Source organism: Pseudomonas sp. rhizo66, from assembly GCF_031931925.1.
GTDB lineage: Bacteria > Pseudomonadota > Gammaproteobacteria > Pseudomonadales > Pseudomonadaceae > Aquipseudomonas.
Genome location: NZ_JAUJWZ010000002.1, coordinates 395979 through 452423 on the forward strand (window position 1 = coordinate 395979; position 56445 = coordinate 452423).

Genomic DNA, 56445 nt, shown 5'->3' on the forward strand with positions numbered 1-56445 from the left:
CGAAGTGTTGGCGCAGCCGGAGGCCAGCAGGGCGATAACGGCGATGCAGGAAAAGCGTGCAAACATGGGAATGCTCTCTAAAACAGGAATAGGGTGGCGGGCTTACGGCGTCTTGATTTCCAGACGGAAGTCCACGGCTTTCGGGGTCGGGGCGATGCCTTGAATGAAGCTGGTCTGGGCGCCGTACATCATTTGGCTTTTCCACACTTCTTCTTCGGCAATCGGGAAACCTTCCGCGCCGAGCCAGGCGAAGCGGTAGTAGAAAATCTTGTTGCTGTTGAGGGTATTGCTCAACTGCACGTTGACCGTCATGAAGCCGTTTTCGCGGGCGACGCGCATGGCGCCGACGACGATGTGTTTCTGCGGGCCCATGGCCACGACTTTGCTCGCGGCGCTGCCCGGCTCTGGCGGTGGCGGTGGCGGGGTGGCGCAGCCGCTCGCCAGCAAGGCGAGGGCGGCGACGGCGATGAGTTTGAAGCGCATGCAAAGACTCCGTTCTTAAGGTTGTTTGAGGCTGGCGACGTTGGTTGCGCCGGCGCTCGGGATGATGTGAGCGGCGAGACCGCCGGCGAACACCTGGTTGCCCACAGCGCGCAGGCTGATCACTTGGTAACGCTGATCGACGGTGACCTTGACCACCGAACCGCCCACGGCGCTCGGCAGAGTGACTTGGTGCTCGCCTTTCTTCAAGCGCAGACGCACCACTTGGGTGTTGTCCGGCAGGGTGCGCCACGTACGGGTATCGGCACCTTCGAGCACAGCTGAAGAGATGCCGACGGCCAGACCGGCCAGTGGATTGGTTTCGTTGATCTGCTTCTGCGCCACGCCTTTGGTGATTGCCCGCACGGTGGTGCGCAGAATGATCCCCGGCATGTCGTCACGCAGAGCGCGGCGGGACATGGCGGTGGTGCTGTTGAGCGCGGTCAGATCGACCTGCTGGCCATCGACACCGATCTGCGCGAACGGCGCGGTGGAGGTGTCTGGCTTGATGATCGGGAACGACAGCGGCGTGATCACCACGTTGTTGGAGATCGGCAAAGGCAGCGGCACGCGGATCGAGTCGCGCGCTGGTGCCAGACCGCTTTGCACCACGATCAGGATGTCGCTGTCGTCGGACTTGCCCGGTTTGTCGAGGTTGACCAGCGCCTGCTCCAGCAGCGGGGTATTCGGGCGCAACTCGGCGGCCTTGCGGTAGCCCGGTGCAGCCAGATCTTTCTCGCCCAGGGCTTCGTAGACGAAGCCGGCCAGATAGTGACTGAACGCACTCTGGTAGCTGTTTTTCAGACCGACCACTTCTGGGGCATCGAGACTGGCGACCGGATAACCTTGCAGGTCCTTGTACTGGGTCTTGATGCCTTCTTTCTCGGCCTCTTCTTCGCTCTTCAGGTATTCCTTGTCGCGCAGGTCGGCAATCACCGCTTCACGTTCGTGCGTTTTCTTGATGGCGGTGCGTGCGCCGTCGAAATCGTTAACCGCCAGCAGGTTCAGGGCCATCTGCGTGGTCAGCATGACTTTTTCGTAGTCGTAACCTTCGTAGCGACGCACCTTGTCGTTGACCAGGAAACTGCCGAACTGGGCCAGGTACTTGTCGGTGTCGAGCTTGACCGAATCTTCCCACTTGCCCACCACCTGATCGGCGCTGGTCCACGCGTTCTGGCTACCGGACAGGTCGCCCTTGGCGCGCAGCAACTCACCTTTTTCGAAATAATAGAGCAGGTCTTTGTCAGGGCCGGTGTTGTTCTTTTCCAGCAGGGTCAGCGCGGCGTCGACGTTGCCGGAGGCCAGTTGCTGGTTGGTCTGGGCCAATTCGGAGTCGTAGTTGCGAAACGCTGAACAGCCGGACAGCAGAGTGACGGCGCTGAGCGCAATCAGAGTGGGGGCGCGGAATGCCATGGGGGTACTTCTTCCCTGGAGTAACTACAGCCGCGGATGCTGGTCGGGCTGGTGTGACCCATCGACAGTGGCGCTGGCCTCCTGCCAATTCCTCATAACCTGAGGAGCTTTATGCCCGATCGCAATAACGCGGGCGCGGCATTATAAGCAGGCGGTGATGGCTATGTAATAGCTTTTTAATCGCACTCGTTAGTTTGGTGCCATTACTTATTTCAGATCGGATACCACACTGCGAGTCGGCGCTGCGCTGGGCTGGAATGCGCTGCCATTGGCAAATACTCGATCACCCAAAGCACGCAGGCCGATGACCTGGCGGTTCTGGTCGATGCGGACTTTCATCGGTGCAGCGCCGGGAGCGTTGGGCAGGCTGATCAGGTGCTCACCTTTTTTCAGGCGCAGGCGCACGACTTGGGTGAGGTTGGGCAAGGTGCGCCAGGTCCGTGTGTCGGCGTGCTCGAAACCGTCCCAGTGCGTGACGTAGGACGCTTTGCTCGGATCGCGTCGATTGTCCCTGCCCTGAACATCGGCTGCCAGAAATGCCCGATAGGTTGTGCGCTGGATAATGCCCGGCATGTCGTCACGCAGGGTGCGCAAGGACATGTCGGTAATGCTGTTGACCGCAATCAGCTTTTTTTGACGACCATCGATGCTCAGTTGGTTGAATGAAGGCGTCGAGGTGTCGGGCACCATTATGGGGAACGAGATATTGGCGACGATGACCTGACCGTCCGCGAGCTTCACCGGGTAGGGCACGCGCACGGAGCTGCGGGCCGGCGCCAGGCCGCTCTGCACGATGATCAGCACATCGCTTTCGTCTGCCTTCAGGCCTGGGCTGTCGAGATCGCGCAGTGCCTGTTGGAAAAACGCCATGTCCGGACGCAGTTCAATTGCCTGACGATAGCCGGGCGCTGCCAGATCTTTCTCGCCCAGCGCTTCGTAGGTGAAGCCGGCGAGATAGTGACTGAATGCACTTTGGTAACCGTTTTTCAGAGCAATCACCGCAGGCGATTCGAGCATCACCACGGGGTAACCCTGCAGATCCTTGTAATGCACGCGCGCGCCCTGGGCCTTGGCCGCTTCTTCGATACGCTCGTATTCCAGCTCCCGCTGTCGGGCGATCAGCGCTTCGCGCTCGTGGGTTTTCTTGATGTCGGCACGGGCGCCGTCAAAATCATTCATGGCCAGTTGGTTGAGGGCCATTTGCGTGGTCAGCATGACTTTTTCGTAGTCGTAGCCATCGTAGCGGCGCAGCTTGTCATTGATGATGCTGCCCCAGTGATCGCCCATCGCGGCGAGCAGCTTGTCGCCGGTGGTTTCGATCGTGTCCTGGCGCTCGATGATCATCTGCTCGGCGCTGCGCCAGGTTGTCTGGCTCTGCGCAAACTCGCCGCCGGCGCTCAGTACGGTGCCCTTTTCGAAATAGTAGAGCAGGTCTTTTTCCGCGCCCGGATTGTTCGCTTCGATCACGGACAGGGCGCTGTTGATGTTGCCGGCCTTGAACGGGTCGGTGGTCTGTTGCAGTTCCAGGTCGTAATTGCGATATGCACCGCAGCCGCTCAGTTGCACAACGGCGGCGATCAACAGGGGCAGGTGCAAGCGATGGCGCATAAAAGGGGTTCATCCTTGAGCGGGAAATGCGACAGGTCGCGCAGTATAGGGTGCAATAGTGGCTAAGTGATGTGGCGTTTTTTGTAGACCGATGGCTCGCGACATGTGTGGCGTTATGTCGACAAAGCTTGAGGGAAACGCGTTCGAAGTGAACAATATGTAACTTCGCATTTCCATTTGAGAATGACTCATGACTGCCTCGTCCCGTTTTCTGGCCTGGCTGCTGTTCCCGTTGATTGCCCTGAGCAGCTTCAATCTGCTGGCCGATAACGTGGAAGGCGCACCGCAAGCGCTGCACCTGCTCGATTACATCAGCGCCGACTACCCGCCGACGGTAGCGGCGGGCAAGGTTGTCGATGATTCCGAATACCGCGAGCAACTGGAATTCACACGGGCGCTGCAAGGCTTGATCGCCGGCATGCCGGCCAAGCCTGAAAAAGCTGCGCTGGAGCAAGGTGTCAGCGCGTTGCACGCCGCAATCACCGCAAAGCAGGATGGCGCCGAAGTCGCCCGGCAGGCGCGGCAACTTGGCGCGCAACTGGCGGTGGCGTATGAAGTCAGCCAAGCGCCGATCATCACCCCCGACCCCACCCGGGGTGCGCCGCTCTATGCGCAGAATTGCTCGGTGTGCCACGGCGACAGTGGCGCCGGTGACGGCCCGGCGGGCCTCGGCATGACCCCGGCACCGGCCAATCTGCGGGATGCGGCGCGGCTGGATCACCTGAGTCTGTATGCGATCTACAACACCCTCGGTCAGGGCGTTGAAGGCACCGACATGCCAGCGTTTGCCGATCAGCTCGACGATCGGCAGCGCTGGGATCTGGCGACTTACATCGCCGGCTTCAGCGCCGATCCGGCGGCGGCCAAAGCCGACAAGACCTACAACATCGCCGATCTGGCCCGTCAGACCCCGGCCGAAGTGCAGGCCGCCGATGGCCCGCAAGCCGCCGCGACGTTCCGCGCCCAGCGTGCGCAACCGCCGCAGGTCAAGCGTGGCCCGGCGCAACTGCTCGACTACACCGCAGCGACCCTGGACAAGAGCCTCGCGGCCTACCGTGCAGGCGAACACGATCAGGCCTACGACCTGTCGGTGGCGGCTTATCTGGAAGGCTTTGAACTGGTCGAGAGCTCGCTGGATAACGTTGACGCCAATGTGCGCAAGGACACCGAAAAATCCCTGATGGCCTATCGGCAATCGTTGCAGGACGGCTTGCCGGTCGAGCAGGCCGAGCAGCGCCTGGACGCCGCCAAGGCCAAGCTCAAGGAATCCGCCGGGTTGTTAGGCAGCGACGGCTTGAGCTGGTCACTGAGCTACATCTCCGGTCTGCTGATTCTGCTGCGCGAAGGTCTGGAAGCGATTCTGGTGCTGGCAGCGATCCTCGCCTTTCTACGCAACACCGGCCAGCAATCGGCGGTGCGCAGTGTCAACGTCGGTTGGGGCCTGGCACTGTTGGCCGGTCTCGGTACCTGGGCGCTGGCGGCGTACGTCATTGATGTCAGCGGTTCGCAGCGTGAACTGCTGGAAGGCGCGACGGCACTGTTCGCCAGTGTCATGGTCCTGTGGCTGGGCGTATGGATGCATGACCGTCGCCACGCCGCAGCCTGGCAGGATTACATCAAGAGCAGTCTGGTCGGTGGTGGCGGGCGTTTCGGCTTCGCGATTCTGGCGTTCTTCTCGGTGTATCGCGAGCTGTTCGAGGTGATCCTGTTTTACGAAACCCTGTGGTTGCAGGCAGGACCAGCCGGGCATGACGCGGTGCTCGCCGGTGGTGCGACGGCACTGGTGCTGCTGGTTGGTCTGGCGTGGGTGATCCTGCGCGGTTCGGCGAAACTGCCGCTGACGTTGTTCTTCAGCATCAACGCGGCGCTGCTGTGCGCATTGTCGGTAGTGTTCGCCGGGCATGGCGTCAAGGCGTTGCAGGAAGCCGGGATCTTTGGCACGCGGCCGGTGGCGTTCTTTGAATTCGACTGGCTGGGGATTCATGCCGATGCCTATTCGCTGACGGCGCAGGCGGTGGCGATTCTGGCGATTGTGGTGTTGTATGGGCGTAGCTGGGTGGCGGAGAAGCGGCGGGTTTCAGCTGCTTGATTGAGTAACTCCTAAAAGATCGCAGCCTTCGGCAGCTCCCACAGGGACAAGGCATGTCGCAATGTTACGCCGCGACGCGCACCCTGTAGGAGCTGCCGCAGGCTGCGATCTTTTGCTTTTAGAGGTAAAGAACATGCGTGTCTGGATCGATGCCGACGCCTGCCCACGGGCGGCGAAGGATCTGGTGGTGAAGTTCGCCCTCAAACGCCAGTTCGAAGTGGTGCTGGTGGCCGGGCAGCCGCAGATCAAGCCGGGGCTGGCCATCGTCAAACTGATCGTGGTGCCGAGCGGGCCGGATGCGGCAGACGATTATCTGGTCGAGCACGCGGTGCCGGGTGAACTGGTGATTTGCAGCGACATCCCGCTGGCCGATCGTTTGGTGAAGAAGGGAGTCGCGGCGCTGGATCCGCGCGGCAAGGAATTTGACGCGCAGAACATGGGCGAGCGCCTGGCCGTGCGCAACCTGTTCACTGATCTGCGCGAACAAGGCCAGATGAGCGGCGGCCCGGCGCCGTTCGGGGATCGCGAGAAACAGGCGTTTGCCAATGCGCTGGACCGGATCCTCACCCGACTGACGCGCAAACCTTAAGCCCTACACAAATCCTCTGTGGGAGCGAGCCTGCTCGCGAAGGCGCCAGATCAGGCAACGCTGTGTTGAATGACACACCGCTTTCGCGAGCAGGCTCGCTCCCACATTGGGTTTTGTGTGCTGCTGGAGATCAGGCGTCGTTTTCGTGGGTCAGTTCGAGCACGCGGTCGACCAGTTTGTTAATCCCCGAAGCCGCTTCACTGATGTTCTGCGCCAGCATGTAAGCCGGGGTCGTCACCAGTTTGCGCGCCTTGTCTTCGATGATTTCCGTCACCGCACAGTCTTCGTGAGTGGCGCCCATCTTGTTCATCGCCGTGGCGGTGTCGACGTCATTGCCGATGGTGCAGGTCACGCCCGGGCCGTAGATCTTCGCCGCCAGCGCCGGAGAAATGCACATCAGGCCGACAGGTTTGCCCGCTTCGGCAAATGCTTCGGCCAGCGCCAGCACTTGCGGCTGCACGCTGCAGCCAGCGCCTTCGACGGCGAAGTTGGACAGGTTTTTCGCCGCCCCGAAACCGCCCGGCACGATCAACGCATCAAAATCGTCGACGTCGGCTTCGCGGATGTCCTTGATGTTGCCGCGGGCGATGCGCGCCGATTCCACCAGGACGTTGCGCGACTCGGGCATTTCTTCGCCTGTCAGGTGATTGATCACGTGCAATTGCGCGATGTTCGGGGCGAAGCACTGCACCTGCGCACCGCGTTGGTCGAGGCGCAGCAGGGTGATGACGCTTTCGTGGATTTCGGCGCCGTCGTACACGCCACTGCCGGACAGGATCACTGCAACTTTTTTGCTCATGGGTTTCTCTCCAGATTCATGGCGCTAAATGTCCACTAAATTGTCCTGCGTTGCCATAGCCTCAAGAGGTGGCTGCACCTGCAAGGAACGCTTTCTACATGGATCGCAACAACGGCGGGGTGTTCATTATTTGGGGTTGCCTGCTGCGTAACGAGCGCTAGATTTTTGGCGTGAGAACGCCGCTGGAGAACTTGAATGCACCAGAGCAGCGAGGATAAAAGTGACGTATCTGACTGAAGGGGTCGGCCAGCCCGCTCAATGCCGGCGGGCTGTAGCAAAGCGCCAGCGATTTATTCGGCTGGCGACTTTGGTTCGGCAGGGGACGCTTCGGCTTGATTCAGCAGCGCAGCTTTCGCGGCTTGCTCGTCGGCGTAGATTTTCTTCGCCAGACGCGCATTCTTGAAGCGGCGACGCAGCCACAGGCCAACGCCAAGAATCAGCAGCGCGCCGAGCACCCACAGCTCGTACTTCTTGATGCTGCCGAGCATGCCTTCCAGCACCGCACCGAAGTGGTAAGCCGCAGCGGCCAGTGCAGTCGCCCAGATTGCCGCGCCGATACCGTTGAGCAGCAGATAACGTCCCGGCGGATAGCCCGACAAACCGATCGCCACCGGCATCACCGTGCGCAATCCGTAAACGAAACGGAAACTCAGTACCCAGATGTCCGGGTGCTTGCGAATGTGCTCCAGCGCGCGGTCGCCCATCATCTGCCAGCGCGGTTTGCGCGCGAGCAATTTGCGCCCGTGCTTGCGCCCCAGGAAGTACCACAGCTGATCGCCGGCATAGCTGCCGCAGAACGCCACGACCACCACCAGATTGATGTCCATGTATCCACGGAACGCGAGGAAGCCCGCGAGCACCAGAATGGTTTCGCCTTCGAAGAACGTGCCGAGGAACAAGGCAAAGTAGCCAAAGTCATGCAGAAATTGTTGGAGCATTGTCTGGGTGCTGGCGAAATGAACGCGCAGCCTAACCCTTCGGACACATTCATGAAAGTGTCCAAATGTGTCTCGACGTGAACAATTCCTACACTGAGAATGGAATGCGGCTACGCGTCACAGGTCTCACACAACTGTCATCTGTTCGTCATAATGGCCGTCTATAACTGTCACGCTCGCCCGTTTGCGCGGGCTCAGGAGTCTGCCGTGAGCTTTACCCCTGCCAATCGTCTGTTCCCTGCAACCCGCCTGCGTCGCAATCGTCGTGATGATTTTTCGCGTCGGCTGGTGCGGGAAAATGTGCTGACGGTCGATGACCTGATCCTGCCGGTGTTCGTGCTTGACGGTGAAAACCGCCGCGAAGCCGTGGCCTCGATGCCGGGTGTAGAGCGCTTGACCATCGACCTGCTGCTTAAAGAAGCGGCCAAATGGGTCGAGCTGGGGATTCCGGCGCTGGCGCTGTTCCCGGTCACTCCGCCCGAATTGAAATCCCTTGACGCTGCTGAAGCCTGGAACCCCGAGGGCATCGCCCAGCGCGCCACCCGCGCGCTGCGTGAGCGTTTCCCGGAACTGGGGGTGATCACCGACGTCGCACTCGATCCGTTCACCACCCACGGCCAGGACGGCATCCTCGACGAAGAAGGCTACGTACAGAACGACATCACCGTCGACGCGCTGGTCCGTCAGGCCCTGTCCCACGCCGAAGCGGGTGCGCAGGTAGTGGCACCATCGGACATGATGGACGGTCGCATTCAGGCGATCCGTGAAGCGCTGGAGATTGCCGGCCACGTCAACGTGCGGATCATGGCTTATTCGGCCAAGTACGCCAGCGCCTATTACGGCCCGTTCCGCGATGCCGTCGGTTCGGCGTCGAACCTCGGCAAGGCCAACAAGGCTTCCTACCAGATGGACCCGGCCAACAGCGACGAAGCGCTGCACGAAGTCGGCGCCGACTTGTCTGAAGGCGCGGACATGGTCATGGTCAAACCGGGCATGCCGTATCTGGACATTCTTTTCCGGGTAAAAGATGCCTTCAAAGTGCCGACCTTCGTCTATCAGGTTAGCGGCGAATACGCCATGCACATGGCGGCGATCCAGAATGGCTGGTTGAGCGAGGCGGTGATTCTCGAATCTCTGACCGCCTTTAAACGTGCCGGCGCTGATGGCATCCTGACTTACTTTGCTGTCCGCGCCGCTCAATTGTTACGAGAGCAGAAATAGCCCTCCCAGGAACATTCAATGAATACCGAAGGACTCACGGAAGTTGCAGTAAAAGAAGCTCAACCGGTGGTCGAGCAAATCACCGAGACCCCGCCGGAACTGGAGCCTGCGCCCCCGGCGCCAGTCGCCGAACCTGTCGCGGCGGCGCCCGTGATTGCGATCCCGGGCCTGGATGACAGCAGCCTGTACATCCACCGTGAGCTTTCGCAACTGCAATTCAATATCCGCGTGCTGGAACAGGCGCTGGACGAGTCCTATCCGTTGCTGGAGCGTTTGAAGTTCCTGCTGATCTTCTCCAGCAACCTCGACGAATTTTTCGAGATCCGCGTCGCCGGCCTGAAGAAACAAATCACCTTCGCCCGTGAACAGGCTGGTGCTGACGGCTTGCAGCCGCATCAAGCACTGGCGCGGATCAGCGAGCTGGTGCACGGTCACGTTGATCGTCAGTACGCGATCCTCAACGACATCCTGTTGCCGGAGCTGGAGAAGCACCAAGTGCGCTTCATCCGTCGCCGCCACTGGACGACCAAGATCAAAACCTGGGTGCGCCGCTATTTCCGCGACGAGATCGCGCCGATCATCACCCCGATCGGCCTCGACCCGACGCACCCGTTCCCGTTGCTGGTGAACAAGAGCCTGAACTTCATCGTTGAACTGGAAGGTATCGATGCCTTTGGACGCGATTCCGGTCTGGCGATCATCCCGGCGCCGCGTCTGCTGCCACGGATCATCAAGGTGCCGGAAGAAGTCGGCGGTCCTGGCGACAACTATGTGTTCCTGTCGTCGATGATTCATGCGCACGCCGATGACCTGTTCCAGGGCATGAAGGTCAAGGGTTGCTACCAGTTCCGTCTGACCCGAAACGCCGACCTGGCACTCGATTCCGAAGACGTCGAAGACCTGGCCCGCGCCCTGCGTGGCGAGTTGTTCTCGCGTCGTTACGGCGATGCGGTACGTCTGGAAGTCGCCGACACTTGCCCGAAACACCTCTCGGACTACCTGCTCAAGCAGTTCAACCTGAGCGAGACCGAGCTGTATCAGGTCAACGGCCCGGTCAACCTGACCCGTCTGTTCAGCATCACCGGTCTGGACAGCCATCCGGAGCTGCAATACACGCCGTTCACTCCGCAGATCCCGAAACTGCTGCAGAACAGCGAAAACATTTTCAGCGTCGTCAGCAAGCAGGACATCCTGCTGCTGCACCCGTTCGAGTCGTTCACCCCGGTGGTTGACCTGCTGCGTCAGGCCGCGAAAGACCCGCACGTTCTCGCGGTGCGCCAGACGCTGTACCGCTCCGGCGCCAACTCCGAGATCGTCGATGCGCTGGTGGATGCCGCGCGTAACGGCAAGGAAGTCACCGCGGTCATCGAGCTGCGTGCGCGGTTCGACGAAGAGTCCAACCTGCAACTGGCCAGTCGTCTGCAAGCGGCCGGTGCGGTGGTGATTTACGGTGTGGTCGGCTTCAAGACCCACGCCAAGATGATGCTCATTCTGCGTCGCGAGGCCGGCGAGATCGTGCGTTACGCGCACCTCGGCACGGGTAACTACCACGCCGGTAACGCCCGTCTCTATACCGACTACAGCCTGCTGACGTCCGACGATGCCTTGTGCGAAGACGTCGGCAAACTGTTCAGCCAGTTGATCGGTATGGGTAAAACCCTGCGCATGAAGAAACTGTTGCATGCGCCGTTTACCCTGAAGAAGGGCATGCTCGACATGATCGCCCGCGAGACCCAGTTCGCCGTCGAAGGCAAACCGGCGCACATCATTGCCAAGTTCAACTCGCTGACCGATCCGAAGATCATTCGCGCGCTGTACAAGGCCAGCCAGTCGGGCGTGCGCATCGACCTGGTGGTACGTGGTATGTGCTGCCTGCGTCCGGGCATTGCTGGGGTTTCGCACAACATCCATGTGCGTTCGATCATCGGCCGCTTCCTTGAGCACACGCGGGTGTTCTACTTCCTCAATGGCGGCGACGAGCAGATGTTCCTCTCCAGTGCCGACTGGATGGAGCGCAACCTCGACAAGCGCGTCGAGACTTGCTTCCCGGTCGAAGGCAAAAAACTGCTGACCCGGGTGAAGAAAGAGCTGGAGCTGTACCTGACCGACAACACCCACAGCTGGAGCCTGCAGTCGGATGGCCGTTACATCCGCAACACGCCGACCGGAAATCAGAACCCGAGAAGTGCGCAGGCGACGTTGCTGGAACGCTTGGGTAGCCCCATCCTTCCGGTAAGCAGCTAAGGCCTTGAAGGTCAAAAGCCCCTCACCCTGGCCCTCTCCCAGAGGGAGAGGGGACTGACCGAGGTGTCTTACGCTATACGCCGACCTGAACTACCGAGTCGAACTCAGGCTGTGAAGCCAACGGAGATCGGCTCCCTCTCCCTCGGGAGAGGGCTGGGGTGAGGGGGAAGGCTCACCTCTGCACTCAAGTCGAACCCAATAAAAAGGCGATCCCAACGGATCGCCTTTTTTGTGCCTGACTCAATAACTCAATGCACCGTAAGCACAATCCCCACCCGCGTCAGCCAATCCGCCTCAAGCCCGAAATCCGCCTGAGTCAGCTGGTTCTCATCCAGCCAATTTTCCGGAAACTCCACATCGAGGTTGTTGCCCTTCGCATGCAGCACCACCTGCGGCATCGCCTGCGTGCCACGAATGTGGTGGAACAGGATCGCAAAGCGCAGTAGCACACAGAGGCGAATCAGCTTGTCGCCGTCGTCACCGAAGTCAGCAAACTTGTCCTTGGGAATGTTGCGGCGATGGCCGCGCACCAGCAGGGCAAGCATTTGCTGGTCTTCGCGGGAGAATCCGGCAAGATCCGAGTGTTCGATCAGGTAAGCGCCGTGTTTGTGGTAGTGATAGTGCGCAATGTCGAGGCCGACTTCGTGCACTTTCGCCGCCCAGCCGAGGAGTTCGCGCCAGATGCCGTCATCCAGCTCCCAATCCACCGCGACCTGATCGAACGCGTGCAAGGCTTTGCGCTCAACCCGCGCCGCTTGTTCGAGGTCAACGTGATAACGCTCCATCAACGAAGTCAGGGTGCGTTCGCGCACGTCTTCATGATGATGACGGCCGAGCAGGTCGTAGAGCACACCTTCGCGTAGCGCGCCGTCGCAGTGATCCATGCGTTGCAGTTCGAGGGCGTCGAAAATCGCTTCGAGAATCGCCAGGCCCGCCGGGAAGATTGTCCGGCGATCAGGCTTGATGCCTTCGAAATCGATCTTGTCGACATCACCGAGCTTGAACAAGCGCCGCTTGAGCCACGCCAGGCCTTCGGCATTCACTTCGCCCGTGCCGTGACCGCCAGCCTTCAGCGCCAGGCCGATGGCACGGATGGTGCCCGAGGAGCCGATGGCCTCGTCCCAGGTCAGGCGGTGCAGGGCGTGTTCGATGCTCATGATCTCCAGCCGCGCCGCCGTGTACGCCTGGGCGTAACGGGCCGGGGTGATCTTGCCGTCCTTGAAATAGCGCTGGGTGAAGCTGACGCAGCCCATTTGCAGGCTTTCGCGCAGCAGCGGCTCGAAACGCTGGCCAATGATGAATTCGGTACTGCCACCGCCGATGTCGGCGACCAGACGTTTGCCCGGGGTGTCGGCAAGGGTGTGCGACACGCCCAGATAAATCAGCCGCGCTTCTTCACGACCGGAGATGACTTCCACCGGATGGCCGAGGATTTCTTCGGCGCGGTGGATGAACTCGAGGCGGTTGCGCGCTTCACGCAGGGCGTTGGTGCCGACGATGCGCACGGCACCCAGCGGCATACCGTTGATCAGTTGGGCAAAACGCTTGAGGCAATCGAGGCCGCGTTGCATCGATTCTTCGTTGAGATGGCGCTCATCGTCGATGCCGGCGGCGAGCTGAACTTTCTCCCCGAGGCGTTCGAGAATGCGGATCTCACCATTCTGGGCCTTGGCCACGACCATGTGAAAGCTGTTCGAGCCCAGGTCGATTGCGGCGATCAGGGACAGATTCTTGGCTTGGGATTGCGGCATGGTCAGGGGGTCTCGGTCGATAACCTCGACATCGTGCCACGATCAAACGCTGACGCCAACGCGCACGGTTCAAACCGCCGGAGCGCGCACCCCGAACGTTATCGTTCCCACGCTCTGCGTGGGAATGCCTCACCGGACGCTTTGCGTCCGCTTTTGGGACGCGGAGCGTCCCTGGCTGCGTTCCCACGCGGAGCGTGGGAACGATGGATGAGGCAGATTCAGGCTATCGCTTCCACCGTGCCAATAAAGTTCGCCAGCTCCGCCGTTTGCGGATTGGCAAACAACACCTTCGGATCCCCCACCTCATGCACCTTGCCGTGGTGCATGAACACCAGTTTGTCGCCGACCTCGCGGGCGAAGCGCATTTCATGGGTGACCATGATCAGCGTCATGCCTTCCTTGGCCAGTTGCCGCACGACGCTGAGCACTTCATTGACCAGCTCCGGGTCGAGCGCCGAGGTGATTTCATCGCACAGCAACACTTTTGGCGACATCGCCAGCGCCCGGGCAATCGCCACCCGCTGTTGCTGACCGCCAGACAGCCGATCGGGGAAGGCATCGAATTTTTCCCCGAGACCCACGCGCTCCAGCATCTCACGCGCCAGTTCCGCAGCCTTGGCTTTCGGCACTTTCTGCACCACCTGCGGCGCGAGCATGACGTTTTCGCCCACGGTCAGGTGCGGGAACAGGTTGAACTGCTGAAAGACCATGCCGACCTTCTGCCGCAGGCTGCGCAGATCGGCGCGGGCGGCGTCGAGGTATTCGCCGTCGACTTCGATCACGCCGTCGTTGATCGATTCCAGGCCATTGAGGGTGCGCAGCAGGGTGGATTTGCCCGAGCCGCTGCGGCCGATGATCGCCACCACCTGGCCTTCCTCGACGCTGAGGTCGATGCCTTTGAGCACGTGGTGATCGCCGTAGTATTTATGCAGGGCGGAAATTCTAAGCAGAGGCATGCAGTCTCCTTTCCAGGTAGCGCGCACTGAGGGACAAGGGGTAGCAGAGCAGGAAGTAGCCGAGGGCGACGAGGCCGTAGACCATGAACGGTTCAAACGTGGCGTTGGCGAGCATGCCGCCGGTCTTGGTCAGCTCGGTGAAGCCGATGATCGACGTTACGGCGGTGCCCTTGACCACTTGCACCGAAAAGCCCACGGTCGGCGCCACAGCGATGCGCAGCGCTTGCGGCAGGATCACGTAGCGCAGTTGCTCCAGCGGATTGAGCGCCAGACTCGCCGAGGCTTCCCACTGGCCATTGGAGATCGACTCGACGCAGCCGCGCCAGATCTCCGCCAGATAAGCGCTGGTGAACAAGGTCAGCGCAATCGCTGCCGCCATCCACGGCGAGATTTCGATCCCGGCCAAGGCCACACCGAAAAACACCAGAAACAACTGCATCAACAGCGGCGTGCCCTGGAACAGCTCGATCCAGGTGCGGGCGATGTTGCTCGACACAGGATTTTTCGAGATGCGCATGATCAGGATCAGCAACCCGACGATCCCGCCGCCAATGAACGCCACCAGCGACAGCGCCAGTGTCCATTGCAGGCCGGTGAGCAGGTTGCGCAGGATGTCCCAGAAGGTGAAGTCGCTCATACGCTGCTCCTGCTTCGACTGATATAGCGCCGGCCGATCCAGTTCAGTAACTGGCGAATCAGCAACGCCATGCACAAGTAGATCAGGGTGGTCAGCGCGTAGGTTTCAAAGGCGCGGAAGTTGCGCGACTGAATGAAGTTGGCGGCAAAGCTCAGCTCTTCGGTGGCGATCTGCGAACACACCGCCGAGCCGAGCATGACGATGATGATCTGGCTGCTCAGGGCCGGCCAGACCTTGCCCAGCGCCGGGAGCAGCACCACATGGCGGAACGCCTCGAAACGGGTCATCGCCAGCGCCGCTGCGGCTTCCAGTTGCCCGCGCGGGATCGCCTGAATGCCGGCGCGGATGATCTCCGTGGAATAGGCCCCGAGGTTGATCACCATCGCCAGCACCGCCGCTTGCCACTCGGAAATCTGCACGCCCAGCGACGGCAAACCGAAGAAGATGAAGAACAACTGCACCAGAAACGGCGTGTTGCGGATCAACTCGACGTAGACGCCGAAGATTGCCGAGAACGGGCGGATATTCCACGCCCGCACCAGCGCCCCGACAACTCCGACGCCGACCCCGAGCAGCGCACCGATGGCCGTCAGCTCAAGGGTGAACAGTGCCCCGCGCAGCAACAGGTCGGTGTTTTCCACCACCGGCATGAAATCGAACTGATAAGCCATGAAGGTCTCCCGCGCAGTCGATCAGAGATCGGCCGGCAGCGGCTCTTTCAGCCAGGTCTGCGAATTCTTTTCCAGGGCGCCGTCAGCCTTGGCGGTGGTCAGGATGTCGTTGACCTTGGCCAGCAGCGCCGCTTCGTTCTTGTTCACGCCGACGTAGACCGGGGAATCCTTGAGTTTCACTTTCAGCGCCGGTACGCGTTTCGGGTTCTTTTCGCTGATGGCGACCATCACCACGTTGCCGCTGGCGATCAGGTCAACCTGGCCGGCGAGGTAGGCGGCGATGGTCGAGTTGTTGTCTTCGAAGCGCTTGATGGTCACGCCTTCGGGAGCGACTTTGCTCAGCTCGATGTCTTCGATGGCGCCACGGGTGACGCTGATGGTCTTGCCCTTGAGGTCGTCGAGGCTGGTGATCGCAGCATCTGGCGGGCCGAACACGGCGAGGTAGAACGGTGCATAGGCGCGGGAGAAGTCGATGACTTTTTCGCGGTCGGGGTTTTTGCCGAGGCTGGAAATCACCAGATCGACTTTGCCGGTGGTCAGGAACGGAATGCGGTTGGTGCTGTTCACCGGGGTCAGTTCGAGTTTGACCTTGAGTTGATCGGCCAGCAGTTTCGCTGTGTCGATGTCCAGACCGCGAGGTTTCATGTCCGGGCCGACCGAGCCGAATGGCGGGAAGTCCTGGGGTACGGCGACTTTCAGCGTGCCGCGTTTGACCACGTCGTCCAGACCGTCGGCGTGAGCGGGGGCCTGGCTGAGCAGCAGGCTGGAAAACAGAGCGGCGAGGAGGGCGCTGTAACGCTTGGTCATGGACAATCTCCGGATCGGCGGGAAGTGATTTCTGCGATCGGACAGAGCATGGGCCGTGCCAATACGTGCCTATCGTCCCGGCAGACCGCAGTTTCAGCGGCTTTGTTCGGTCTTACTGGTCTGAACAGTCAGGTTGTTTTTCGCACTGCCATGGCGCACCGGCGTGGTTCGCCGAACCCTGCTGGGGCACGACTTGCCGGACTCGGCGAATAGCTTTACAACTAGCCGCACATTGGCCTGGCGCGTCTGAAAAACCATGAACTCGATTTCCCGTGCGGTACCCGAAGTGGCGCTGCAAGCGATCCGCAAACTGATCACTGAACAGGGTTTCGGTGCGGGCGATGCGTTGCCGTCGCAACGGGATCTGGCGCTCCAGTTGGGCGTCAGTCGGGCGTCGTTGCGGGAGGCGTTGTCCTCGTTGAGTGCGCTGGGTGTGGTCAGCATTCAGCCGGGCAAAGGCGTGTTTGTGCAGTCGCCGGTAGAGTTGCCGCGTGGCGCACAGGCGCCGGGCTGGGCATTTGCGGCCCAAGCCTCGCCGCTGGATATCTTTCAATTGCGCTATGCGCTGGAAGGCTTTGCCGCGGGGCTGGCGGCGGTCACGTTGAGCACGTTCGATCTGGATGCGCTGGAAGACAATGTCGCCGCGATGCGTGAGCAATTGCGCGCCGGTGACTTTGAAGCGGCAGCAAAACTGGACTTCGAATTCCACCGGCGCATCCTGCTGGCCAGCGGTAATCAGGCGATGCTGAGCATCCTCACCGCCAGCGCCGAGATCTTTCTCGAAAGCCAGAAACTACCGTTCATCCGCGCCGAACGCGCCATGGAAACCTGGCAGGAACACCGCAAGATCCTCCGGGCCCTCGCGCGGCGGGCCTCCGGTGCCGCACAAAAAGCCATGCAGGAGCACGTGCGCAACGCCGCCCTGCGCACCGGTATTTCCTTTATCGCCCCCGCCACGGCGTGACTTGAGCTATACCCAAACTCATCGAGTGCCATAGCAAGACTCAATCAACTGCGGCTTCCTGAACAAGGGAAGGGCGGCTATGATGGGCCACGTTTTTTTGCTTACAACCTGGAGAATTCCATGAGCAGCGATCTTATCAAACACGTTAGCGACGCTAGCTTCGAAGCCGACGTACTCAAGGCCGAAGGCGCTGTCCTGGTCGATTACTGGGCTGAATGGTGCGGTCCTTGCAAAATGATCGCTCCGGTTCTGGACGAGATTGCCGAGACTTACAAAGGCAAGCTGACCGTTGCCAAACTGAACATCGACGAAAACCAGGAAACCCCGCCCAAGTACGGCGTACGTGGTATCCCGACCCTGATGCTGTTCAAGAACGGCAATGTTGAAGCGACCAAGGTCGGCGCCCTGTCGAAGTCGCAACTGGCTGCTTTCCTCGACGCCAACATCTAAGCGTCGCGGTAAAGTGCCCGAAAAAAGCCCCGCAAATTAGCGGGGCTTTTTGCGTATTCAGGGCTAGACGCTCTGAAACTCAGGTGGTACATTCGGCCCCGCACTGGTTTCTCCACTGCCCCCTGCTAGCCGTCGCCGACGCACTCCTTTTCGAATAAGTACGCGATCCTGTCGCCTTCTCCGCGGCGCGGCCTCATTAAGCCAAAAGCTTAATTTCCCCCCCTCCATAAATGATTACGTCATTCCTATATGAATCTGACTGAACTCAAGCAAAAGCCGATTACCGAACTGCTCGAATTGGCCGAACAGATGGGCATAGAAAATATGGCCCGTTCGCGCAAGCAGGACGTGATTTTCTCCCTGCTGAAAAAGCACGCGAAAAGCGGCGAGGAAATCTCCGGTGATGGCGTGCTGGAGATTCTCCAGGACGGCTTCGGCTTCCTGCGCTCCGCTGACGCTTCCTACCTGGCCGGCCCGGACGATATCTACGTCTCGCCAAGCCAGATCCGCCGCTTCAACTTGCGCACCGGTGACACCATCGTTGGCAAGATCCGCCCTCCGAAGGAAGGCGAGCGGTATTTCGCCCTGCTCAAGGTCGACACGATCAACTTCGATCGTCCCGAGAACGCGAAAAACAAGATTCTCTTCGAGAACCTGACCCCGCTGTTCCCGACCGTGCGCATGAAGATGGAAGCCGGTAACGGCTCCACCGAAGACTTGACCGGTCGTGTCATCGACCTGTGCGCCCCGATCGGCAAAGGCCAGCGTGGTCTGATCGTTGCACCGCCGAAAGCCGGTAAAACGATCATGCTGCAGAACATCGCAGCGAACATCGCCCGTAACAACCCTGAAGTTCACCTGATCGTGCTGTTGATCGACGAACGTCCGGAAGAAGTGACCGAAATGCAGCGCACCGTGCGCGGCGAAGTGGTTGCCTCGACTTTCGACGAGCCGCCGACCCGTCACGTGCAGGTTGCCGAAATGGTGATCGAGAAGGCCAAGCGCCTGGTCGAACACAAGAAGGACGTGGTGATCCTGCTCGACTCCATCACCCGTCTGGCCCGTGCCTACAACACCGTGATCCCGAGCTCCGGCAAGGTATTGACCGGTGGTGTCGATGCCCACGCCCTCGAGAAGCCAAAACGCTTCTTTGGTGCTGCGCGTAACATCGAAGAAGGCGGCTCGCTGACCATTATCGCCACCGCGCTGGTTGAAACCGGCTCGAAGATGGACGAAGTGATCTACGAAGAGTTCAAGGGTACCGGCAACATGGAACTGCCTCTGGATCGCAAGATCGCCGAGAAGCGCGTGTTCCCTGCGATCAACATCAACCGCTCCGGTACCCGTCGTGAAGAGTTGCTGACCGCCGACGACGAACTGCAGCGTATGTGGATCCTGCGCAAGCTGCTGCACCCGATGGACGAAGTGGCTGCCATCGAGTTCCTGGTCGACAAGCTGAAAACGACCAAGACCAACGACGAGTTCTTCTTGTCGATGAAGCGCAAGTAATACGCAAGCTGTTAAAAAATAAGCGTCCGAAAGGGCGCTTTTTTTTGCCTTGGATTATTTGTATCTGGATTGAAGTTTGCGCGGCTGATAACTTCGCGCCTTCAAGGGATTTTGTATCCAGAACAGGTAAGGTTTTTTCATGCACACGTTTGGCAACCGCCGTGATATCGACGGATTACGGGCACTGGCGGTTATTCCCGTCGTACTGTTTCATTTCGGATTCACTACATTCAGCGGCGGTTTTGTCGGCGTTGATGTGTTCTTCGTCATTTCCGGCTTCCTGATCACCTCGATCCTGTTCCGCGAAATCAGCGCCCAGCGTTTCAGTTTTCTCGACTTCTGGGGACGTCGTGCCCGGCGCATTTTGCCGGCATTGACCGTGGTCGTGGTGGTGACACTGGCGTTGGGCTGGCTGTTGCTGACGGCCAAAGACCTGGCCGAACTGGGGCGGACGATTCGTTACCAGTCGCTGTTCATTTCCAACATCCTGTTCATGCGTGAAGACGGCTACTTCGCGCCCGCCTCGGAACTCAAGCCGTTGCTGCATACCTGGTCGCTGGCGGTGGAGGAGCAGTACTACATCTTCTTCCCGCTGATGATGGTGTTGCTGATGCGGTATGTCCGCCATTGGCGCTGGATGTTGTTTGCCGTCCTGCTGGTGTCGTTCGGCTTGAACATCATCTACATCGAGCGCAGACCTGAATTCGCCTTTTTTGCGCTGCCGACCCGCGCTTGGGAACTGCTCTGCGGGGCCATGCTGGCAGTGTTGCCCGTGCCCAAGCATGTTGCGCGGCCGTGGCTTCGTCAGTCTGTCGGCCTGACCGGAATGGCGGCAGTACTGGTGGCGATCTTCACCTTCGACAAAACCACGGTGTTCCCGGGTTGGGCGGCGCTGCTGCCGGTGTTGGGCACGACAGCGTTGATCTGGTCAGGCGCCCAGGGCCCGACGTGGGCTGGCCGGTTGTTGAGTGTCCGGGCTCTGGTCTGGATCGGCTTGCTGTCCTACTCGCTTTACCTGTGGCATTGGCCGGTTTACGTGTACGCCAACGCGATCTCCATCGACGGCATCCAGCCGCTGGAAGCAATCGGCTGGATGGCACTCGCGTTGGCGCTGGCCTGGCTGAGCCTGCGTTACATCGAACTGCCGTTTCGTGAGAAGCGTGTATTCGCCAGTCGTAATTCGGTGTTGGTCGGCGGTTTGGTGTCGATCACTGTGCTGGCGATCACCGGCTCGGTGATTCGCTCGGCAGACGGTATACCACAGCGTCTGACCGGCAAGGCGCTGGAATATGCGCAATCGCGCGAGTGGAATGCCGGGCAGTCGAAGTGCATGCATCTGAGCACGGACAAGGCACTGACCAAATCCTGCCTTGTGGGTGGCGATCAGAAAATTGCGGCGACAAAAATGTTCTGGGGCGACAGTCACGCCGCTGCATTGCTGCCGGCCATCGAAGGCAATGCCGGGCGCAACGTGCAGCCGGTGTGGTTGTACAGCTTGACTGGATGCCCGCCGATCATCGATGACCACTTGCGCCCTCAGTGCAAAGACTTCAACCAGCGCAACATGGACCGTGTCACGAGTCTGGGGATCAAGGACGTGGTTCTGGCGGCGAACTGGAGCCTCTACGTTTATGGTCGTGAAGACGGCGATGGCGATCTACAGTTCCTGCTCGATCGCAAGGACAACCCACGCCAGGCAGAGCAGCGCATGGCCGCCGCCCTCAAGGCGCAAGTGGCCGAGCTGCGTGAAGCGGGTGTACAAGTCTGGCTGTTCAAGGAAGTGCCGCTGCAACACAAGAGCTTCATCGACCGTCTGACCAGTCTGGCGCGCATCGGCCGTTCGGCAGAAGGGCTCGGTCGTCCGCTCAACGAACATCTGGCGCGCCAGCAGTTTTTCACTAACCTGTTCGGCTCGATGAGCGCCGCTGATTCCGGCATCCACGTCATCGATCCGACGACGCTGATGTGCAAGGACGGCTTGTGCGCCATCGATGTCGACGGCCACTCGCAGTACAAGGATGCCGATCATCTTTCCGACGTTGGCAGCGCCAGACTGAGCCCATTGTTTGCGCCGTTGATGCTGGGCACCAGCGACAATTGATTGATGCCGGGCTCTGACGGGCTGCTGTTTGCCCGTCAGAGCAGGTAGGATGTACGCCTATTTTGAGGGTGCCATCGTCAATGAAATTCAAGGATCTTCGGGATTTCGTGCAGCAGCTTGAGCAGCGCGGAGAGTTGAAACGCATCCAGATTCCCGTCTCGCCGGTGCTGGAGATGACTGAGGTGTGCGACCGCACGCTGCGGGCCAAGGGCCCGGCGCTGCTGTTCGAGAAACCCACCGGCTATGACATTCCGGTGCTCGGCAACCTGTTCGGCACCCCTGAGCGGGTAGCCATGGGCATGGGCGCCGAGTCGGTCAGCGAGTTGCGCGAAATCGGCAAGCTGCTGGCCTTCCTCAAGGAGCCGGAGCCGCCGAAGGGCTTGAAGGACGCGTGGTCGAAGCTGCCGATCTTCCGCAAGATCATCTCGATGGCGCCGAAAGTCGTCAAAGACGCGGTGTGCCAGGAAGTGGTCATCGAAGGCGACGATGTCGACCTGGCGATGCTGCCGGTGCAGACCTGCTGGCCCGGCGACGTCGGCCCGCTGATCACCTGGGGCCTGACCGTCACCAAAGGCCCGAACAAGGACCGCCAGAACCTCGGCATCTACCGTCAGCAAGTGATCGGCCGCAACAAGGTAATCATGCGCTGGCTCAGCCACCGTGGCGGCGCCCTCGATTTCCGCGAGTGGTGCGAAAAGCATCCGGGCCAGCCGTTCCCGGTATCCGTGGCCCTGGGCGCGGATCCGGCGACCATTCTCGGCGCGGTGACGCCGGTGCCGGACAGCCTTTCCGAATACGCTTTCGCCGGTCTGCTGCGCGGTAACCGCACCGAACTGGTCAAGTGCCGTGGCAACGACCTGCAAGTGCCGGCCACCGCCGAAATCATCCTCGAAGGCGTGATCCATCCCGGCGAAATGGCCGATGAAGGCCCGTACGGCGACCACACCGGCTACTACAACGAAGTCGACAGCTTCCCGGTGTTCACCGTCGAGCGCATCACTCACCGGATCAAACCGATCTACCACAGCACCTACACCGGCCGTCCGCCGGATGAGCCGGCGATCCTCGGCGTGGCGCTGAACGAAGTGTTTGTGCCGATCCTGCAGAAGCAGTTCCCGGAAATCACCGACTTCTACCTGCCGCCGGAAGGCTGCTCATATCGCATGGCCGTGGTGACGATGAAGAAGTCGTATCCGGGGCATGCCAAGCGCGTGATGCTCGGTGTCTGGTCGTTTTTGCGACAGTTCATGTACACCAAGTTCGTTATCGTCACTGATGACGACATCAACGCTCGGGACTGGAACGACGTGATCTGGGCCATCACCACGCGCATGGACCCCAAGCGCGACACGGTGATGATCGATAACACGCCGATCGACTACCTCGACTTCGCCTCGCCGATTTCCGGCCTGGGCTCGAAAATGGGCCTGGACGCCACCCACAAGTGGCCGGGCGAAACCACTCGCGAGTGGGGCCGCGTGATCGTCAAGGACGACGCTGTCACCCAGCGGATCGATGCCATCTGGAATCAGTTAGGAATAGATTGATGCGTGTAACCCTGCAGCCTTCCGGAGCGGTGCTTGAGATACGGCCCGGTGAGCGGATTCTCGACGGCGCGCGGCGCCTGGGCTACGACTGCCCGCAAAGCTGCCGCAACGGCAATTGTCACGTGTGCGCGGCGCTGCTGGTTGAAGGTCGCGTCGAGCAGGCCGGCAAAGTGCATGACCACGGTGAGTTCTACACTTGCATAGCCGAGCCGCTGGAAGACTGCATCCTGCTGTGGGATGGCGTGCTCGCGCTGGGAGAACTGCCGGTGCGCAGCCTGTCGTGTCAGGTCATCGAATGTCGTGAGGTCGGTGGCGACACCTGGCGCGTGCGTCTGCGTGCACCGGCCGGCAAGCCACCGCGCTATCACGCCGGGCAGTATTTGATGATCGAGCGCGAAAACGGCGAGAAGTCGGCGTTCTCCATGGCTTCGGCACCTCACGGCGGACGTGATCTGGAAATCCATGTGCTGGCGCGCGAAGCCAGTGCACTGAGCCTGATCGAACAGCTGCAGCGCAACGCGATGGTGCGCGTCGAGCTGCCATTCGGCGACACCCACCTGGCTGAATTGCCCGATGGGCCGTTGGTGCTGATTGCCGCCGGGACAGGCATGGGTCAGATTCACAGCCTGATCGAACACTGCCGCGCCAATGGCTTCAAGCACCCCGTGCATCTGTACTGGGGCGTGCGTCGTCCGGAAGATTTCTATGAGATCGAACACTGGGACGAATGGCTGAAGTTGCCCAACCTGTTCCTGCACAAAGTCGTCAGCGATCAGTGCGGTTGGGAAGGGCGCTGCGGGATGCTGCACGAGGCGGTCTGTGAGGACTTCCCGGATCTGAAACCGCTGCACGTCTACGCCAGTGGCTCGCCGGCTATGGTCTACGGCACTCTGGATGCACTGGTGGAAGCGGGGATGGATGCTCATCAAATGCGTGCCGACGTGTTCGCTTACGCCCCGCGCTCCTGATTCTTTATAACTCTCTATATAGCCGATCGGTATTTATGTAATTGCATAAATACCGCTAGGTTATATATCAGTCAGGCAATCAATTAAGAACTGTGCCATGGCACTCAAATTGCCTTGAAAGATATGTGCCTTATTGTTACAGCGGTGCGTTCTATTAAGTAATTCTTCACCCGCGGGGAGCTGAACGCTATTCGCCATGAGCGCCATTGAAAACGCTTTTCTGAATTTGAATTACCCTCCGCGGCTCGATCTTGGGCCGCAGCTGACGCACGAACAACTTCTCGCTTCCATGCAATCGACCATGGCGCGCCACAAGGGCGGGCCGGTGTGGCTGTTCGCGTACGGTTCGCTGATCTGGCGACCGGAGTGTTCGGCGGTGGAGCGGGTTCGCGGACGTGTGCATGGCTACCATCGCGGCTTGTACCTGTGGTCGCACGAGCATCGCGGTACGCCGGAAATGCCCGGTCTGGTGTTTGGTCTGGATCGCGGCGGTTCGTGCAGTGGCTTCGCTTATCGCTTGCCGGACGACAATCTCGACGCGGCGCTGTACGCCTTGTGGAAACGCGAGATGCCAGTGCCGTCCTACCGGCCACACTGGCTCAACTGCCGGCTCGAAGACGGTACTCAGGTGCAGGCGTTGGGATTTGTTCTGGAGCGACACCTGCCCAGCTATGCCGGCAACTTGCCGGATCACGTGCTGAGCCAGGTGTTCGCAAGCGCTTGCGGACGTTACGGCACCACTCGCGATTATGTCGAACAGACTGCCCACGCCCTGCGCAGCCACGCCATGCCAGACCGCAATCTGGAGGCGCGGCTCAAGCGCTGTAAGTCACAAAGCGATCAAGCGACCGCTTCACGGCTCTGACTGGCGACTTGCTTGTGCCACAGCGTCGGGGCCAGGAAGGCCATCGACAGCAGGCAAGCGCCTACCAGCAGCACGAAACCGCCATCCCAGCCGAAATGGTCCACGGTGTAGCCCATCGCCGCGCTGGCCGCGACCGAACCGCCCAGATAACCAAACAGACCGGTGAAACCCGCAGCCGTGCCGGCGGCTTTTTTCGGTGCCAGCTCCAGCGCCTGCAGCCCGATCAGCATCACCGGGCCGTAGATCAGGAAGCCGATCGAGAACAGCGCGATCATGTCGACGGTCGGGTTGCCGGCCGGGTTGAGCCAGTAAACCAGGGTCGCCACAGTTACCAGTGCCATGAACACCATGCCGGTCAGGCCACGGTTGCCACGGAAGATCTTGTCCGACATCCAGCCACACAGCAGCGTGCCCGGAATGCCCGCCCACTCGTAGAAGAAATAGGCCCACGAGGTTTTATCCACGGTGAAACCCTTGGCTTCCTTGAGGTAGGTCGGTGCCCAGTCGAGCACGCCGTAGCGCAGCAGGTAGACGAAGACGTTGGCCATGGCGATGTACCAGAGCATTTTGTTGCGCAGCACGTATTTGACGAAGATTTCCTTGGCGCTGAATTCGTCTTCGTGGCTGGCATCGTAGCCTTCCGGGTAATCGTTCTTGTACTTCTCGATCGGCGGCAGGCCCACCGATTGCGGGGTGTCGCGCATGGTGATGAACGCGAAAACCGCCACGCCCAGCGCCACGGCTGCCGGTACGTAGAACGCTGCATGCCAGTCGTTGAACAAGCCCATACCGAGCAGGAACAGCGGCCCGATCAGACCGCCGCCGACGTTATGCGCCACGTTCCATACCGACACCACGCCACCGCGTTCCTTCTGCGACCACCAGTGCACCATGGTCCGGCCACTTGGCGGCCAGCCCATGCCCTGGGCCCAGCCGTTGATGAACAACAGAATGAACATCATGGTCACGCTGGACGTTGCCCAAGGTGCGAAACCGAAAATGAACATCACCCCGGCCGAGACCAGCAGGCCGAACGGCAGGAAGTAACGCGGGTTGGAACGGTCGGACACCAGGCCCATGAGGAATTTCGACAAGCCATAGGCAATGGCGATAGCCGACATCGCCAGACCCAGATCGCCGCGGCTGTAGCCTTCGTCGATCAGGTACGGCATGGCCAGCGAGAAGTTTTTGCGCAGCAGGTAATAACCCGCGTAGCCGATGAAAATACCGGCGAAGATCTGCCAGCGCAGGCGTCGGTAGGTGCTGTCTATTTTTTCTTCAGGCAATGGAGCCTGATGTGCGGCAGGACGAAAGAAAGCAAACATTCAAGAGCTCCAGATTTCTTGTTTTGACTGCGGATGCGAATGTTACAGTTTCGTTACCGAAAATAGCACCGGTTCGCATCGAGCAAATAGCGGAAAATGTTGGAAGTCGCGCGTTCCTTTACGAACCTGTCGCTCAGCTGTAAGAACAGGGCGTTTTTGTCGCGCTCGGAATGTTGTGTCTTAGACTCGCGATCTATGGATCGACTGATTTCGCGAGATAAACGATGACCCCGAAAATTCGCAGGCTATTGCCCAGACTGTTGATGGTCGCAGCGGTGGCTGTTTCAGTGTTGGCACTGAGCCTCGCCCAAGGTTCTGCGGCGCCAGGCTTGCGCAACGTCACCGTGTTGATCGTCCGTCATGCGGAAAAGCCTGATGTCGGCCGTGAACTCAATGCCCGGGGCGAACAACGCGCTGCGGCTTATGCCGACTATTTCACGCCGTTGAAACTGGATGACCAGACGCTCACCCCTCAGCGCCTGATCGCTACCGCCGACAGCCCGGAAAGCATGCGACCACGGCAAACATTGATCCCGCTGTCCCAGCGCCTGCAACTGCCCATCGAACAGCCTTGCGCCAATAACCAGGTCGACGAACTGGTTAGTCTGCTGCGCAAGCACAATCAGGCGAAAACCGTGCTGATTGCCTGGCACCACGGCCATATCAACAAACTGATTGCCGCTTTCGGCGGCGATGGCGCGGCGCTGATCGGCCAACCGAAATGGCCAGTGGATGTGTATGACTGGCTGATTGTTCTGCGCTTCGATGACAAGGGGCAGTTGATCCAGTCTCGTAGTCGGAAGGTTCAGGAACAGTTGATGCCCGGTGACGTTGCCGTCGCGAACGGCAGTTAAACATCCGTCAGAAAAATTACCTGCGACTATTCGCGTAGTAGGTTCGCCTGATTTTCCGAGGGAATCAGGGAAACGTCCTGCATGCATCGGCGAACCTGCGCCATTCAGTTAAAAGTCGTTGCTCAGTAACCTTTGTGTTGTTGCCGGATAGGGCAACTCACTAGGGAAGGGCAGGATCATGCGCTGGTTTTTTGCTGGTTTTTGGTTGTTGGTCGGCTGTTCTGCGCTGGCCTCAGAGGTGTTTTTGATACCGGAAAACAATCCCAAGCCGATTTATCCTCTAGAGCTGCAAAGGGCAGGTGTAACGGGCGAAGTGAAGGTTCGTTTCGTCGCCAGTGCTGATGGCTCAGTCGGCGAAATCAGCATTCGAGAGAGCACTCACCCTGACTTTTCCGATGCGGTTCGAGTCGCGATAGCGCAGTGGCGTTTCAAGCCTTGGACGGTTGAAGGCGGTAAACCTGAGCAACAGGAAATCATCGCGCCGATGATTTTCAGGCTCGATTTGGATCAAACCATTCACGTCAACCAGCAACTGAAAGTCTTGCGATGCGGTACGGTTAACGAGCATCTGGCCAATATTGCCGAGTATTCATGGATCGATTCTGCGGTGTTCGCACAAACTCGCGCCTATCTATCAAACGTCTTCCATAAAACTCAACTGCCGGATGAACAGCGCTTGGCGATGATTGCCAAGATGAACCAGCAGGTTGAGAGGATCGTCAGAGGGTGTCGAGAGAGCCCTACGCGCAAATTCATAAGCCTGTTGCCCGCGGAGATTCGCGAGTTGCTTTGATAACACAGGCCAGAACGACCGAGCCGGGCATTCTGGCCTGCATCGAAAGATCACTCAGCGCACCTGCACCACTACCTTGCCCACGGCCTTGCGCTGGCCAAGATCATTGATCGCCTGCGCCGCATTGCTCAATGAGTACACCTGCGACACCAGCGGTTTCAACTTGCCTTCGGCAAACCAGCCGAACAATTGCTGGAAGTTCGCCGCGTTGTCCTGTGGCTGGCGCTGGGCGAAGGAGCCCCAGAACACGCCAAGTACTGCTGCGCCTTTGAGCAGGGCGAGGTTGACCGGCAGTTCCGGGATGCGCCCGCTGGCGAAACCGACCACCAGCAATCGGCCGTTCCAGGCGATGGCGCGGATGGCTTGATCGAACAGATCGCCGCCGACCGGGTCGTAAATCACGTCGGCGCCCTGGCCGTCGGTGAGGCGTTTGATCTCGTCCTTGAGGCTGGATTCGCTGTAGTTGATCAATTCATCGGCGCCGGCAGCCTTGGCCACCGCGAGTTTCTCCGCGCTGCTGGCGGCGGCGATCACGCGGGCGCCCATGGCTTTGCCGATTTCCACGGCAGCCAGACCGACACCGCCGGACGCACCGAGCACCAGCAGGGTTTCACCCGGTTGCAGGTTGGCGCGTTGTTTGAGGGCGTGCATCGAGGTGCCGTAGGTCATGCTGAACGCGGCGGCGGTGTTGAAATCCATCGACGGCGGAATCGGCAGCACGTTGTAGCCCGGCACCGCGACCTGCTCGGCGAAGCTGCCCCAACCGGTCAGCGCCATGACCCGGTCACCGACCTTGAGGTGGCTGACCTTTTCCCCGACTTCGCGCACTACGCCAGCCGCTTCGCCACCCGGCGAGAACGGGAAGGGCGGCTTGAACTGGTATTTGCCCTCGATGATCAGCGTGTCCGGGAAGTTGACTCCGGCGGCGTGCACGTCCAGGAGGATTTCGTTCTTCTTCGCGACAGGGCTGGCGACGTCTTCCAGCACCAGCGATTCGGCAGGGCCGAAGGCTTTGCACAGCACGGCTTTCATCAGGGCTATTCCTTTGGGAGTGATGGCCGATAAGTGTAGGTGTGTGAATCAACGGGTCAACGAGCATGCCCGGCCCTGATAGTCAGCCATAAGCTTGTGCTTGCGCGGCGGGTCGTTATGCTAGGCCGCAAACCGGATAAGGAGCGAATTGTGAAAGCGTGGATCATGTTGTTGCTGGCCCTGTCTCTGCCTGTGGCAGCGCTGGCCGAAGAAGCCAAAGAAGGCGAGGCGCCGAAGGTCAACTACATCACCCTGAGCCCGCCGTTCGTGGGCAACTATGGGCTGGACGGCACGCCGAAGCTGAAGGTCTACAAGGCCGACGTGGCGCTGCGTGTGACCGGTGAGGAGGCGACCAAACTGGTCAAGGCCAACGAACCGCTGATTCGCAATCAACTGGTGGCGCTGTTCACTCAGCAGACCACCGAGGCGATGGGCAGCATCGAAGGCAAGGAAAAACTGCGTCAGGAAGCGCTGAAGCAGACCCAGCAAGTGATGAATGACGAAACCGGCAAGCCGGTGGTTGAAGACTTGCTGTTCAACAACCTGATCATTCAGTAAGTACGTTGGCTGCTGTTCAGGACGCCAGGCTTTTGCGAAAACGTGCCAGGGCGATGACGAAGAACAGCAGGCCGATGGCCGTCAGCGCCAGCAAGTCCGGCCAGACCACGCTCAGCCCAGCGTCGCGAAACAGAATCGCGGCGCTAAGGCTGACAAAATGCGTGGACGGTGAGCCCTGCATGACCCACTGCAGCCATTGCGGCATGCTGTCCAGTGGCGTGCTGCCTCCCGACAGCAGCAACATCGGGATGATCACCGGAATCGCCAGCAAGCCGAACTGCGGCGTCGAGCGCGCCAGGGTCGCCAGAAAGATCCCCAACGCGGTACTGGCAAACAGATAAACCGCAGTCACCAGCAAAAACAGACTCATCGAGCCGGACAACGGCACGCCGAGTGCGCCTTTGACCAACACCTCCAGCGACAGCCAGGTGCACAGCACCACCACCAGCAGGTTGCTCCAGATTTTCGCCAGCATGATTTCCAGCGCCGTCAGCGGCAGCACCAGCAAATGGTCGAGCGTGCCGTGCTCGCGTTCGCGCAGCAGCGCAGTACCCGTGAGGATGATCGCCAGAATGGTGATGTTGTTGACGATCTGAATCACCGCCAGAAACCAGCCACCCTCCAGATTGGTGTTGAACAGCGCGCGGGTGGTCAGTTGAATCGGCGTCTTGCTCGCGGCATCGCTCTGGCCGCCATAGGCTTGCAGTTCGCGCTGGAAGATCCGGCTGATGTAGCCAGCGCCCATGAACGCCTGGCTCATCGCGGTGGCATCGACGTTGACCTGAATGGCCGGTTGCCGCGCCGCCAGTAGATCGGTTTGAAACCCCGCCGGAATGTTGATGACGAAGGTGTACTGGCCGCTGTCCATGACCTGGTCCAGTTGCGGGTAGGGGAGCAACACTGGCGTCTGGAATTCGGGCGGTTGCAGGGCCTGGGCCAACTGGCGCGAGAGGGCGCTGTGGTCTTCGTCGACGATCGCCACGCTGGCGTTGTGCACGCCGATCACCGAACCGGCGGCGGGCATGTAGATCGCCACGGTGAAGGCGTAGAACAGGAACAGCAACAACACGCTGTCGTGGCGCAGGCTGGTCAGTTCCTTGAGCCCCAGGCGCAGGATGTGCGCGAACTTATGCATCAGGCCTCCTGCTTTTTCAGCATGATCAGGCTCAGCCCGGTAAACCCGACAAAGAACCCGAACAGCGCCAGGCACTGCGGCCACAGCTGTCGCAGGTCCAGCGCTTTGGTGAACGTGCCCACGGCGATGTCGAGAAAGTGTCCTGCCGGAAACAGCATGCCCATCACCGCAGCCGCTCCTTCCAGTGAAGAACGCGGCACGATCAGTCCAGAGAACTGGATGGTCGGCAGGCTGGTGATGATCATGGTGCCGAGGATCGCGGCAATTTGCGTGCGGGTGAACGCCGAGATCAGCAGGCCCATGCTGGTGGTCGCCAGCACATACAACAGGCCACCAAACGCCAGCGTCAGCAGGCTGCCCTTGAACGGCACGCCAAACAGCCAGCGGTTCATCGCCACCAGCAGCGCGAGATTGACCAGACTGACCAGCAGGTATGGCGCCTGTTTGCCCAGCAGAAACTCCAGGCGGGTCAGGGGCGTGGCGTAGAAGTTGGTGATCGAGCCGAGTTCTTTTTCGCGCACGATGCCGAGTGCGGTGAGCATCGCCGGAATGAACGCCAGAATCAGCGCCATGACCCCGGGGCCAATAGCGTTGACGCTGACCACGTCCTGGTTGTAACGAAAGCGCGTTTCAAGGCTGGCACCCGCCTGATGGTTCACTGCGGGGCTGCTCTGTTCGGCCAACTGTTGCAGGTTGGCCAGGTGCACGGCTTCGACATAATTGCGGCTGGTCTCGGCGCGGAACGGCATGCCGCCGTCCAGCCACGCCGCCACCGCAGGCTGGCGCCCGGCGTACAGGTCGCGGCCAAATCCGGGCGGGATTTCCAGCGCCAGTTTGATTTCCGAGCGTTGCAGGCGGCGGTGCAGCTCTTGAGCGTCGTGGATGGCTGGCCGCTCATCGAAGTAACGCGAACCGCGAAAGGCTTCCAGATAGGTTCGGCTCTGCGGTGTCTGGTCCTGGTCGTACACGGCAAACGCGAGGTTCTCTACGTCGAGGGAAATTCCATAGCCGAAAATCACCATCATGAAAATCGCCCCCGCCAGCGCAAAAGCCATGCGCACCTTGTCGCGCAGCAACTCCTTGCCTTCGCGGCTGGCCACTGCCAGCAGGCGACCGAGGCTGAAACCGCTCTGTTTGAGCGGCAGCGCATTGGCCGCTGGCGCCGTCGACGATTCACTCGCGGGCACCGAGTCGACAGTGCCCTGGGCTTGTTCCAGACAGGTCACGAAAGCGGCTTCCAGCGTCTCTCCGGCAAACTGACGCTGCAGCGCTGCCGGGGTGTCGCAAGCGAGGACTTTGCCGGCGTGCATCAGCGAAATGCGGTCGCAGCGCTGGGCTTCGTTCATGAAGTGGGTGGAGAGAAAAATCGTCACGCCTTGCTCGCGGGACAGTTCGATCAGCAGTCGCCAGAAGTCATCACGGGCTGCCGGGTCGACGCCGGAGGTCGGCTCATCGAGGATCAGCACCTCCGGACGATGCAACACCGCGACCGCCAGCGACAGGCGTTGACGCAGCCCGAGAGGCAGGGCACCGGACGGCTGATCGGCGACGCTGAGCAGGTTGAAACGCTGAATCAATGCGTCGATGCGTTGCGCGCTTTCGGCCTTGGGCAAGTCGAACAGACGGGCGTGCAGCTCAAGGTTCTGCCGCACGCTGAGTTCGCCATACAGCGAAAAGCTCTGGGACATGAAGCCGACCCGCTTGCGCGTGGCCAGATCCTTGGCGTCCACAGGATTGCCCAGCAGTGTCGCGCTGCCTTCGCTGGCCGGCATCAGCCCGGTCAGGACTTTCATGGTCGTGGTCTTGCCGCAGCCGTTGGAGCCGAGAAAACCGAAAATCTCGCCGCGACCGATGGCGAAGCTGACGTGATCCACCGCAGTGAAGTCGCCGAAGCGCAGCGTCAGGTCGTGGGCTTCGATGGCAATGTCGGTGGTGCCGCCAGTACGCGGCGGAATGACCAACGGCTGAGCGTCGTGATGACTGTCGCCCTGGAAGTGTGTGAAGGCTTCATCGAGTTTGCCGCTGGGGGTGACGGCTGCCAGCTCGCGGCTCAGACCGGTGGCAATCAACTGGCCGTTGTCGAGCATCAGGCAATGCTCGAACTGTTCGGCTTCTTCCATATACGCGGTGGCAACCAGCAGGGTCAGTTGCGGGCGCTCGCGCCGTACATCGTCGATCAGCTCCCAGAAGCGTCGGCGTGAGAGCGGGTCGACGCCGGTGGTCGGCTCATCGAGGATCAACAGATCCGGCTCATGGATCAGTGCGCAGCACAGGCCCAGCTTCTGTTTCATGCCGCCGGACAACTTGCCGGCGGGGCGCTCGGCGAACTTCAGCAGGTCGGTGGCGAGCAGCAGATTGTGCATGCGTTGCTCGCTGTCGGCTTTCGACAGGCCGAACAGCGTGGCAAAGAACTGGATGTTTTCGCGGATCGACAGCTCGGGATACAGGTTGCCGCCCAAGCCCTGGGGCATGAAGGCGATGCGCGCATACAGGGTGTCGCGGTGGCGGCGCTGCTGGATCGGCCCGCCGAGGACGTCCAGTTGCCCTTGCTGCAAGGCCTTCACGCCGGCGATCAGCCCGAGCAGGCTGGACTTGCCCGCACCATCGGGGCCGATCAGCCCGCAGCGGGTGCCGGCGGGCAGGCTGAAGGTGATAGCGCTCAGCGCTTGCTGTTTGCCGTAACGGTGCGCGATCGCGTTCGCCTGAACCGCGAGGCTGTTCATTGCAAATTGGCCGGCCAGGCAATCGGCGCGGTGCGCACATAACCGGCGCCGGGCATGCCGGGCTTGGCTTGCGGCACGGCGCTGGGTTGGGTCAGGCGCAGCTTGACGCGGAACACCAGTTTTTGCCGCTCGTCACGGGTCTCGACCTCTTTGGGGGTGAACTGCGATTTGCCGGCGACGAAACTGATCTTCGCCGGCAAGGGTTTGTCGGGCAGGGCATCGAGCAGCACCCGGGCTTCATTCCCTACGGCCAGACGCCCGGCCACCGAGGCAGACAGGTAGAGGTTCATGTACTGATCGTTGGGATCAATCAACAGCAGGACGCGGCCACCGGCTCCCAGCACTTCGCCGGGTTCGGCCATGCGCAACTGGATCACCCCATCAATCGGCGCGCGCAGGCTGCTGTCGTCGATTTCGCTGGTCAGTTGAGCGACCTGTGCCTGCGCCGCGCCGATCGCTGCAGCGACCGCCGACACTTGGGCGCGGGCCGCCGTCACGGCAGCATTGCCGGTGCCGATACGCGACTGCAATTGATCGATAACCTGGGCGCTGACGAAACCGTGCTTGAACAGCGACTGAGAGCGCCCCAGTTCCTGCTGGGCCAGCAGCAGTTCACTCTGGCGCAATTGCACATTGGCCTCGGCGGCGTTGAGGTTTTCCCGGGCGCGCAAGACTTCGGCTTCGGCCTGAGTGCGCTGGGCTTCGAGGGTGCGGGTGTCCATGCGCGCGAGCAGTTGGCCCTTGTTGACCTTGTCGCCTTCATCGACCAGCACCTCGGCCAGGCGTCCGGGTGTCTTGCTGGCGATCTGTACTTCGGTGGCTTCCAGCCGACCGTTGCCCATCGACAGCCCTTCGACCAGACGGCTGCTGATCGACATCCAGTAACCGAGCCCGCCGGCGGCGGCGAGTAACACCAGAAGCGACCCGGCGTATAAAAGTGAAGAGCGGCTGTGCGTCGACATGGGGGCATCCTGCGGCTGTGGCGTGCAGTCTGACTGTTCAAGCGTTCCAGTCGCTTGATGTCAGTCAACCGAGCGCCAAGCCTAGCCCCTTTTTCGGCTAATAACCGTGACCGGGCAGTTCTCTGCGCAAGCCGAGCACGGCGGCCCACTGTTCGGCCGTCACGGGCATGACCGACAGGCGACTGCCTTTTTGCACCAGCGGCATGTCGGCCAGCGCGGTCTGCTGCTTGAGGTAATCCAGCTTCAATACCCGGACGAACGTCTCGACGTGCGCAACATCGATCGCGCTCCAGGCATTTTTCTCGGGTGTAGCCTTCGGATCGAAGTAATGACTCTCTGGCTCCAGTGCGGTGGGATCCGGGTACGCCGCGACGATTATTTTGCCGATTCCGGCAATACCCGGTTCCGGGCAGCTGGAATGGTAGAAAAAGAACTCGTCGCCCACCGCCATCGCCCGCAGGAAGTTACGCGCCTGATAGTTGCGAACCCCGTCCCAGCGCGCTGTGCCGAGTTTTTCCAGGCCTTTGATCGAGAGTTCGTCGGGCTCGGACTTCATCAGCCAATAGGCCATGGTTTTTTGCTCCTGAAACGGTCATTGGGCAGGTTGTCGGGCAATTTTATGACAAACCGACAGTCGGTTGACGTCAGCGTTTGCGCGCAGGTTCACGTTGTCGCAAAATGCCGGCCTTTAAAGCTTGACGCTGCTGCACGGCCTACAAACGGAAACCGCTGCTGTCATCGTGATGATGTGCCTTGAGGGGGGCAATCGATGAAACGCAAACCGGATTTACTATGGACTTTGGTAATTTTGTTTGGCCTGGGTGTCGTAACCACCGGTTATGCGCAGAGCCTGTGGTCCAACAAGACCGATGCGCCGATTGAAGTCGCGCAACAGGTGCAACAGTCGACAGCTTTCAAGCGCTGAAACGAATTTTTCGACGCCGCTGATCTGCGCGGCGTCCTATCCTGCGAAATACCACGCCTTGTCGCTGACCGTGCCTTGTAACGGTACATCCCAACTGGCCTGCGCCAAGCGTTCGACCTTCTGACACTCATGGGCCAGGCCCAGCAGCGTCGGCTTGCGCCAGTTTTTGCGCCGAGCCAGATACGCCAGGCTGCGATCATAGAAACCGCCGCCCATCCCCAGTCGCCCGCCGACATCGTCAAACCCTACCAACGGCAATAACACCAGATCCAGTGCCCAGACCTTGCGTTGCTGTGCCAGATTGGCTCGCGGCTCGAGAATGCGGAAGCGATTGGGTTTGAGTTTTTCTCCCGGGCGAATACGCTGGAAAACCATTTTGGTCCGCGGCCAGGCGCTGAGTACCGGCAGATACGTCGCTTTACCCCGACGCTGCGCTTCACGCAGCAACAGACGCGGATCGATTTCACCGTCGGTGGGTAAATACAGAGAGATATGTTTGGCCCGGCGAAAGTGCGGGTCTTGTGCCAGTTGCCGGTACAGGCCTTTGGCGGCCTGGCGTTGTTCGCTTTTGCTCAGCGAACGGCGCGCCTTGCGCAGCAGGCGGCGGAGTTGCGGGCGGGGCAGCAACGCGGGTTCGGTCATGGTTCGGCTTCGGCAGGTTGGACGAAAACGTACGCATAAAAAATCCGATGGCGGTTTTCACCGACATCGGATTCGAATCAGGCTCCCCGGATGAACCGCTGTCAACTTAGCCCTTGAACCCGAAAGTTCAAGGTGGAAGATGCAGTAGACTTTAAGGCTTTCCGTCTAGCGGACATGCACACCAGCCCAACGTGCAACTTCCAGGGTAGTGCGAATCGGCTCAGGGACATCGTCAACTGGCAAGCACCCCAGGGAGTGCCGCGAGTATACCGCAAGCGGCCGGTTGAATCAGCCCTTGCTGGTGTTCTGATCGTCGGCGAGCACCAGATCGACACGATCGAGCAAGTCGCGCACCTGTTCACGGGTCGAACCGCTGGCCTGGATATCCGGACGCTCTTCTTTGTGCAAGAGGTCGTGGGTGATGTTCAGCGCGGCCATCACGGCGATACGGTCGGCACCGATGACTTTGCCGCTGCTGCGGATCTCGCGCATCTTGCCATCCAGGTAGCGCGCGGCACTCACCAGATTGCTGCGTTCTTCCTGCGGGCAGATGATCGAATACTCTTTGTCGAGGATCTGCACGGTGACGCTATTGCTTGAACTCATGAGTCTTGCTCCAGGGCCTTGAGGCGCGAAATCATCGATTCGACCTTACGCCGGGCGATTTCGTTTTTTTCAATGAGGTGAGCGCGTTCCTCGCGCCAGGTTTTTTCCTGAGCTAGTAAGAGTGCATTTTGACTCTTTAGTTGCTCGACTCGGCCAATCAGCAGTTCGAGTCTGGCCATCAGCGCTTGCAGGTCGGTGTCTTCCATTGTGTCCACGTGTTCGTCTGATGGGAGATAGCTGGCGGACAGCCTTTAATAGTCTTGGCGAGTCTGTCGATGTAGGATACAAGGCCTTCATTCTAGACATAGCGCCGTCTGGCGCCTAGCTGCCCATGACCAATGCGAATTCCCCGTACCAAGCCTTTGCCACCCTGCTGACTTCCAGCGGCCACAACGTCTCGCCTGCCGAACTGCATGGCCTGCTGCTCGGGCGCAGTTGCGCCGGTGCCGGCTTCAATGCCGAAGAGTGGCTGATTGATGCTGCCGAGTTGCTCGAAAGCGAACCGCAGGACAATGTCCGCAACGCCTTGATCGGCCTGCAAGAGATGGTCAAAGGCGAGCTGACCGGCGACGACGTCACTGTCGTTCTGCTGCTGCCGACCGATGACGCGCCGCTGACTGACCGCGCCGCTGCTCTGGGCCAATGGTGCCAAGGCTTCCTCAGCGGTTTCGGCCTGAACTGCCGCGACAGCAGCATGCTCAGCACTGAAGCCACCGAAGTGCTGCAGGATCTGGCGGCGATCTCTCAGGTGCAAGACGCCCTCGAAGAATCCGAAGACGGCGAAACCGACTACATGGAAGTCATGGAATACCTGCGCGTCGCGCCGCTGCTGCTGTTCTCGGAAACCAAGAAAGCCGACGTGCCGCCAGCCGCCAAGCCGTCGCTGCATTAATCGCGTGCCAGGGAAAGCCATCTGCCCATGACCCATATCCCGAAAGCGGAATACAGCCGTCGCCGCAAGGCCCTGATGGCGCAGATGGAACCCAACAGCATCGCAATCCTGCCTGCCGCCGCGGTGGCAATTCGCAACCGCGACGTCGAGCATGTCTACCGTCAGGACAGCGACTTCCAGTACCTCAGCGGATTCCCAGAGCCGCAAGCCGTCATCGTCTTGATGCCCGGCCGTGAACATGGCGAGTACGTGCTGTTCTGCCGTGAGCGCAACGCCGAACGCGAATTGTGGGACGGCTTGCGCGCAGGCCAGGAAGGCGCGATCCGCGATTTCGGTGCCGACGACGCTTTCCCTATTACCGATATCGACGACATCCTCCCGGGCCTGATCGAAGGCCGCGACCGGGTGTATTCGGCGATGGGCAGCAACCCGGAATTCGATCGGCACCTGATGGACTGGATCAATGTGATCCGCTCCAAGGCGCACCTCGGCGCCCAGCCGCCGAACGAATTCGTTGCCCTGGATCATCTGCTGCATGACATGCGCCTGTATAAATCGGCGGCAGAAGTGAAGGTGATGCGCGAAGCCGCACGGATCTCGGCGCAAGCCCATATCCGCGCGATGCAGGCCAGCCGGGCCGGGCTTTACGAGTACAGCCTCGAAGCCGAACTCGATTACGAATTCCGCAAGGGTGGGGCGAAGATGCCGGCCTACGGCTCGATCGTCGCCGCCGGGCGCAACAGCTGCATCCTGCATTACCAGCAGAATGACGCGCTGCTCAAGGACGGCGACCTGGTATTGATCGACGCCGGTTGCGAGATCGACTGCTACGCCAGTGACATCACCCGCACCTGGCCGGTCAACGGCAAGTTTTCGCCCGAGCAGAAAGCGATCTATGAGTTGGTGCTGGCCTCGCAGGAAGCCGCGTTCGCCGAAATCGCCCCGAACAAGCACTGGAATCAGGCGCACGAAGCCACGGTTCGCGTTATCACCACGGGGTTGGTGAAACTCGGTTTGCTGCAGGGTGAGGTCGACGAGTTGATCGCCAGCGAAGCTTATAAAGCCTTTTACATGCACCGCGCCGGTCACTGGCTGGGCATGGATGTACACGACGTTGGCGAGTACAAGGTCGGCGGCGAATGGCGAGTGCTCGAGGTCGGCATGGCGCTGACCGTGGAGCCGGGCATCTACATCGCCCCGGACAATCAGAACGTCGCGAAGAAATGGCGCGGCATTGGCGTACGCATCGAGGACGACGTGGTGGTGACCAGAACCGGTTGTGAAATCCTCACCAGCGGCGTGCCGAAAACCGTCGCTGAAATCGAAGCGCTGATGGCGCAAGCAAGGACACACGCGGCATGAGTCGAGTCAATCTGGCAATCATCGGTGGCGGCCTGGTCGGCGCCAGTCTGGCGTTGGCCTTGCAGGCCGGGGCCAAGGCCTGTGGCTGGAAGATCGTGCTGATCGAACCGTTTGCACCGGGCGACAGTTGGCAGCCGAGCTACGACGCCCGTTCATCGGCGCTGTCCTTCGGTTCGCGGCAGATTTATCAACGGCTGGGCGTGTGGCAGGAAATCTCCCGTCGCGCCGAGCCGATCAAACAGATTCACGTGTCCGACCGTGGCCGTTTCTCCACCGCGCGCTTGTCGGCGATGGAAGAAGGCGTGCCTGCGCTCGGTTACGTGGTGGAAAACGCCTGGCTCGGCCAGTGCCTGTGGCAACACATCGACAAAGACGTAATCAGTTGGCGCTGCCCGGCGGAAGTCACGCGCATGGAACCGCTGCCCGACGGCTATCGCCTGACCCTCAACGATGAAACCACCCTTGAATGCGACCTCGCGGTGCTTGCCGATGGCGGTCGTTCCGGGCTGCGCGAACAGTTGGGCATCAACGTGCGCAAGCGTCCGTACAACCAGAGCGCGCTGATCGCCAACATCACCCCGAGCGAAGCACACAACGGCATGGCCTTCGAGCGCTTCACCGACGAAGGGCCGATGGCCTTGCTGCCGCTGCCGGACAACCGCTGCGCATTGGTCTGGACCCGTCTGGGCATGGACGCGCAACGTCTGGCGGATTTGAGCGAGCGTGATTTCCTCAGCGAATTGCAGGGGGTGTTCGGTTATCGCCTCGGCACGCTGAAACAGGTTGGTGCGCGGCATTTGTATTCGTTGTCGCTGGTCGAAGCCGAAGAACAAGTGCGCTCGCACCTGGCCGTGCTTGGTAACGCGGCGCACAGCCTGCACCCGATTGCCGGCCAGGGTTTCAACCTGTCGCTGCGCGACGCTGATGCCTTGGCCGCTGCGCTGTTGGCCAGCGACAAGCCGTTGGGCGACTTCGCCACGTTGCAGGCGTATCGCGAGCGTCAGCGTCTCGATCAGGATCTCACCGTCGGTTTCTCCGATCAGGTCACGCGCTTGTTCGGCAGCACACAACCGCTGGTTTCGCTGGGGCGTAACATCGGCCTGCTCGGCCTCGACCTGTTGCCGCCGGCCAAGCGCTGGTTTGCCCGTCAGGCGATGGGGTTGGGAACGCGTCCGGATGCTTAAGTGGCTGACCGCAAAATTCGGCAAGGCGCGACTGATGCGCTGGGTGATGACGTTCTACCCGCCGTACCTTGGCGCCTGTGTTCGGGTTCGGCATATCAGCGATGACTTCCGCGACGTTCAGGTGTCGATGGGGCTGGGCTGGTACAACCGTAACTATGTCGGCACGCAGTTTGGCGGCAGTCTGTATTCGATGGTCGATCCGTTCTTCATGCTGATGCTCATGGAAAACCTCGGCTCGCGCTACATCGTCTGGGACAAGGCTGCCGATATCGACTTCATTGCACCGGGCAAAGGCCCGGTGTTCGCCCGGTTCACCATCGACGAGACACTGCTCGCCGAGATCCGCCGGCAAACCGCCAATGGCGAGAAATACCTGCCGCAGTTGCAGGTCGACATTCATGACGGCGCCGGCAACCTCGTGGCGCGGGTCGGTAAAACCCTTTACGTGCGGCTCAAGCCGCAAGCGAGACAGGCTTAAAGCATGGAAATGCGCGCAGATCTGCTGATTGTCGGAGCCGGAATGGTCGGCAGCGCCCTGGCGCTGGCGTTGCAGGACAGCGGGCTGGAAGTCCTGCTGCTCGACGGCAGCCCGCTGAGCGTCAAACCCTTCGACGCCGAAGCCGCTTTTGAGCCGCGAGTAAGTGCCTTGTCGGCAGCCAGCCAGCGCATTCTTGAACGCCTCGGCGTCTGGGAAGGCATCGCCAAGCGGCGCAGTAGCCCGTACACCGACATGCATGTCTGGGACGGCAGCGGCACCGGGCAGATTCATTTCTCGGCAAGCAGCGTGCATGCCGATGTGCTTGGTCATATCGTCGAAAACCGCGTGGTGCAGGATGCCTTGCTCGACCGTTTGCACGATTGCGATCTGGGCATGCTGGCCAATGCGCGGCTGGAGCAGATGCGCCGCTCGGGCGATGACTGGTTGCTGACGCTGGCCGATGGTCGCCAGTTGCGTGCGCCGTTGGTGATCGCGGCGGACGGTGCCAATTCGGCGGTCCGCCGCCTCACCGGGGTGGCCACGCGCGAGTGGGATTATCTGCATCACGCCATCGTCACCAGTGTGCGCAGCAGCAAACCGCACCAAATGACCGCGTGGCAGCGCTTTACCGATTACGGGCCATTGGCGTTTCTGCCGCTGGAGCGTGAGGGGCAGCAGGATTGGTGTTCGATCGTCTGGTCGACCAAGCCGAGCGAAGCCGAGCGCTTGATGGCGCTGGATGAAGCGGATTTCTGCCGAGAGCTGGAGCGTGCCTTTGAAGGTTGTCTCGGCGAAGTCATCAGTGCCGATCCGCGACTGTGCGTGCCGCTGCGTCAGCGTCATGCCAAACGTTACGTGGCTGAAGGCCTGGCGTTGATCGGTGATGCGGCGCACACCATTCACCCGTTGGCGGGGCAGGGTGTCAACCTGGGTTTCCTTGATGCGGCGGTGTTGGCGGAAGTGCTGTTGCAGGCGGCGGAGCGCGGTGAGCGTTTGGCGGATGTGAAGGTGCTGAGCCGTTACGAACGCCGCCGCATGCCGCACAACCTGGCGCTGATGGCGGCGATGGAAGGGTTTGAGCGGTTGTTCCAGGCCGATCCGTTGCCGGTGCGCTGGTTGCGTAATGCCGGGTTGAAGCTGGTGGAGCAGATGCCGGAGGCGAAAGCTCTATTTGTGCGTGAAGCCCTTGGCTTGACCGGCGATCTTCCGGCCCTCGCCAAACCCTGACCTCTCCATTGAGGCTGATGGCCTCTTCGCGAGCAGGCTCGCTCCCACATTTGAAATGCATTCCAATGTGGGAGCGAGCCTGCTCGCGAAGGGCCAGAACAGCCACCACAAATTTCAGGCTGTGCAACATCTGGTAACTCCTTGCCCAAGTGATCGATTGAGCTGGTAAATGTGAGTCCTTATCATTTGGCCCACATTTTCCGACCGAGAGACCACTCCCATGTTGGCACCCAAGCGTCTTCTGACCGCACTGGCCTTGACCCTGATCGGCAGCACAACGGCCCAGGCCGCTGATGAAGTGGTGGTTTACTCGTCGCGCATCGATGAGCTGATCAAACCAGTGTTCGATGCTTACACCGCGAAAACCGGGGTGAAGATCAAGTTCATCACCGACAAGGAAGCGCCGCTGATGCAGCGCATCAAGGCCGAAGGTGAAAACGCTACTGCCGACCTGTTGCTCACCGTTGACGCCGGCAACCTCTGGCAGGCCGAGCAGATGGGCATCCTTCAGCCGTTCACCTCGAAAACCATCGACGCCAACATTCCGCTGCAATATCGCTCGTCCACTCACGCCTGGACCGGCCTGAGCCTGCGCGCGCGGACCATCGCCTACTCCACCGAACGCGTGAAGCCGGGTGAGCTGACCACCTACGAAGCGCTGGCCGACAAAAACTGGGAAGGGCGTCTGTGCCTGCGCACCGCGAAGAAGGTCTACAACCAGTCGCTGACTGCGACCATGATCGAAGTCCATGGCGCCGAGAAGACCGAGAAGATTCTCAAGGGCTGGGTCAACAACCTGTCCACCGACGTGTTCTCCGATGACGTTGCAGTGCTTGAAGCGATCAACGCCGGGCAGTGCGATGTCGGCATCGTCAACACCTACTACTACGGTCGTCTGCACAAGCAAAAGCCAGAGCTGCCGGTGAAACTGTTCTGGCCGAATCAGGCCGATCGTGGCGTGCACGTGAACCTGTCGGGCATTGGCCTGACCAAGCACGCTCCGCACCCGGAAGCAGCCAAGGCTTTGGTTGAATGGATGACCACGCCTGAGGCGCAGAAGATTTTCGCTGACGTGAACCAGGAGTTCCCGGCCAACCCGGCGGTGGCACCTTCGGAAGAAGTGGCGGCGTGGGGCAAGTTTGTCGCTGATACCTTGCCGGTGGAAGTGGCGGGCAAGCGTCAGGCTGAGGCGATCCGGATGATGGATCGGGCGGGCTGGAACTGAGTCTGCTGCTGTAGAGAGCAAAAGATCGCAGCCTTCGGCAGCTCCTACATGAGATCACCTGTAGGAGCTGCCGAAGGCTGCGATCTTTTTGCTTTTTTCCCTAAACTCCACGATTTTCCCGCGAGACCTTCGAAGTGGCCCACCCCGCCCAACGCCGCTGGTACCCCATCGTCTTCGCCATCGCCGCGCTGGTGCTGTTGCCCCTGAGCGTTCTGCTGCTCTCCTGGCAGACCATCGACCAGCAAATCTGGTCGCACTTGTGGCAAACCCAGATGCCGCGTCTGCTCGGCAACACCCTGACGCTGGTCGTTGGCGTCGGTGTCGGTGTGACGCTGCTGGGTGTCAGCCTCGCCTGGCTCACCAGCCTCTGCGAATTCCCCGGTCGGCGCTGGCTCGATTGGGCGTTGATGCTGCCCTTTGCCATTCCCGCCTACGTGCTGGCCTTCGTTTTCGTCGGCCTGCTGGATTTTGCCGGCCCGGTGCAAACCCTGCTGCGCGAATGGTTCGGCACGGGCCTGCGGCTGCCACGGGTGCGCTCCACCGGCGGGGTGATTGTGGTGTTGGTGCTGGTTTTCTATCCCTACGTTTACCTGTTGGCGCGCACTGCATTCCTTGCCCAGGGCAAGGGCCTGATGGAAGCGGCGCGGGTGCTCGGCCAGTCGCCATGGCAGGCCTTTTGGCGTGTCGCGTTGCCGATGGCGCGTCCGGCCATTGGTGCCGGCGTGGCGTTGGCGCTGATGGAAACCCTGGCGGATTTCGGCGCGGTGTCGGTGTTCAACTTCGACACCTTCACCACGGCGATCTACAAGACCTGGTACGGCTTCTTCAGCCTGTCGAGCGCGGCGCAACTGGCCAGCCTGTTGCTGCTGGTGGTGATGCTGGTGCTCTACGGCGAGCGTCGAGCACGCGGCGCCAACCGGGCAAGCACCGAGCGGCCACGGGTGAAAGCGCTGTATCACTTGCACGGGCTCAAGGCGTTCGCGGCGATGAGCTGGTGCGGCCTGGTGTTCGCCTGCGCCTTCGTCATTCCGCTGCTGCAACTGATCGTCTGGTTCTGGCAGCGCGGCCGTTTCGATCTGGATGAGCGCTATGCCGGGCTGATCCTGCACACCCTGTATCTGGGCGGCATGGCAGCGCTGATTACCGTCAGTGTTGCGCTGCTGCTGGCGTTTGCCCGGCGGCTGGCGCCGACACAGGCGATCAACTCGGGTGTTGGTCTGGCCAACCTGGGCTACGCCTTGCCGGGTTCGGTGCTGGCCGTGTCGATCATGCTGGCGTTCAGTTATCTGGATCGCGAACTGGTGATTCCGCTCTCCGCTTGGTTCGGTGGTGCGGGCAAGCCTTTGCTGCTGGGCAGTCTGGCGGCGTTGCTGATGGCCTATCTGGTGCGCTTTATTGCCGTGGCTTATGGGCCGCTGGAAAGCAGTCTGGCGCGTATACGGCCCTCTTTGCCCGAAGCAGCACGTAGCCTGGGTGTCAGTGGGCCGCGACTGTTTTTCAAAGTGTATCTGCCGCTGTTGCTGCCCGGCACGTTGAGTGCGGCGTTACTGGTGTTTGTCGATGTGCTCAAGGAAATGCCCGCGACCCTGCTGATGCGCCCGTTTGGCTGGGACACGCTAGCGGTGCGGATCTTTGAAATGACCAGCGAGGGCGAATGGGCGAGGGCATCGTTGCCGGCGCTGACGCTGGTTCTGGTCGGCTTATTGCCGGTTATCGGATTGATCCGCCGCTCGGCGCACCGAAACACTTAGTCGTCAGTCCTGAATCATGCGGCTACAATGCGCGGCATTCGGTGCGGTTCGTCTGACAGACCCGTTCGCTGAAATCGGCTGAAAGCCTTCTATTTCGCGGCTTTCACCCCGTACAGCGGCTGTCCGCACCTTCGCCACGCCCGGAAGGAGAAACCCATGGGACAGCGTACGCCTCTGTATGACCTGCATCTCGCCCTCGGCGCGAAGATGGTCGATTTTGGCGGTTGGGACATGCCACTGCATTACGGCTCGCAGGTCGAGGAGCACCACGAAGTGCGCCGCGACTGCGGGGTGTTCGATGTATCCCACATGACCGTGATCGATGTCACCGGCACCCAGGCCAAGGCCTGGCTGCAGCATTTGCTGGCCAATGACGTCGATCGTCTGCACCGCCCCGGCCGTGCGTTGTACAGCACCATGCTCAACGAGCGCGGCGGCATTGTTGACGACATGATCGTCTACCGCCTCGATGACGCTTATCGTCTGGTGGTCAACGCCTCCACCCGCGATCAGGATCTGGCCTGGATGAACGCGCAGCGCGACGGTTTTGACGTGCAACTGCACGAGCGCTCCGAGCTGGCGATGCTCGCCATTCAGGGCCCGCAGGCCCGGCACAAGATTGCCGAACTGGTGACCCAGTCCCGCGCCACGCTGATCCAGCACCTCAAACCCTTCGAAGGCTACACCGACGGTGACTGGTTCATCGCGCGTACCGGTTATACCGGTGAAGATGGTCTGGAAATCTGCCTGCCGGCCAATCAGGCGCCGGGGTTCTTCAACGACCTGGTTGGCGCCGGCATTTCCCCGATCGGCCTCGGTGCCCGCGATACCTTGCGGGTTGAAGCCGGGATGAACCTGTACGGTCAGGACATTCATCAGGACGTTTCGCCACTGGCCTCGAACATGGCCTGGAGCATTGCCTGGGAACCGGCCTCGCGCCAGTTCATCGGCCGTGCTGCGCTGGAGGCGGAAAAAGCCGCCGGCGTCGCGCACAAACTGGTCGGTCTGGTGCTGGAAGAACGTGGTGTTTTGCGCGCCCATCAAGTGGTTCGCATCGCCGATGTTGGCGAAGGGGAGATCACCAGTGGTAGTTTCTCTCCTACGCTGAGCAAATCGATTGCCCTGGCGCGTGTTCCGATGGCAACCGCCGACCGCGCCGAAGTGGAAATCCGTGGCAAGTGGTACCCGGTACGGGTGGTCAAACCGACCTTCGTACGCCATGGCAAAACTTTGATCTAACCTTTTTCCGGCGGGCATGACCGCTGACCCAATTCCGAGGACACCGAAGATGAGCAATATCCCCGCTGAACTGCGTTTTGCCGAAAGTCATGAATGGGCCCGTCTGGAAGCCGACGGCACCGTCACCGTGGGCATCAGCGATCACGCGCAGGAAGCGCTGGGCGATGTGGTGTTCGTCGAGTTGACTGAAGTGGGTAAAGTGTTTGAGGCTGGTCATGTGGCCGGCGTGGTCGAGTCGGTGAAAGCTGCTTCCGACATCTATTCGCCGGTCAGCGGTGAAGTCATCGCGATCAACGAAGATCTTGGCGGTTCGCCGGAACTGCTGAACTCCGACCCGTACGTTGCGTGGATCTTCAAAATCAAGCCAAGCGACAAGGCCGAGCTGGACAAGCTACTGGATGCAGCGGCGTACAAGGCTACCATCGGAGAGTAAGCTTTAAGCAATACCCAAAGCCCCGACCCGTCGGGGCTTTTTTATGCACGATGATTTCCCCCTGTGGGAGCGAGCCTGCTCGCTCCCACAGGGGGAAAGGGGTTGCTCTGAAAATTGACGGCGATGTGGGCTGCTATGCTGGTTTGACCGTGTTGCATTGACGCCGAGCGCCAGCCTAGAGAGAGCCCGTCATGTCCCAGTTGCCATCCCTGAGCCAGTTACGCGATCCCGATGCCTTCCTGCGCCGTCACCTCGGCCCCGATGCCGCCGAACAGCAGGCGATGCTCGACAGCCTCGGCCTTGGCAGTCGGGTTGAGCTTATCGAACAGACGGTACCGCCGGCCATCCGCCTTAACCGCGCACTGGATCTGCCACCGGCCCTCGACGAACAAGCGGCGCTGGCCAAACTGCGCGGTTACGCCGAGCAGAATCAGGTCTGGACCAGCCTGATCGGCATGGGCTATCACGGCACCCTCACGCCCACGGTCATCTTGCGCAACGTCCTGGAAAATCCCGGCTGGTACACCGCGTACACCCCGTATCAACCGGAGATCGCCCAGGGCCGGCTCGAAGCCCTGCTGAATTTCCAGCAACTGACCATCGACCTCACCGGTCTGGAACTGGCCAACGCGTCTTTGCTCGATGAGGCCACGGCGGCGGCGGAAGCCATGGCGCTGGCCAAGCGCGTAGCGAAGGCGAAGAGCAATCTGTTCTTCGTCGATGAAAACTGCCATCCACAAACCATTTCGGTGGTGCAGACCCGCGCCGAAGGTTTCGGCTTCGAATTGATCGTCGATGCTGTGGATAACCTCAAACTGCACCAGGTGTTCGGTGCGCTGTTGCAGTATCCCGATACCCATGGCGAGGTGCGTGATCTGCGCCCGCTGATCGATCACTTGCATGCGCAGCAAGCGCTGGCCTGCGTCGCCACGGATTTGCTCAGTTTGCTATTGCTGACGCCGCCGGGTGAGTTGGGCGCCGATGTGGTGTTCGGTTCATCGCAGCGCTTTGGCGTGCCGATGGGGTATGGCGGCCCGCACGCGGCGTTCTTTGCCAGCCGCGAGGAATACAAACGGGCGATTCCGGGGCGGATCATCGGCGTGTCGAAAGATGCCCGGGGCAACGTCGCGTTGCGCATGGCGTTGCAAACCCGCGAGCAACATATCCGCCGCGAGAAGGCCAACTCGAACATCTGCACCGCCCAGGTGCTGCTGGCCAACATCGCCAGTTTTTACGCGGTGTATCACGGGCCGGAAGGTTTGAAACGCATCGCCCAACGCGTGCATCGGCTGACCTGCATTCTGGCCGCCGGGCTTGAGCGCAAGGGCATCAGTCGGGTCAATGTGCAGTTCTTCGATACGCTGACGCTGGAGGTCGGCGGGGCGCAAACGGCGATCATCGAAAGCGCCCAGGCTGCGCAGATCAACCTGCGGATTCTCGGGCGCGGTCGGGTCGGGCTGAGCCTCGATGAGACCTGCGATGAACGCACCGTGGCGAAATTGTTCGATGTGCTGCTCGGCGCCGATCATGGGTTGAACGTCGAGGAACTCGACGGGGAACCCCTGACTTCGGGCATCCCCGACAACCTCCAGCGCAACACACCGTACCTGCGCCACCCGGTGTTCAACGCCCATCACAGCGAAACCGAGATGCTGCGCTATCTCAAACAACTGGAAAACAAGGATCTGGCGCTCAATCAATCGATGATTCCGTTGGGCTCGTGCACCATGAAACTCAACGCCACCAGCGAAATGATCCCCATCACTTGGCCGCAGTTCGCCAACCTGCATCCGTTCGCGCCGCGTGAGCAGGCAGTCGGTTATACGCTGATGATCGAGGAACTGGAGCGTTGGCTGTGCGCAATCACCGGGTTCGATGCGATCTGCATGCAGCCCAATTCTGGCGCTCAGGGTGAGTACGCCGGGTTGCTGGCGATCCGCAAGTATCACGAGAGCCGTCAGCAGGGAGCGCGGGAGATCTGCCTGATTCCGTCCTCGGCCCATGGCACCAACCCGGCCTCGGCGCAAATGGCCGGGATGCGCGTAGTGATCGTCGAGTGCGACGAGGCGGGCAACGTCGATCTGGAGGATCTGAAAGCGAAAGCCGCCGAGGCTGGGGATAAGTTGTCATGCCTGATGGCGACCTATCCGTCGACCCACGGTGTGTACGAGGAGGGCATCAGCGAGATCTGCGAGGTTATCCACAAGCATGGCGGTCAGGTCTACATGGACGGCGCCAACCTCAATGCGCAGGTCGGGCTGGCGCGGCCGGCGGACATCGGCGCTGATGTGTCGCACATGAATTTGCACAAGACCTTCTGCATCCCCCATGGCGGCGGTGGGCCAGGCATGGGGCCGATCGGTGTTCGTGCGCATCTGGCGCCGTTCGTCGCCAATCACCCGGTGGTGCCGATCGACGGGCCACTGGCGCAGAACGGCGCGGTCAGCGCGGCGCCCTGGGGCAGTGCGAGCATTTTGCCAATCAGCTGGATGTACATCGCCATGATGGGCCCGCAACTGGCGGATGCCAGCGAAGTGGCGATTCTGGCGGCGAACTATCTGGCCGAGCATTTATCGGGTGCGTTCCCGGTGTTGTACACCGGGCGCAACGGGCGCGTGGCTCACGAATGCATTCTCGACCTGCGGCCCTTGAAAGCGCTGACCGGGATCAGCGAAGAAGACGTCGCCAAGCGCCTGATGGATTACGGTTTCCATGCGCCGACCATGTCCTTCCCGGTGCCGGGCACCTTGATGGTCGAGCCGACCGAGAGCGAGTCGAAAGCGGAACTGGATCGTTTTATCGGCGCCATGCTGAGTATTCGCGCAGAAATCACCGAAGTGCAGAATGGCAACTGGCCGGCCGAGGACAACCCGTTGAAACGGGCACCGCATACCCTGGCGGATGTCACCGGGGTTTGGGAGCGGCCTTACAGTATTGAACAAGGCATCACCCCCGACGCGCACACCAAGGCGCACAAGTATTGGCCGGCGGTGAATCGGGTGGATAACGTTTACGGCGATCGCAACCTGTTTTGCGCCTGTGTCCCGGTGGACGATTACCGCTGAAGATCAAAAGATCGCAGCCTTCGGCAGCTCCTACCCTGATCCTTTTAGGAGCTGCCGAAGGCTGCGATCTTTTGATTTTGCTTTAAAAAAATGCCGCTCGATCGAGCGGCATTTTTGTTGGGGCCAGGCTTACTCGGAAGCCACCGCGTTCTTCGCCAGGATCGCATTCGCCAATTCCATATCGGTCGCCTGCAGGCCCGGATTGTCGGCGCGGACTTTCTGCATTGCGGCTTCCAGATATGGCCCGCGAATGCCGCCATCACTGGCAACGAAACTGCCGGCATCGTCCTGTGCGGCGATGATCAGCTTGTGATCCTTGAAGGTCAGGTAAGTCGAACCGGTGGTGGCACCGGACGAGATGACGTTACGCCAAAAGCTGTCCGCCATGGCCGAACCAACGGGAAGGGACAGCAAGGCCAGAGTGGCGACAGCAAGTTTGAGACGCATGATGAGATGACTCCTGGGGGTTAACTAGGGCCTTGGATCGCCATTTCCCCGATCCGGTTCCGTGGCGGCCTATTTCTGCTCGCTTTGCGGCGTCACCCGCAGCACTTCTTCCACCGTCGTCAGCCCCGCCGCGACTTTCTGCGCCCCGGACAATCGCAAACTGCGCATGCCTTCCTTGAACGCCTGTCGGCGAATCGCGGTGAGGTCGGCGTCCGGGGTGATGAACGCCTTGAGGCTGTCGCTCAGTTGCATGATCTCGTAGACCCCGGCGCGGCCGCGATAACCGGTGTCGCGACATTCCACGCAACCGATGGCCCGTTGCGCATTACCCGGCAACGGTGCTTGCCACGGGCGGGTCAGGGTTTGCCAGTCTTCGTCTTCGAGCGTCAGCGGTGCCTTGCAATGCGGACACAAGGTGCGCACCAGGCGCTGGGCCATGACGCCGAGCACGGTGGCTTTTATCAGGTAATGCGGCACGCCGAGTTCGAGCAGACGGCTGATGGCGCTGGGGGCGTCGTTGGTGTGCAGAGTCGACAACACCAGGTGCCCGGTGAGCGCTGCTTGAATCGCCATTTCAGCGGTTTCCAGGTCGCGGATCTCGCCGATCATGATGATGTCCGGGTCTTGCCGCATCAGCGCGCGCACCCCGGCAGCGAAACTCAGGTCGATGTTGTGTTGCACCTGCATCTGGTTGAACGCCGGTTCGACCATTTCGATCGGGTCCTCGATGGTGCACAGGTTGACCTCCGGCGTCGCCAGTTTTTTCAGTGTGGTGTACAGCGTGGTGGTTTTGCCTGAGCCGGTCGGCCCGGTGACCAGAATGATGCCGTTGGGCTGGCGGGTCATGTCTTGCCAGCGGCGCAAATCGTCGGCGCTGAAACCCAGTTGATCGAAATCCTTGAGCAGCACTTCCGGGTCGAAAATCCGCATGACCATTTTTTCGCCAAACGCGGTGGGCAGCGTTGAAAGCCGTAACTCGACTTCGCCGCCGTCCGGGGTCTTGGTCTTGACCCGGCCGTCCTGGGGTTTGCGCTTCTCGGCGACGTTCATCCGCCCGAGGCTTTTCAGGCGACTGACAATCGCCATGGTCACCTGCGGCGGGAATTGATAGACGTTGTGCAGCACGCCGTCGATGCGAAAGCGCACGGTGCCTTGTTCGCGCCGCGGTTCGATGTGGATATCACTGGCGCGCTGCTGGAAGGCGTACTGGAACAGCCAGTCGACGATGTTGACGATGTGCGCGTCGTTGGCGTCCGGCTCCTGATCGCTGGCGCCGAGGTTGAGCAGTTGTTCGAAGTTGCCGAGGTTGCCGCTCTGGGCATCGGCATTGCTGGCGCCACTGACCGATTTGGCCAGGCGGAAGAACTCGACGCTGAAGCGCTGGATATCCGCCGGGTTGGCCACCACCCGTCTGATCGGCAGCTTCAATACGTGGGTGAGATCGGCCTCCCAACCGGTGACGTAAGGCTGGGCGCTGGCCACGGTAACCGAATCGCGGTCGACCGCCACGGCGAGAATCTTGTGTCGCTGCGCAAAGGCGTAAGACATCAACGGCGTGATGGCGGCGACGTTGATCTTCAGCGGGTCGATGCGCAGGTACGGTTGGCCGGCCTGCTGGGCCAGCCACAGGGTCAGGCTTTCCAGGTCGAGGTGTTTGCCTGGCCGGCTGAGGTCGTCGAGTTGCTGGCTGGCGATGAACTCCAGTGGATGCTTCTGGCCGTGGGCGGCATGGCGACGGCGGGCATTCAGCGCCTGCTCGGCCGCGTCCTGGCCGATAAAGCCTTGGGCGACCAGTTCACGCAACACCTCGTTGAGATCCAGCCAGCGGTCCTGAGTGGCAAATTGAACGGACATGCGGGCTTCCTTTTGAACGACAGTGCGCAAAAGGATAGTCGCGGCCCTGCAGACCGTTGGGCCACTACCCGACGAAGCCGTTGCCGGATTTGTCAGCCGGCCGCTTGCGCTGGCGCTTCCCAAGCACTGTCGGCGTTTTGCAGGTTCACCGAACAGACGCTGACCAGATTACGAAGTTTTTCCGCGATCACCTGCGCGCGATGCCAGCTCAGCCCGCCCATGACCAGGTCGATCGAAAGCAGATCATCCATGCGCTGCACATTGACCTGCTCGGGCGTGAGGAACTGCAGCGCGAACAGGTTGAGCACCCGCACCAGCAGATCCGGCTCGGCCTCGGCGAGGATCTGATACTGCGCCAGGCAATGAGCGTTGCTGACATTCCAGACATCGGCGCGGGTTGGCGCGGTGGTGACGGCTTCGAGGTGCGGCATGGTGAGTCTCCAAAATTTCTGGAGGAATTTTTACATTCGGTGCTGGGTATTTCTTGGCTATGATCGGCGTTATTGGCGTCTTGTTGAAAAGATCAATTCGCATAACCCGGTTATTAAGGTTTTTCTATGCACAGCGAGCTGGACAGTTACGACCGCAAGATTCTCGCCCTGCTGCAAGAGGACGCATCGCTCTCGAGTGCGCAGATCGCCGAGCAAGTCGGCCTGTCGCAATCGCCTTGCTGGCGGCGGATTCAGAGGATGAAGGAGGAGGGGATCATTCGTGGCCAGGTGACCTTGCTTGATCGCAAGAAGATTGGCCTGAACACGCAGATCTTCGCCGAGATCAAACTCAATGCCCACGGGCGTTCGAACTTCACCGAGTTTACCGAGGCGATTCGCGGCTTTCCGGAAGTGCTGGAGTGTTATGTGCTGATGGGCGCGGTGGATTTTTTGCTGCGGATTGTCGCGGCGGACATCGAGGCGTATGAGCGGTTCTTCTTTGAGAAGCTTTCGCTGGTGCCGGGGATTCAGGAAGTGAATTCGATTGTGGCGCTGTCGGAGATCAAGTCCACCACCAGCCTGCCGGTCTAGCAGAAAAGCAAAAGACTGACTGATCGTACCCACGCTCTGCGTGGGAATGCCTCAATGGACGCTCTGCGTCCGCTTTGGGACGCGGAGCGTCCCGGGCTGCATTCCCACGCGGAGCGTGGGAACGATCATCACAGAGGTGTCACATGCGCAGGAGCATTTTCCATGCGCGATTCTGGTAAACCGCAATCGCCTGCTGCTTGCGTGCATCGAGCAGTTCATCAGTGATCGTCGGCTCGTTGGCCAGTTGCGCCAGTTTGTTCAGCTCGCCGTACAGGCGATCCATTTCCGCGATATCCAGCACATTACGTGCGTGGTGCAGCCAGACCTGAATGCGCTCGATACGCGGCAGTTGTTCAGCCAGATCTTCCGGCTGCTGCTGATAACGCTGCAATTGCAGCGCCGTGGCTTCTTCGCCCAACAGGCGTGGCAACCAGCTGTGCAACTGCGCACCGCCCTGACGGTTACCACGAACGTTGCGGTCGGCGGTCCAGGTGCGAGCCAGCAGCCAGCGCGACGTGCTCAGCGAGAACAGGCCCCAGCGCGGATCTTCGAGTTCTTCCAGGAACTGCTCCGGCGCAGCCTTGCGTACGTCTTCATCTTCGATACCGGCTTGCACCAGCGGACGCCAGTCTTCCAGCAACGCATCCAGCGCGACGCGCAAATCGTGAGTCGACTGACGCGGCGCGGCCTGGCCGAGGCTGCTGAGCAGGGCGCGCATTTCGGCGAGGTTTTCGACCCAGTCGAGCAACAGGCGCCAGTGGCCGTTGAAACGGTACTGTTCAGCCAGACGCTGGCTGCTGCCGAGCAAGTGCCAGCTCAGCGCAGCGAAGGCGTCGTCGAGTTGGGTTTCCGGGGTCAGCTCCGGCGCCGGCAGGCTCAGCGAGTAACTGTTGGCGTCGTACAGGCGATAGCCACGCTCAGCCTTGCTGATGTCACACGGCATCAGTGCCAGGGTTTCGGCCAGCTCGGCGGCCAGTTCCAGCAGCGCGGCAGGCTCACCTTCGCGCAATTCCAGTTCCAGCTCACAGATTTCTTCTTTCTGTTTGCCGACTACCACGTGACCGAGGTCCAGCGCGGCTTCAATGACCACTTTGGTTTTGCCACGGCCCCAGGCGATTTCGGCGCGTTCGCGGACGAAATCGGTGGTGAAGATTGGCTTCAGGGTTTTCTTGTCCAGCTCGGCCAGCGACTCGGGCCAGCATTCGCCGTCGAGTTTTTTCACGTCGAGCTTGGCTTTCGGCAATTTCCAGTCGTATTCATTGCGTTCGGACAGACCGGCAACGCTCTGGCCACGGGTCTTGAGGGTCTGAATCACTTCGTCACCGTCCTTGCGCAGGCGCAGGGCGACTTTGGCCTGGGCCAGATCGCGCTCGGGGGTGTCGAAGTACTGGTTCATCAACTCACGGCGTTCCCAGCCACTTTTGTTGCGTTTTTTCAGTAGCGGGTGCTCGCGCAGGGCGGCGAGGGTTTCGCGGCTGACGCGGAGTTTGATTTCGGTTTCTTTCTGCATGGCCGGAAAATCCAGGATCGGGAGCGCAGCCAGGGAATATGTGGCTGCCAAGGCCGTGCAGTGTACAGGACTCAAACTTCCTACGCCCTGCGGCGGTTTATTCCTGACGCCGGATGGTTCTATGATGGACTTCAATTCGGGAGTTGGAGTCAGCGATGCCTTTGCCGTCCATGCAAGACCAGTTCGCTGCGCTGATCGCCGCGCCATCGGTCAGCTGCACCCAACCGAACCTCGACCAGTCCAACCGTGCGGTGATCGATTTGCTCGCCGGTTGGCTGGGTGACCTGGGTTTCAGCTGCGATATCCAGCAGGTCAGCCCCGGCAAATTCAACCTGCTCGCCAGTTTCGGCAGCGGCCCCGGCGGGCTGGTGCTGGCAGGGCACAGCGACACGGTGCCGTACGACGATGCGTTGTGGCAGACCGATCCGCTGAAGCTCACCGAAGTCGATGGCCGCTGGGTCGGCTTGGGCAGTTGCGACATGAAGGGCTTTTTTGCCTTGATCATCGAAGCGGTGCAGCCACTGCTTGATCAACCGTTCAAGCAACCGCTGCTGATCCTCGCCACCTGCGATGAAGAAAGCTCGATGTCCGGTGCCCGTGCTCTGGCCGAGGCCGGGCGCCCGCTGGGCCGTGCGGCGGTGATCGGCGAGCCGACCGGGCTCAAGCCGATCCGCATGCACAAAGGCATCATGATGGAGCGCATCGACATTCTCGGGCAGAGCGGCCATTCGTCGGATCCGCGTCTGGGCCATAGCGCGCTCGAAGCCATGCACGATGCGATCGGCGAACTGCGCGGCCTGCGTCTGCTGTGGCAGCGTGAATTCAACAATCCGCAGTTCAGCGTGCCGCAACCGACGATGAACTTCGGCTGCATCCACGGCGGCGACAATCCCAACCGTATCTGCGGCCAGTGTTCGCTGGAGTTCGATCTGCGGCCATTGCCGGGTATGGACCCGAAAGTCCTGCGTGCGGAGATTCTGCGCAAACTCAACCCGGTGGCTGAGCGGCATCAGGTGAAGATCGACTACAAACCTTTGTTCCCGGAAGTGCCGTCGTTCGAGCAGTCTGAAGATGCCGAACTGGTGCGCATCGCCGAAAAGCTCACCGGCCACTGCGCCGAAGCAGTAGCGTTCGGCACCGAAGCGCCTTATCTTCAGCGCCTTGGCTGCGAAACCATCGTGCTCGGCCCCGGTGACATTGCCTGTGCGCATCAGCCCGGCGAGTACCTTGAAATGTCACGTTTGCAGCCTACCGTGCATCTATTACGGCAACTGATTGAACATTACTGCCTGAAGAATTGAACGCATCCCTTGTAGGAGCTGCCGAAGGCTGCGATCTTTTGATTTTGTTTTGAAGATCAAAAGATCGCAGCCTTCGGCAGCTCCTACAGGGGTGGGCTGTTAAATTAGTGGTAATCCACCCCGTATTCATGAGGAGAGCGCGCGTGTCGCCAAGCCTGTTCCGACGATAACCATCAGCCCGCTGTGCGTTTTCCGTTTCGCCCCTTTTTCGGCTGCTATTTATTACAGGCCCAGGTTCATGCCCGAATACGTCAATTGGCTTCGTCACGCGTCCCCGTACATCAATGCCCACCGCGACTGCACTTTCGTCGTCATGCTGCCCGGCGACGGCGTGGAGCATCCGAATTTCGGCAACATCGTCCACGACATCGTCCTGCTGCACAGCCTCGGCGTGCGCCTGGTGCTGGTGCACGGTTCGCGCCCGCAAATTGAAACCCGTCTAGCCGCACGTGGCCTGACCCCGCATTACCACCACGGCATGCGCATCACCGATGCCGCGACCCTGGAATGTGTGATCGATGCGGTTGGCCAATTGCGCATCGCCATCGAAGCGCGTTTGTCGATGGACATGGCGTCGTCGCCGATGCAGGGCTCGCGTCTGCGCGTGGCCAGCGGCAACCTCGTTACCGCGCGGCCGATTGGCGTGCTTGAAGGCGTTGACTATCACCACACTGGCGAAGTGCGCCGGGTCGACCGCAAGGGCATCAATCGCCTGCTCGACGAACGCTCGATCGTCCTGCTGTCGCCGCTGGGCTACTCGCCGACCGGTGAAATCTTCAACCTCGCCTGCGAAGACGTCGCCACCCGCGCCGCCATCGATCTGGGCGCGGACAAACTGCTGCTGTTCGGTGCTGACCTCGGTCTGATCGACGAGAACGGCAAACTGGTGCGCGAGTTGCGTCCACAGCAAGTACCGGCGCATTTGCAGCGTCTGGGCAGCAGCAATTATCAGGCGGAACTGCTCGATGCCGCCGCCGAGGCCTGCCGTGGCGGTGTGGCGCGCAGCCATATCGTCAGTTACGCCGAAGACGGCGCGCTGCTGACCGAACTGTTCACCCGTGACGGTGGCGGTACGCTGGTCGCTCAAGAACAATTCGAACTGGTGCGCGAAGCGGCGATTGAAGACGTCGGCGGCTTGCTCGACCTGATCAGCCCGCTGGAAGAGCAGGGGATTCTGGTGCGTCGCTCGCGTGAAGTGCTGGAGCGCGAGATCGAGCAGTTCAGCGTGGTCGAGCGTGAAGGGATGATCATCGCTTGCGCGGCGTTGTATCAGATTGCCGATTCCGACGCTGG

52 protein-coding genes, 1 other RNA gene and 1 pseudogene (2 of these 54 running past the window's edge) are annotated in these 56445 nt (G+C 60.6%); 29 read left to right on the forward strand and 25 right to left on the reverse strand.

The window, feature by feature from the left end; translation table 11 throughout:
- The 4 genes from lpoB to QZR14_RS03840 all read right to left on the reverse strand — a co-directional run.
- On the reverse strand, positions 1-66 hold the beginning of the coding sequence (gene lpoB / locus QZR14_RS03825) for a penicillin-binding protein activator LpoB (protein ID WP_016772610.1). It extends 522 nt beyond the left edge of the window; 66 of the gene's 588 nt are visible here — the first part of the coding sequence; it begins with the start codon at positions 64-66; its stop codon lies beyond the left edge, outside the window.
- Positions 67-102: 36 nt separating this feature from the next.
- On the reverse strand, positions 103-483 hold the full coding sequence (locus tag QZR14_RS03830; RefSeq protein WP_311995924.1) for a YcfL family protein: 381 nt from the start codon (positions 481-483) through the stop codon (positions 103-105).
- A gap of 15 nt (positions 484-498) precedes the next feature.
- Entirely contained in the window at positions 499-1893 is a 1395-nt protein-coding gene (locus QZR14_RS03835) for a COG3014 family protein (RefSeq protein ID WP_311995925.1), read from the reverse strand.
- 207 nt (positions 1894-2100) lie between these two features.
- Positions 2101-3501: a COG3014 family protein gene (locus QZR14_RS03840; protein ID WP_250605719.1), complete on the reverse strand. Its 1401-nt coding sequence runs from the start codon at positions 3499-3501 to the stop codon at positions 2101-2103.
- Positions 3502-3691: 190 nt separating this feature from the next.
- Here QZR14_RS03840 and QZR14_RS03845 point away from each other — a divergent pair, with 190 nt between their 5' ends.
- Both QZR14_RS03845 and QZR14_RS03850 read left to right on the forward strand, forming a co-directional pair.
- The gene (locus QZR14_RS03845; protein WP_250605720.1) at positions 3692-5590 is read left to right on the forward strand and encodes an FTR1 family protein; all 1899 of its coding nucleotides are present in this window, start codon (positions 3692-3694) and stop codon (positions 5588-5590) included.
- A 133-nt stretch (positions 5591-5723) separates the two neighbouring features.
- Complete coding sequence (locus QZR14_RS03850; RefSeq protein ID WP_007911138.1) at positions 5724-6179, forward strand: YaiI/YqxD family protein; 456 nt, start codon at positions 5724-5726, stop codon at positions 6177-6179.
- Between the two features lie 130 nt (positions 6180-6309).
- On the opposite strand, the gene elbB is transcribed toward QZR14_RS03850, so the two are convergent.
- The gene (elbB, locus tag QZR14_RS03855) at positions 6310-6978 is read right to left on the reverse strand and encodes an isoprenoid biosynthesis glyoxalase ElbB (RefSeq protein ID WP_311995926.1); all 669 of its coding nucleotides are present in this window, start codon (positions 6976-6978) and stop codon (positions 6310-6312) included.
- Positions 6979-7268: 290 nt separating this feature from the next.
- Positions 7269-7916, reverse strand: coding sequence for a DedA family protein (locus QZR14_RS03860; protein ID WP_311995927.1), 648 nt, complete (start codon positions 7914-7916; stop codon positions 7269-7271).
- Positions 7917-8123: 207 nt separating this feature from the next.
- On the opposite strand from QZR14_RS03860, the gene hemB reads away from it, so the two are divergent.
- Together hemB and ppk1 are read left to right on the forward strand one after the other, a co-directional pair.
- On the forward strand, positions 8124-9137 hold the full coding sequence (gene hemB / locus QZR14_RS03865) for a porphobilinogen synthase (RefSeq protein WP_311995928.1): 1014 nt from the start codon (positions 8124-8126) through the stop codon (positions 9135-9137).
- A gap of 18 nt (positions 9138-9155) precedes the next feature.
- Positions 9156-11381, forward strand: a complete 2226-nt coding sequence (gene ppk1, locus QZR14_RS03870) for a polyphosphate kinase 1 (protein ID WP_250605723.1) — start codon at positions 9156-9158, stop codon at positions 11379-11381.
- 248 nt (positions 11382-11629) lie between these two features.
- Here the strand turns inward: ppk1 and ppx are convergent, their stop codons facing one another.
- The 5 genes from ppx to QZR14_RS03895 all read right to left on the reverse strand — a co-directional run bounded on the left by ppx (position 11630) and on the right by QZR14_RS03895 (position 16203).
- Complete coding sequence (ppx, locus tag QZR14_RS03875; protein ID WP_250605724.1) at positions 11630-13132, reverse strand: exopolyphosphatase; 1503 nt, start codon at positions 13130-13132, stop codon at positions 11630-11632.
- 218 nt (positions 13133-13350) lie between these two features.
- A complete protein-coding gene (locus QZR14_RS03880; RefSeq protein WP_311995929.1) occupies positions 13351-14088 on the reverse strand; it encodes an amino acid ABC transporter ATP-binding protein in 738 nt (245 codons plus the stop codon).
- Positions 14075-14725: an amino acid ABC transporter permease gene (locus QZR14_RS03885; RefSeq protein WP_250605725.1), complete on the reverse strand. Its 651-nt coding sequence runs from the start codon at positions 14723-14725 to the stop codon at positions 14075-14077. Before QZR14_RS03885 ends, QZR14_RS03880 begins: the two co-directional genes overlap by 14 nt.
- Positions 14722-15396, reverse strand: a complete 675-nt coding sequence (locus QZR14_RS03890; protein ID WP_250605726.1) for an amino acid ABC transporter permease — start codon at positions 15394-15396, stop codon at positions 14722-14724. Before QZR14_RS03890 ends, QZR14_RS03885 begins: the two co-directional genes overlap by 4 nt.
- A 21-nt stretch (positions 15397-15417) precedes the next feature.
- A complete protein-coding gene (locus tag QZR14_RS03895) occupies positions 15418-16203 on the reverse strand; it encodes a transporter substrate-binding domain-containing protein (RefSeq protein WP_311995930.1) in 786 nt (261 codons plus the stop codon).
- Between the two features lie 256 nt (positions 16204-16459).
- Between QZR14_RS03895 and QZR14_RS03900 the strand changes: the two genes are divergently transcribed.
- From QZR14_RS03900 to QZR14_RS03930, 7 genes are all read left to right on the forward strand, one after another.
- Positions 16460-17167 carry a FadR/GntR family transcriptional regulator gene (locus tag QZR14_RS03900; protein ID WP_250605728.1) on the forward strand — a complete coding sequence of 236 codons (708 nt, stop codon included), beginning with the start codon at positions 16460-16462 and terminating at the stop codon, positions 17165-17167.
- A 120-nt stretch (positions 17168-17287) separates the two neighbouring features.
- Complete coding sequence (trxA, locus tag QZR14_RS03905) at positions 17288-17617, forward strand: thioredoxin TrxA (protein ID WP_311995931.1); 330 nt, start codon at positions 17288-17290, stop codon at positions 17615-17617.
- A gap of 249 nt (positions 17618-17866) precedes the next feature.
- On the forward strand, positions 17867-19126 hold the full coding sequence (gene rho / locus QZR14_RS03910) for a transcription termination factor Rho (RefSeq protein ID WP_003229334.1): 1260 nt from the start codon (positions 17867-17869) through the stop codon (positions 19124-19126).
- 139 nt (positions 19127-19265) lie between these two features.
- Positions 19266-21227, forward strand: coding sequence for an acyltransferase family protein (locus QZR14_RS03915; protein ID WP_311995932.1), 1962 nt, complete (start codon positions 19266-19268; stop codon positions 21225-21227).
- 80 nt (positions 21228-21307) lie between these two features.
- Positions 21308-22774 carry a 4-hydroxy-3-polyprenylbenzoate decarboxylase gene (gene ubiD, locus QZR14_RS03920; protein ID WP_095049380.1) on the forward strand — a complete coding sequence of 489 codons (1467 nt, stop codon included), beginning with the start codon at positions 21308-21310 and terminating at the stop codon, positions 22772-22774.
- Positions 22774-23742, forward strand: coding sequence for a CDP-6-deoxy-delta-3,4-glucoseen reductase (locus tag QZR14_RS03925; RefSeq protein ID WP_250605730.1), 969 nt, complete (start codon positions 22774-22776; stop codon positions 23740-23742). The genes ubiD and QZR14_RS03925 overlap by 1 nt, the downstream gene beginning before the upstream one ends.
- 196 nt (positions 23743-23938) lie before the next feature.
- Positions 23939-24607 carry a gamma-glutamylcyclotransferase gene (locus tag QZR14_RS03930; RefSeq protein ID WP_250605731.1) on the forward strand — a complete coding sequence of 223 codons (669 nt, stop codon included), beginning with the start codon at positions 23939-23941 and terminating at the stop codon, positions 24605-24607.
- Here QZR14_RS03930 and glpT read toward each other — a convergent pair.
- Positions 24583-25932, reverse strand: a complete 1350-nt coding sequence (glpT, locus tag QZR14_RS03935; RefSeq protein WP_311995933.1) for a glycerol-3-phosphate transporter — start codon at positions 25930-25932, stop codon at positions 24583-24585. The genes QZR14_RS03930 and glpT overlap by 25 nt on opposite strands.
- A gap of 224 nt (positions 25933-26156) precedes the next feature.
- On the opposite strand from glpT, the gene QZR14_RS03940 reads away from it, so the two are divergent.
- Both QZR14_RS03940 and QZR14_RS03945 read left to right on the forward strand, forming a co-directional pair.
- Complete coding sequence (locus QZR14_RS03940) at positions 26157-26786, forward strand: flagellar basal body-associated protein FliL (protein ID WP_311995934.1); 630 nt, start codon at positions 26157-26159, stop codon at positions 26784-26786.
- Between the two features lie 178 nt (positions 26787-26964).
- A complete protein-coding gene (locus QZR14_RS03945; protein ID WP_311995935.1) occupies positions 26965-27579 on the forward strand; it encodes an energy transducer TonB in 615 nt (204 codons plus the stop codon).
- 54 nt (positions 27580-27633) lie between these two features.
- Here QZR14_RS03945 and QZR14_RS03950 read toward each other — a convergent pair whose 3' ends face one another.
- Positions 27634-28611, reverse strand: a complete 978-nt coding sequence (locus QZR14_RS03950) for an NADPH:quinone oxidoreductase family protein (RefSeq protein ID WP_311995936.1) — start codon at positions 28609-28611, stop codon at positions 27634-27636.
- Positions 28612-28761: 150 nt separating this feature from the next.
- Here QZR14_RS03950 and QZR14_RS03955 point away from each other — a divergent pair, with 150 nt between their 5' ends.
- A complete protein-coding gene (locus QZR14_RS03955; RefSeq protein WP_027610485.1) occupies positions 28762-29169 on the forward strand; it encodes a flagellar basal body-associated protein FliL in 408 nt (135 codons plus the stop codon).
- 16 nt (positions 29170-29185) lie between these two features.
- Here the strand turns inward: QZR14_RS03955 and QZR14_RS03960 are convergent, their stop codons facing one another.
- The 4 genes from QZR14_RS03960 to QZR14_RS03975 all read right to left on the reverse strand — a co-directional run bounded on the left by QZR14_RS03960 (position 29186) and on the right by QZR14_RS03975 (position 34560).
- Positions 29186-30304: an ABC transporter permease gene (locus tag QZR14_RS03960; protein WP_311995937.1), complete on the reverse strand. Its 1119-nt coding sequence runs from the start codon at positions 30302-30304 to the stop codon at positions 29186-29188.
- A complete protein-coding gene (gene rbbA / locus QZR14_RS03965) occupies positions 30304-33027 on the reverse strand; it encodes a ribosome-associated ATPase/putative transporter RbbA (protein WP_311995938.1) in 2724 nt (907 codons plus the stop codon). The genes QZR14_RS03960 and rbbA overlap by 1 nt, the downstream gene beginning before the upstream one ends.
- Positions 33024-33989 (reverse strand): HlyD family secretion protein, encoded by a 966-nt coding sequence (locus QZR14_RS03970; protein ID WP_311995939.1) that lies wholly within the window; start codon positions 33987-33989, stop codon positions 33024-33026. The genes rbbA and QZR14_RS03970 overlap by 4 nt, the downstream gene beginning before the upstream one ends.
- Before the next feature lie 97 nt (positions 33990-34086).
- Complete coding sequence (locus tag QZR14_RS03975) at positions 34087-34560, reverse strand: EVE domain-containing protein (protein WP_311995940.1); 474 nt, start codon at positions 34558-34560, stop codon at positions 34087-34089.
- Positions 34561-34758: 198 nt separating this feature from the next.
- Here QZR14_RS03975 and QZR14_RS03980 point away from each other — a divergent pair, with 198 nt between their 5' ends.
- Entirely contained in the window at positions 34759-34914 is a 156-nt protein-coding gene (locus QZR14_RS03980; RefSeq protein ID WP_095186895.1) for a hypothetical protein, read from the forward strand.
- Between the two features lie 36 nt (positions 34915-34950).
- Here QZR14_RS03980 and QZR14_RS03985 read toward each other — a convergent pair whose 3' ends face one another.
- A complete protein-coding gene (locus QZR14_RS03985; protein ID WP_442967376.1) occupies positions 34951-35541 on the reverse strand; it encodes a 5-formyltetrahydrofolate cyclo-ligase in 591 nt (196 codons plus the stop codon).
- Here QZR14_RS03985 and QZR14_RS27995 point away from each other — a divergent pair.
- Positions 35515-35595, forward strand: a pseudogene (locus QZR14_RS27995) (hypothetical protein); the annotation flags it as partial. The gene QZR14_RS03985 and the pseudogene QZR14_RS27995 sit on opposite strands and share 27 nt — an antisense overlap.
- 40 nt (positions 35596-35635) lie before the next feature.
- Here the strand turns inward: QZR14_RS27995 and ssrS are convergent.
- From ssrS to QZR14_RS04000, 3 genes are all read right to left on the reverse strand, one after another.
- Positions 35636-35814: non-coding RNA, 6S RNA (ssrS, locus tag QZR14_RS03990), on the reverse strand.
- A gap of 30 nt (positions 35815-35844) precedes the next feature.
- Entirely contained in the window at positions 35845-36162 is a 318-nt protein-coding gene (locus QZR14_RS03995; protein ID WP_093429754.1) for a cell division protein ZapA, read from the reverse strand.
- Positions 36159-36368 (reverse strand): TIGR02449 family protein, encoded by a 210-nt coding sequence (locus tag QZR14_RS04000; protein WP_007911197.1) that lies wholly within the window; start codon positions 36366-36368, stop codon positions 36159-36161. The genes QZR14_RS03995 and QZR14_RS04000 overlap by 4 nt, the downstream gene beginning before the upstream one ends.
- Before the next feature lie 125 nt (positions 36369-36493).
- Between QZR14_RS04000 and QZR14_RS04005 the strand changes: the two genes are divergently transcribed.
- The 10 genes from QZR14_RS04005 (at position 36494) to gcvP (ending at position 49018) form a co-directional block, all read left to right on the forward strand.
- Positions 36494-37054, forward strand: a complete 561-nt coding sequence (locus tag QZR14_RS04005; RefSeq protein ID WP_311995941.1) for a YecA/YgfB family protein — start codon at positions 36494-36496, stop codon at positions 37052-37054.
- A 27-nt stretch (positions 37055-37081) separates the two neighbouring features.
- Complete coding sequence (gene pepP / locus QZR14_RS04010) at positions 37082-38416, forward strand: Xaa-Pro aminopeptidase (RefSeq protein WP_250605740.1); 1335 nt, start codon at positions 37082-37084, stop codon at positions 38414-38416.
- Positions 38413-39600, forward strand: a complete 1188-nt coding sequence (gene ubiH / locus QZR14_RS04015) for a 2-octaprenyl-6-methoxyphenyl hydroxylase (protein ID WP_311995942.1) — start codon at positions 38413-38415, stop codon at positions 39598-39600. Before pepP ends, ubiH begins: the two co-directional genes overlap by 4 nt.
- Positions 39593-40078, forward strand: a complete 486-nt coding sequence (locus tag QZR14_RS04020; protein ID WP_311995943.1) for a DUF4442 domain-containing protein — start codon at positions 39593-39595, stop codon at positions 40076-40078. Before ubiH ends, QZR14_RS04020 begins: the two co-directional genes overlap by 8 nt.
- 9 nt (positions 40079-40087) lie before the next feature.
- A complete protein-coding gene (locus QZR14_RS04025) occupies positions 40088-41305 on the forward strand; it encodes a 2-octaprenyl-3-methyl-6-methoxy-1,4-benzoquinol hydroxylase (protein ID WP_311995962.1) in 1218 nt (405 codons plus the stop codon).
- A gap of 220 nt (positions 41306-41525) precedes the next feature.
- Positions 41526-42530: an extracellular solute-binding protein gene (locus QZR14_RS04030; RefSeq protein ID WP_024014737.1), complete on the forward strand. Its 1005-nt coding sequence runs from the start codon at positions 41526-41528 to the stop codon at positions 42528-42530.
- A 134-nt stretch (positions 42531-42664) separates the two neighbouring features.
- The gene (locus QZR14_RS04035) at positions 42665-44281 is read left to right on the forward strand and encodes an ABC transporter permease (protein WP_250605744.1); all 1617 of its coding nucleotides are present in this window, start codon (positions 42665-42667) and stop codon (positions 44279-44281) included.
- Between the two features lie 156 nt (positions 44282-44437).
- Entirely contained in the window at positions 44438-45520 is a 1083-nt protein-coding gene (gcvT, locus tag QZR14_RS04040) for a glycine cleavage system aminomethyltransferase GcvT (RefSeq protein ID WP_250605745.1), read from the forward strand.
- Between the two features lie 49 nt (positions 45521-45569).
- Positions 45570-45953: a glycine cleavage system protein GcvH gene (gene gcvH / locus QZR14_RS04045; protein WP_311995944.1), complete on the forward strand. Its 384-nt coding sequence runs from the start codon at positions 45570-45572 to the stop codon at positions 45951-45953.
- 191 nt (positions 45954-46144) lie between these two features.
- Positions 46145-49018: an aminomethyl-transferring glycine dehydrogenase gene (gcvP, locus tag QZR14_RS04050; RefSeq protein ID WP_311995945.1), complete on the forward strand. Its 2874-nt coding sequence runs from the start codon at positions 46145-46147 to the stop codon at positions 49016-49018.
- Between the two features lie 129 nt (positions 49019-49147).
- Here the strand turns inward: gcvP and QZR14_RS04055 are convergent, their stop codons facing one another.
- From QZR14_RS04055 to QZR14_RS04065, 3 genes are all read right to left on the reverse strand, one after another.
- Complete coding sequence (locus QZR14_RS04055) at positions 49148-49468, reverse strand: DUF2388 domain-containing protein (RefSeq protein WP_171057234.1); 321 nt, start codon at positions 49466-49468, stop codon at positions 49148-49150.
- Positions 49469-49534: 66 nt separating this feature from the next.
- Positions 49535-51319: a GspE/PulE family protein gene (locus QZR14_RS04060; protein ID WP_311995946.1), complete on the reverse strand. Its 1785-nt coding sequence runs from the start codon at positions 51317-51319 to the stop codon at positions 49535-49537.
- Between the two features lie 92 nt (positions 51320-51411).
- Positions 51412-51750, reverse strand: a complete 339-nt coding sequence (locus QZR14_RS04065; RefSeq protein ID WP_250605748.1) for a hypothetical protein — start codon at positions 51748-51750, stop codon at positions 51412-51414.
- Between the two features lie 126 nt (positions 51751-51876).
- Here QZR14_RS04065 and QZR14_RS04070 point away from each other — a divergent pair, with 126 nt between their 5' ends.
- On the forward strand, positions 51877-52341 hold the full coding sequence (locus tag QZR14_RS04070; RefSeq protein WP_016983809.1) for an Lrp/AsnC family transcriptional regulator: 465 nt from the start codon (positions 51877-51879) through the stop codon (positions 52339-52341).
- A 139-nt stretch (positions 52342-52480) separates the two neighbouring features.
- On the opposite strand, the gene QZR14_RS04075 is transcribed toward QZR14_RS04070, so the two are convergent.
- Positions 52481-53851, reverse strand: a complete 1371-nt coding sequence (locus QZR14_RS04075) for a CYTH domain-containing protein (protein ID WP_311995947.1) — start codon at positions 53849-53851, stop codon at positions 52481-52483.
- Between the two features lie 155 nt (positions 53852-54006).
- On the opposite strand from QZR14_RS04075, the gene argE reads away from it, so the two are divergent.
- Both argE and argA read left to right on the forward strand, forming a co-directional pair.
- Positions 54007-55152, forward strand: a complete 1146-nt coding sequence (gene argE / locus QZR14_RS04080) for an acetylornithine deacetylase (protein WP_250605750.1) — start codon at positions 54007-54009, stop codon at positions 55150-55152.
- A gap of 238 nt (positions 55153-55390) precedes the next feature.
- A protein-coding gene (argA, locus tag QZR14_RS04085; protein ID WP_103302491.1) for an amino-acid N-acetyltransferase crosses the window boundary here: on the forward strand, positions 55391-56445 show its 5' portion. 247 nt of this gene lie beyond the right edge of the window; the window shows 1055 of its 1302 coding nt (coding positions 1-1055); it begins with the start codon at positions 55391-55393; its stop codon lies off the right edge, out of view.

Coding starts and splice junctions, on each gene's coding strand:
- QZR14_RS03830 (WP_311995924.1), bottom strand. CDS start 483: ATGCGCTTCAAACTCATCGCCGTCGCCGCCCTCGCCTTGCTGGCGAGC.
- QZR14_RS03835 (WP_311995925.1), bottom strand. CDS start 1,893: ATGGCATTCCGCGCCCCCACTCTGATTGCGCTCAGCGCCGTCACTCTG.
- QZR14_RS03840 (WP_250605719.1), bottom strand. CDS start 3,501: ATGCGCCATCGCTTGCACCTGCCCCTGTTGATCGCCGCCGTTGTGCAA.
- QZR14_RS03845 (WP_250605720.1), top strand. CDS start 3,692: ATGACTGCCTCGTCCCGTTTTCTGGCCTGGCTGCTGTTCCCGTTGATT.
- QZR14_RS03850 (WP_007911138.1), top strand. CDS start 5,724: ATGCGTGTCTGGATCGATGCCGACGCCTGCCCACGGGCGGCGAAGGAT.
- elbB (WP_311995926.1), bottom strand. CDS start 6,978: ATGAGCAAAAAAGTTGCAGTGATCCTGTCCGGCAGTGGCGTGTACGAC.
- QZR14_RS03860 (WP_311995927.1), bottom strand. CDS start 7,916: ATGCTCCAACAATTTCTGCATGACTTTGGCTACTTTGCCTTGTTCCTC.
- ppk1 (WP_250605723.1), top strand. CDS start 9,156: ATGAATACCGAAGGACTCACGGAAGTTGCAGTAAAAGAAGCTCAACCG.
- ppx (WP_250605724.1), bottom strand. CDS start 13,132: ATGCCGCAATCCCAAGCCAAGAATCTGTCCCTGATCGCCGCAATCGAC.
- QZR14_RS03880 (WP_311995929.1), bottom strand. CDS start 14,088: ATGCCTCTGCTTAGAATTTCCGCCCTGCATAAATACTACGGCGATCAC.
- QZR14_RS03885 (WP_250605725.1), bottom strand. CDS start 14,725: ATGAGCGACTTCACCTTCTGGGACATCCTGCGCAACCTGCTCACCGGC.
- QZR14_RS03890 (WP_250605726.1), bottom strand. CDS start 15,396: ATGGCTTATCAGTTCGATTTCATGCCGGTGGTGGAAAACACCGACCTG.
- QZR14_RS03895 (WP_311995930.1), bottom strand. CDS start 16,203: ATGACCAAGCGTTACAGCGCCCTCCTCGCCGCTCTGTTTTCCAGCCTG.
- QZR14_RS03900 (WP_250605728.1), top strand. CDS start 16,460: ATGAACTCGATTTCCCGTGCGGTACCCGAAGTGGCGCTGCAAGCGATC.
- trxA (WP_311995931.1), top strand. CDS start 17,288: ATGAGCAGCGATCTTATCAAACACGTTAGCGACGCTAGCTTCGAAGCC.
- rho (WP_003229334.1), top strand. CDS start 17,867: ATGAATCTGACTGAACTCAAGCAAAAGCCGATTACCGAACTGCTCGAA.
- QZR14_RS03915 (WP_311995932.1), top strand. CDS start 19,266: ATGCACACGTTTGGCAACCGCCGTGATATCGACGGATTACGGGCACTG.
- ubiD (WP_095049380.1), top strand. CDS start 21,308: ATGAAATTCAAGGATCTTCGGGATTTCGTGCAGCAGCTTGAGCAGCGC.
- QZR14_RS03925 (WP_250605730.1), top strand. CDS start 22,774: ATGCGTGTAACCCTGCAGCCTTCCGGAGCGGTGCTTGAGATACGGCCC.
- QZR14_RS03930 (WP_250605731.1), top strand. CDS start 23,939: ATGAGCGCCATTGAAAACGCTTTTCTGAATTTGAATTACCCTCCGCGG.
- glpT (WP_311995933.1), bottom strand. CDS start 25,932: ATGTTTGCTTTCTTTCGTCCTGCCGCACATCAGGCTCCATTGCCTGAA.
- QZR14_RS03940 (WP_311995934.1), top strand. CDS start 26,157: ATGACCCCGAAAATTCGCAGGCTATTGCCCAGACTGTTGATGGTCGCA.
- QZR14_RS03945 (WP_311995935.1), top strand. CDS start 26,965: ATGCGCTGGTTTTTTGCTGGTTTTTGGTTGTTGGTCGGCTGTTCTGCG.
- QZR14_RS03950 (WP_311995936.1), bottom strand. CDS start 28,611: ATGAAAGCCGTGCTGTGCAAAGCCTTCGGCCCTGCCGAATCGCTGGTG.
- QZR14_RS03960 (WP_311995937.1), bottom strand. CDS start 30,304: ATGCATAAGTTCGCGCACATCCTGCGCCTGGGGCTCAAGGAACTGACC.
- rbbA (WP_311995938.1), bottom strand. CDS start 33,027: ATGAACAGCCTCGCGGTTCAGGCGAACGCGATCGCGCACCGTTACGGC.
- QZR14_RS03970 (WP_311995939.1), bottom strand. CDS start 33,989: ATGTCGACGCACAGCCGCTCTTCACTTTTATACGCCGGGTCGCTTCTG.
- QZR14_RS03975 (WP_311995940.1), bottom strand. CDS start 34,560: ATGGCCTATTGGCTGATGAAGTCCGAGCCCGACGAACTCTCGATCAAA.
- QZR14_RS03980 (WP_095186895.1), top strand. CDS start 34,759: ATGAAACGCAAACCGGATTTACTATGGACTTTGGTAATTTTGTTTGGC.
- QZR14_RS03995 (WP_093429754.1), bottom strand. CDS start 36,162: ATGAGTTCAAGCAATAGCGTCACCGTGCAGATCCTCGACAAAGAGTAT.
- QZR14_RS04000 (WP_007911197.1), bottom strand. CDS start 36,368: ATGGAAGACACCGACCTGCAAGCGCTGATGGCCAGACTCGAACTGCTG.
- QZR14_RS04005 (WP_311995941.1), top strand. CDS start 36,494: ATGACCAATGCGAATTCCCCGTACCAAGCCTTTGCCACCCTGCTGACT.
- pepP (WP_250605740.1), top strand. CDS start 37,082: ATGACCCATATCCCGAAAGCGGAATACAGCCGTCGCCGCAAGGCCCTG.
- ubiH (WP_311995942.1), top strand. CDS start 38,413: ATGAGTCGAGTCAATCTGGCAATCATCGGTGGCGGCCTGGTCGGCGCC.
- QZR14_RS04020 (WP_311995943.1), top strand. CDS start 39,593: ATGCTTAAGTGGCTGACCGCAAAATTCGGCAAGGCGCGACTGATGCGC.
- QZR14_RS04025 (WP_311995962.1), top strand. CDS start 40,088: ATGCGCGCAGATCTGCTGATTGTCGGAGCCGGAATGGTCGGCAGCGCC.
- QZR14_RS04030 (WP_024014737.1), top strand. CDS start 41,526: ATGTTGGCACCCAAGCGTCTTCTGACCGCACTGGCCTTGACCCTGATC.
- gcvT (WP_250605745.1), top strand. CDS start 44,438: ATGGGACAGCGTACGCCTCTGTATGACCTGCATCTCGCCCTCGGCGCG.
- gcvH (WP_311995944.1), top strand. CDS start 45,570: ATGAGCAATATCCCCGCTGAACTGCGTTTTGCCGAAAGTCATGAATGG.
- gcvP (WP_311995945.1), top strand. CDS start 46,145: ATGTCCCAGTTGCCATCCCTGAGCCAGTTACGCGATCCCGATGCCTTC.
- QZR14_RS04060 (WP_311995946.1), bottom strand. CDS start 51,319: ATGTCCGTTCAATTTGCCACTCAGGACCGCTGGCTGGATCTCAACGAG.
- QZR14_RS04065 (WP_250605748.1), bottom strand. CDS start 51,750: ATGCCGCACCTCGAAGCCGTCACCACCGCGCCAACCCGCGCCGATGTC.
- QZR14_RS04070 (WP_016983809.1), top strand. CDS start 51,877: ATGCACAGCGAGCTGGACAGTTACGACCGCAAGATTCTCGCCCTGCTG.
- QZR14_RS04075 (WP_311995947.1), bottom strand. CDS start 53,851: ATGCAGAAAGAAACCGAAATCAAACTCCGCGTCAGCCGCGAAACCCTC.
- argE (WP_250605750.1), top strand. CDS start 54,007: ATGCCTTTGCCGTCCATGCAAGACCAGTTCGCTGCGCTGATCGCCGCG.